54 protein-coding genes and 2 pseudogenes (1 of these 56 running past the window's edge) are annotated in these 57,671 nt (G+C 35.1%); 51 read left to right on the forward strand and 5 right to left on the reverse strand.

Annotated elements, in window-relative coordinates; genetic code table 11:
• Positions 1–211: 211 nt before the first annotated feature.
• The 24 genes from yfmF to glnA all read left to right on the forward strand — a co-directional run bounded on the left by yfmF (position 212) and on the right by glnA (position 26,873).
• Complete coding sequence (yfmF, locus tag ACFFIS_RS02015; protein ID WP_390185939.1) at positions 212–1,507, forward strand: EF-P 5-aminopentanol modification-associated protein YfmF; 1,296 nt, start codon at positions 212–214, stop codon at positions 1,505–1,507.
• Positions 1,500–2,783 (forward strand): EF-P 5-aminopentanol modification-associated protein YfmH, encoded by a 1,284-nt coding sequence (gene yfmH / locus ACFFIS_RS02020; protein ID WP_390185940.1) that lies wholly within the window; start codon positions 1,500–1,502, stop codon positions 2,781–2,783. The genes yfmF and yfmH overlap by 8 nt, the downstream gene beginning before the upstream one ends.
• A gap of 10 nt (positions 2,784–2,793) precedes the next feature.
• Entirely contained in the window at positions 2,794–3,516 is a 723-nt protein-coding gene (gene ymfI, locus ACFFIS_RS02025; protein WP_320378964.1) for an elongation factor P 5-aminopentanone reductase, read from the forward strand.
• A gap of 89 nt (positions 3,517–3,605) precedes the next feature.
• The gene (locus ACFFIS_RS02030) at positions 3,606–3,851 is read left to right on the forward strand and encodes a DUF3243 domain-containing protein (protein WP_320378965.1); all 246 of its coding nucleotides are present in this window, start codon (positions 3,606–3,608) and stop codon (positions 3,849–3,851) included.
• A 171-nt stretch (positions 3,852–4,022) separates the two neighbouring features.
• Entirely contained in the window at positions 4,023–4,808 is a 786-nt protein-coding gene (locus ACFFIS_RS02035) for a DUF3388 domain-containing protein (RefSeq protein ID WP_390185942.1), read from the forward strand.
• An 18-nt stretch (positions 4,809–4,826) separates the two neighbouring features.
• Positions 4,827–5,723, forward strand: a complete 897-nt coding sequence (locus ACFFIS_RS02040) for a helix-turn-helix domain-containing protein (RefSeq protein ID WP_320378966.1) — start codon at positions 4,827–4,829, stop codon at positions 5,721–5,723.
• Positions 5,724–5,819: 96 nt separating this feature from the next.
• The gene (pgsA, locus tag ACFFIS_RS02045) at positions 5,820–6,398 is read left to right on the forward strand and encodes a CDP-diacylglycerol--glycerol-3-phosphate 3-phosphatidyltransferase (RefSeq protein WP_320379789.1); all 579 of its coding nucleotides are present in this window, start codon (positions 5,820–5,822) and stop codon (positions 6,396–6,398) included.
• Positions 6,395–7,654 (forward strand): competence/damage-inducible protein A, encoded by a 1,260-nt coding sequence (locus tag ACFFIS_RS02050; protein ID WP_390185945.1) that lies wholly within the window; start codon positions 6,395–6,397, stop codon positions 7,652–7,654. Before pgsA ends, ACFFIS_RS02050 begins: the two co-directional genes overlap by 4 nt.
• Before the next feature lie 171 nt (positions 7,655–7,825).
• Positions 7,826–8,869: a recombinase RecA gene (gene recA, locus ACFFIS_RS02055; protein WP_390185946.1), complete on the forward strand. Its 1,044-nt coding sequence runs from the start codon at positions 7,826–7,828 to the stop codon at positions 8,867–8,869.
• A gap of 288 nt (positions 8,870–9,157) precedes the next feature.
• The gene (rny, locus tag ACFFIS_RS02060) at positions 9,158–10,723 is read left to right on the forward strand and encodes a ribonuclease Y (RefSeq protein ID WP_390185947.1); all 1,566 of its coding nucleotides are present in this window, start codon (positions 9,158–9,160) and stop codon (positions 10,721–10,723) included.
• A gap of 396 nt (positions 10,724–11,119) precedes the next feature.
• Complete coding sequence (locus ACFFIS_RS02065; RefSeq protein ID WP_390185948.1) at positions 11,120–11,917, forward strand: TIGR00282 family metallophosphoesterase; 798 nt, start codon at positions 11,120–11,122, stop codon at positions 11,915–11,917.
• Positions 11,918–12,023: 106 nt separating this feature from the next.
• Positions 12,024–12,284 carry a stage V sporulation protein S gene (locus ACFFIS_RS02070; protein ID WP_320378968.1) on the forward strand — a complete coding sequence of 87 codons (261 nt, stop codon included), beginning with the start codon at positions 12,024–12,026 and terminating at the stop codon, positions 12,282–12,284.
• 216 nt (positions 12,285–12,500) lie between these two features.
• Positions 12,501–14,069 (forward strand): tRNA (N6-isopentenyl adenosine(37)-C2)-methylthiotransferase MiaB, encoded by a 1,569-nt coding sequence (miaB, locus tag ACFFIS_RS02075; protein ID WP_390185949.1) that lies wholly within the window; start codon positions 12,501–12,503, stop codon positions 14,067–14,069.
• Between the two features lie 2 nt (positions 14,070–14,071).
• Entirely contained in the window at positions 14,072–14,497 is a 426-nt protein-coding gene (locus tag ACFFIS_RS02080) for a YlbF/YmcA family competence regulator (protein ID WP_320378970.1), read from the forward strand.
• 200 nt (positions 14,498–14,697) lie between these two features.
• Positions 14,698–15,270: an outer spore coat protein CotE gene (cotE, locus tag ACFFIS_RS02085; protein WP_320378971.1), complete on the forward strand. Its 573-nt coding sequence runs from the start codon at positions 14,698–14,700 to the stop codon at positions 15,268–15,270.
• Positions 15,271–15,471: 201 nt separating this feature from the next.
• Positions 15,472–18,051: a DNA mismatch repair protein MutS gene (gene mutS, locus ACFFIS_RS02090; RefSeq protein ID WP_320378972.1), complete on the forward strand. Its 2,580-nt coding sequence runs from the start codon at positions 15,472–15,474 to the stop codon at positions 18,049–18,051.
• Between the two features lie 30 nt (positions 18,052–18,081).
• Entirely contained in the window at positions 18,082–19,929 is a 1,848-nt protein-coding gene (mutL, locus tag ACFFIS_RS02095) for a DNA mismatch repair endonuclease MutL (protein WP_390185952.1), read from the forward strand.
• A gap of 61 nt (positions 19,930–19,990) precedes the next feature.
• Positions 19,991–20,446, forward strand: a complete 456-nt coding sequence (locus tag ACFFIS_RS02100) for a Dps family protein (RefSeq protein WP_320378973.1) — start codon at positions 19,991–19,993, stop codon at positions 20,444–20,446.
• A gap of 32 nt (positions 20,447–20,478) precedes the next feature.
• Positions 20,479–21,420: a tRNA (adenosine(37)-N6)-dimethylallyltransferase MiaA gene (gene miaA, locus ACFFIS_RS02105; RefSeq protein ID WP_390185955.1), complete on the forward strand. Its 942-nt coding sequence runs from the start codon at positions 20,479–20,481 to the stop codon at positions 21,418–21,420.
• Positions 21,421–21,458: 38 nt separating this feature from the next.
• The gene (hfq, locus tag ACFFIS_RS02110) at positions 21,459–21,677 is read left to right on the forward strand and encodes an RNA chaperone Hfq (protein WP_320378975.1); all 219 of its coding nucleotides are present in this window, start codon (positions 21,459–21,461) and stop codon (positions 21,675–21,677) included.
• Between the two features lie 247 nt (positions 21,678–21,924).
• Positions 21,925–22,848, forward strand: coding sequence for a stage V sporulation protein K (spoVK, locus tag ACFFIS_RS02115; protein ID WP_320378976.1), 924 nt, complete (start codon positions 21,925–21,927; stop codon positions 22,846–22,848).
• A gap of 151 nt (positions 22,849–22,999) precedes the next feature.
• Positions 23,000–24,244 (forward strand): GTPase HflX, encoded by a 1,245-nt coding sequence (hflX, locus tag ACFFIS_RS02120; RefSeq protein ID WP_390185957.1) that lies wholly within the window; start codon positions 23,000–23,002, stop codon positions 24,242–24,244.
• A gap of 3 nt (positions 24,245–24,247) precedes the next feature.
• The gene (locus ACFFIS_RS02125) at positions 24,248–25,498 is read left to right on the forward strand and encodes a methionine gamma-lyase family protein (protein WP_390185958.1); all 1,251 of its coding nucleotides are present in this window, start codon (positions 24,248–24,250) and stop codon (positions 25,496–25,498) included.
• 43 nt (positions 25,499–25,541) lie between these two features.
• A complete protein-coding gene (gene glnA, locus ACFFIS_RS02130; RefSeq protein ID WP_390185959.1) occupies positions 25,542–26,873 on the forward strand; it encodes a type I glutamate--ammonia ligase in 1,332 nt (443 codons plus the stop codon).
• Positions 26,874–26,986: 113 nt separating this feature from the next.
• Here the strand turns inward: glnA and lexA are convergent, their stop codons facing one another.
• Positions 26,987–27,610, reverse strand: a complete 624-nt coding sequence (lexA, locus tag ACFFIS_RS02135) for a transcriptional repressor LexA (protein WP_390185960.1) — start codon at positions 27,608–27,610, stop codon at positions 26,987–26,989.
• Between the two features lie 270 nt (positions 27,611–27,880).
• Between lexA and ACFFIS_RS02140 the strand changes: the two genes are divergently transcribed.
• From ACFFIS_RS02140 to ACFFIS_RS02180, 9 genes are all read left to right on the forward strand, one after another.
• A complete protein-coding gene (locus tag ACFFIS_RS02140; RefSeq protein ID WP_320378977.1) occupies positions 27,881–28,522 on the forward strand; it encodes a YneB family resolvase-like protein in 642 nt (213 codons plus the stop codon).
• Between the two features lie 85 nt (positions 28,523–28,607).
• A complete protein-coding gene (locus ACFFIS_RS02145; protein ID WP_320378978.1) occupies positions 28,608–28,844 on the forward strand; it encodes a DUF896 domain-containing protein in 237 nt (78 codons plus the stop codon).
• A 133-nt stretch (positions 28,845–28,977) separates the two neighbouring features.
• Positions 28,978–30,981: a transketolase gene (gene tkt / locus ACFFIS_RS02150; RefSeq protein ID WP_390185963.1), complete on the forward strand. Its 2,004-nt coding sequence runs from the start codon at positions 28,978–28,980 to the stop codon at positions 30,979–30,981.
• Between the two features lie 515 nt (positions 30,982–31,496).
• Positions 31,497–31,949: a sporulation inhibitor of replication protein SirA gene (gene sirA, locus ACFFIS_RS02155; protein ID WP_320378979.1), complete on the forward strand. Its 453-nt coding sequence runs from the start codon at positions 31,497–31,499 to the stop codon at positions 31,947–31,949.
• 51 nt (positions 31,950–32,000) lie between these two features.
• A complete protein-coding gene (locus ACFFIS_RS02160) occupies positions 32,001–32,219 on the forward strand; it encodes a YneF family protein (RefSeq protein WP_390186006.1) in 219 nt (72 codons plus the stop codon).
• A gap of 161 nt (positions 32,220–32,380) precedes the next feature.
• Positions 32,381–33,085 carry a cytochrome c biogenesis CcdA family protein gene (locus ACFFIS_RS02165; protein ID WP_390185965.1) on the forward strand — a complete coding sequence of 235 codons (705 nt, stop codon included), beginning with the start codon at positions 32,381–32,383 and terminating at the stop codon, positions 33,083–33,085.
• A 114-nt stretch (positions 33,086–33,199) separates the two neighbouring features.
• Positions 33,200–33,628, forward strand: coding sequence for a Na(+)/H(+) antiporter subunit B (locus tag ACFFIS_RS02170; RefSeq protein WP_320378981.1), 429 nt, complete (start codon positions 33,200–33,202; stop codon positions 33,626–33,628).
• Positions 33,629–33,675: 47 nt separating this feature from the next.
• Positions 33,676–34,041, forward strand: a complete 366-nt coding sequence (locus tag ACFFIS_RS02175; protein ID WP_320378982.1) for a response regulator — start codon at positions 33,676–33,678, stop codon at positions 34,039–34,041.
• A 33-nt stretch (positions 34,042–34,074) separates the two neighbouring features.
• Positions 34,075–34,557 (forward strand): CcdC family protein, encoded by a 483-nt coding sequence (locus ACFFIS_RS02180; RefSeq protein ID WP_320378983.1) that lies wholly within the window; start codon positions 34,075–34,077, stop codon positions 34,555–34,557.
• A 47-nt stretch (positions 34,558–34,604) separates the two neighbouring features.
• Here the strand turns inward: ACFFIS_RS02180 and ACFFIS_RS02185 are convergent, their stop codons facing one another.
• Positions 34,605–35,087: a DUF2621 family protein gene (locus ACFFIS_RS02185; protein WP_390185968.1), complete on the reverse strand. Its 483-nt coding sequence runs from the start codon at positions 35,085–35,087 to the stop codon at positions 34,605–34,607.
• A gap of 247 nt (positions 35,088–35,334) precedes the next feature.
• On the opposite strand from ACFFIS_RS02185, the gene ACFFIS_RS02190 reads away from it, so the two are divergent.
• The gene (locus ACFFIS_RS02190; protein WP_390185970.1) at positions 35,335–36,453 is read left to right on the forward strand and encodes an ATP-binding protein; all 1,119 of its coding nucleotides are present in this window, start codon (positions 35,335–35,337) and stop codon (positions 36,451–36,453) included.
• A 332-nt stretch (positions 36,454–36,785) separates the two neighbouring features.
• Positions 36,786–39,494 (forward strand): aconitate hydratase AcnA, encoded by a 2,709-nt coding sequence (acnA, locus tag ACFFIS_RS02195; protein WP_390185971.1) that lies wholly within the window; start codon positions 36,786–36,788, stop codon positions 39,492–39,494.
• A 118-nt stretch (positions 39,495–39,612) separates the two neighbouring features.
• Here the strand turns inward: acnA and ACFFIS_RS02200 are convergent.
• Positions 39,613–39,795, reverse strand: a pseudogene (locus ACFFIS_RS02200) (IS5/IS1182 family transposase); the annotation flags it as partial.
• 609 nt (positions 39,796–40,404) lie between these two features.
• Here ACFFIS_RS02200 and ACFFIS_RS02205 point away from each other — a divergent pair.
• The 5 genes and pseudogenes from ACFFIS_RS02205 to ACFFIS_RS02225 all read left to right on the forward strand — a co-directional run bounded on the left by ACFFIS_RS02205 (position 40,405) and on the right by ACFFIS_RS02225 (position 42,944).
• The gene (locus ACFFIS_RS02205) at positions 40,405–40,839 is read left to right on the forward strand and encodes a hypothetical protein (RefSeq protein ID WP_320378985.1); all 435 of its coding nucleotides are present in this window, start codon (positions 40,405–40,407) and stop codon (positions 40,837–40,839) included.
• 270 nt (positions 40,840–41,109) lie between these two features.
• Positions 41,110–41,349: pseudogene (locus ACFFIS_RS02210) on the forward strand (IS3-like element ISBce13 family transposase); the annotation flags it as partial.
• A gap of 557 nt (positions 41,350–41,906) precedes the next feature.
• Positions 41,907–42,056, forward strand: a complete 150-nt coding sequence (locus ACFFIS_RS02215) for an FbpB family small basic protein (protein ID WP_320379791.1) — start codon at positions 41,907–41,909, stop codon at positions 42,054–42,056.
• A 145-nt stretch (positions 42,057–42,201) separates the two neighbouring features.
• On the forward strand, positions 42,202–42,438 hold the full coding sequence (tlp, locus tag ACFFIS_RS02220; RefSeq protein WP_390185973.1) for a small acid-soluble spore protein Tlp: 237 nt from the start codon (positions 42,202–42,204) through the stop codon (positions 42,436–42,438).
• Between the two features lie 206 nt (positions 42,439–42,644).
• The gene (locus tag ACFFIS_RS02225; protein ID WP_320378986.1) at positions 42,645–42,944 is read left to right on the forward strand and encodes a hypothetical protein; all 300 of its coding nucleotides are present in this window, start codon (positions 42,645–42,647) and stop codon (positions 42,942–42,944) included.
• 58 nt (positions 42,945–43,002) lie between these two features.
• Here ACFFIS_RS02225 and yidD read toward each other — a convergent pair whose 3' ends face one another.
• Both yidD and plsY read right to left on the reverse strand, forming a co-directional pair.
• Positions 43,003–43,242, reverse strand: a complete 240-nt coding sequence (yidD, locus tag ACFFIS_RS02230) for a membrane protein insertion efficiency factor YidD (protein WP_320378987.1) — start codon at positions 43,240–43,242, stop codon at positions 43,003–43,005.
• Positions 43,243–43,324: 82 nt separating this feature from the next.
• A complete protein-coding gene (gene plsY, locus ACFFIS_RS02235) occupies positions 43,325–43,906 on the reverse strand; it encodes a glycerol-3-phosphate 1-O-acyltransferase PlsY (RefSeq protein WP_390185975.1) in 582 nt (193 codons plus the stop codon).
• Positions 43,907–44,130: 224 nt separating this feature from the next.
• Between plsY and ACFFIS_RS02240 the strand changes: the two genes are divergently transcribed.
• The 11 genes from ACFFIS_RS02240 to ACFFIS_RS02290 form a co-directional block, all read left to right on the forward strand.
• Complete coding sequence (locus ACFFIS_RS02240) at positions 44,131–44,547, forward strand: CoA-binding protein (RefSeq protein WP_320378988.1); 417 nt, start codon at positions 44,131–44,133, stop codon at positions 44,545–44,547.
• A gap of 211 nt (positions 44,548–44,758) precedes the next feature.
• Entirely contained in the window at positions 44,759–46,720 is a 1,962-nt protein-coding gene (gene parE / locus ACFFIS_RS02245) for a DNA topoisomerase IV subunit B (RefSeq protein WP_390185977.1), read from the forward strand.
• Between the two features lie 37 nt (positions 46,721–46,757).
• Positions 46,758–49,202: a DNA topoisomerase IV subunit A gene (parC, locus tag ACFFIS_RS02250; protein WP_390185979.1), complete on the forward strand. Its 2,445-nt coding sequence runs from the start codon at positions 46,758–46,760 to the stop codon at positions 49,200–49,202.
• A 172-nt stretch (positions 49,203–49,374) separates the two neighbouring features.
• Positions 49,375–49,947 carry a TetR/AcrR family transcriptional regulator gene (locus ACFFIS_RS02255; protein WP_390186008.1) on the forward strand — a complete coding sequence of 191 codons (573 nt, stop codon included), beginning with the start codon at positions 49,375–49,377 and terminating at the stop codon, positions 49,945–49,947.
• A 123-nt stretch (positions 49,948–50,070) separates the two neighbouring features.
• A complete protein-coding gene (locus tag ACFFIS_RS02260) occupies positions 50,071–51,213 on the forward strand; it encodes an acyl-CoA dehydrogenase family protein (RefSeq protein ID WP_390185980.1) in 1,143 nt (380 codons plus the stop codon).
• Positions 51,214–51,247: 34 nt separating this feature from the next.
• Positions 51,248–52,600, forward strand: coding sequence for an acetyl-CoA carboxylase biotin carboxylase subunit (locus ACFFIS_RS02265; RefSeq protein ID WP_390185981.1), 1,353 nt, complete (start codon positions 51,248–51,250; stop codon positions 52,598–52,600).
• An 11-nt stretch (positions 52,601–52,611) separates the two neighbouring features.
• On the forward strand, positions 52,612–52,824 hold the full coding sequence (locus ACFFIS_RS02270) for an acetyl-CoA carboxylase biotin carboxyl carrier protein subunit (RefSeq protein WP_320378989.1): 213 nt from the start codon (positions 52,612–52,614) through the stop codon (positions 52,822–52,824).
• 20 nt (positions 52,825–52,844) lie between these two features.
• The gene (locus ACFFIS_RS02275) at positions 52,845–53,663 is read left to right on the forward strand and encodes an enoyl-CoA hydratase (RefSeq protein WP_320378990.1); all 819 of its coding nucleotides are present in this window, start codon (positions 52,845–52,847) and stop codon (positions 53,661–53,663) included.
• Between the two features lie 17 nt (positions 53,664–53,680).
• The gene (locus tag ACFFIS_RS02280) at positions 53,681–55,210 is read left to right on the forward strand and encodes an acyl-CoA carboxylase subunit beta (RefSeq protein WP_390185984.1); all 1,530 of its coding nucleotides are present in this window, start codon (positions 53,681–53,683) and stop codon (positions 55,208–55,210) included.
• 222 nt (positions 55,211–55,432) lie between these two features.
• A complete protein-coding gene (locus tag ACFFIS_RS02285; protein WP_320378991.1) occupies positions 55,433–55,903 on the forward strand; it encodes a CBS domain-containing protein in 471 nt (156 codons plus the stop codon).
• 83 nt (positions 55,904–55,986) lie between these two features.
• A protein-coding gene (locus ACFFIS_RS02290) for a dynamin family protein (protein WP_390185986.1) crosses the window boundary here: on the forward strand, positions 55,987–57,671 show its beginning. 1,921 nt of this gene lie beyond the right edge of the window; 1,685 of the gene's 3,606 nt are visible here — the first part of the coding sequence; its start codon is at positions 55,987–55,989; its stop codon lies off the right edge, out of view.

A 57,671-nucleotide genomic window follows, 5' to 3' on the forward strand; every position in this document is an offset into this window, starting at 1 on the left:
TATCTAACATTACGTTGGACTTAAATGAAACCGCCGTATACGGAACCGTACGTACGGTGGTGTGAGAGGTCGGAGGTTAGTCACCTCCTCCTACTCGATTCAAAAATGATTGATTATAAACAGTGAAATTCGTACAAACTAATGGTGTCTTTTTAAAAGTGTGAATAAATCTTTAACAATTGAAGCTTTACATTAAAAATGGAGGAGAAAAATGAAACAAATGAAGGAAAGTATACTTAAACAAAAAGGATACCGTCTACATGTTGTGCAAACTAATAAATTTAAAACCATCCATGTCGTTGCAAAATTAAAAGCACCTTTGTCTAGAGATACGATTACATACCGATCCCTGTTACCTTATGTGTTGCAACAAGGTCCTAAAAGCTATCCGACTAGAAAAGCGTTGAGTGATCAACTGGATTATTTATATGGGGCGGTATTATCAATTGATGGTGCAAAAAAAGGCGAAAATCATATTATTAGTTTTCGACTTGAATTAGCAAATGAAAAATTCATACGTGATGAAAGTGGGATATTTAAAAATGCAATGGCGTTATTTCACGATATGATTTTCAACCCAAATATTGAAGATGGGGCTTTTATAGATGCTATTGTAAAACGAGAAAAGGATACATTGCGTCAACGAATGTCTGCGATGTTAGATGATAAAATGAGTTATGCGAATTTACGATTAGTTGACGAGATGTGTAAAGATGAGTTGTATCATCTTCATGTACATGGTTATGAAGATGATTTGGATACAATATCGGGGGAAAATTTGTACAATTATTATCAAACCGCTTTAAATGAAGATCTTTTCGATATATATGTTTTGGGAGATTTAGAAGAAGAGACCGTAAAAGCGTTATTTTCAACTACGTTTGAAAGAGAACGAGTATATAAAGAGGATGAACATATAAAGCAAACAAAGCAAAAGTATGAAATCTCCGAGCCTAAGGAAATTGTAGAAAAGCAAAACGTACAGCAAGCAAAACTGCATATTGGCTTTCGAACAAACTGTACCTTTAAAGATAAGGAATATGCAGCAATGCAATTATTCAATGGAATATTTGGTGGATTCCCAAGCTCTAAATTGTTTTTGAACGTACGAGAAAAGCATAGTTTAGCTTATTATGCCTCCTCCAGGTTGGAAAGTCATAAAGGTTTACTGCTCGTTTTTAGTGGGATAGCTCCGAAAGATTATGAGCAGGCGAGAGATGTTATTTTTGAACAATTAGAAGCAATGAAAAATGGTGAAATTACAGAAGAAGAAATGAAACAAACGAAAGAATTAATTGTAAGTCAATTGTTAGAAACATTGGATCACCCACAAGGAATTATTGAGATTCTTTACCAACAAGTAATTGCCCAGACAACGTATTCGCCAGAACAATTGATAAATGATATTCAACATGTAACGAAACAGGATTTGGTAAATTTTGCAAATCAAGTAATTACAGATACGATATATTTATTAACCGCAGAAGGAGGCGATAGTCATGCATAAAAAAGATTATGATTATATCAAGGAAACAGTTTACACGGAACAACTTGATAATGGTCTCACCGTTATACTATTGCCGAAACAGGGACTGTCAAAAACGTATGCTATCTTTTCAACAAATTACGGTTCAATTGATCGAACATTTACACCGATAGGACAGGATGAGATGATTACTGTTCCAGATGGTGTCGCTCATTTTCTAGAACATAAATTATTTGAGAAGAAAGACTATGATGTGTTTGCGGATTTTAGTAAACAAGGTGCTTCTGCTAATGCATTTACATCATTTACTAAAACAGCTTATTTATTTTCTGCAACTAATCACGTTGAAAAGAATGTGGAAACACTACTTGATTTTGTTCAAGACCCTTATTTTTCGGATCAGTCGGTGGAAAAGGAAAAAGGAATCATTGGTCAAGAAATTACGATGTATGATGACCAATCGGATTGGCAGTCTTTTATGGGAACATTAAAAGCCTTATTCCACGAATTTCCAGTAAATATTGATATAGCTGGTACAGTTACTTCTATTGATACAATCACAAAGGAAATATTGTATACTTGTTACAATACATTTTATCATCCTGAGAATATGACATTTTTTGTAACAGGTAACTTTGAACCGGAAAAAATGATGGTATTAATAAAGCAAAACCAAGCGAAAAAGTCATTTGAAAAAATGACGGAAATAAAACGTGAATATCCAAAAGAGGCATTAGAAGTGGCGCATCAACATTATACGATGCATATGCCGGTATCTACTCCAAAATGTACGATTGGCATAAAGGAATCCGTAACATCTTTAGAAAAGGATGCGTTTGTTCAGCGAGATATATTTCAAGATATGATTCTCACATATTTTTTTTCAAAAGGTGGTCCATTTTATGAAGAATTATATGACGAGCATTTGATTGATGCAAGTTTTTTCTTTGAAACGAATTTAGAGAAGACATTTGGTTATTCCATTATTGGTGGTAACTCACAAAAACCAGATGAATTTATCCGGCGTGTGAAAGAATTACTAATGTCAACACGTTCAAAAGTGTTAACAGACAATGAAGTAGAACAAATGAAAAGGAAAAAAATCGGACAGCTGATACGCTCGTTAAATTCTTTAGAGAGTACTGCGAATAAATTTATCCATTATCATACAGTAGGGGTGGACTATTTTTCATTAATCCCTACCATTCAGTCTGTTACAACGGAAGATGCAAATAGGTTCTTGCAAGATTGGATTAAACCAGAATGTATGGCTTCAAGCATAATTATGGCAGAATAAGGAGAGTTCTATGGGGAAGAATGTATTAATCTTTGGTGCAAGTGGTGATATTGGTAGTGAAATTGCGGTACATTTAGGGAATTTAGGTTACTCGTTAGTCCTTCATTATCATCAAAATAGAGATAAAATAAATGAAATTTATGAGCGCCTTGAAAATCCTACGTCTATATTAGGGTATTTTCAAGCCGATCTCACAAAGTTTACAGAAATTACCCGCTGTTTGGATGAAATTTGGTATCCCGTAGATGCCATTATCTTCGCAAGTGGACATTCGTATACGGGAATTTTTCAAGAAATGCCCGTAAAAGAGATGGATAACCTTTTGTCTGTCCATGTAAAAGCTCCTTGGATGATTTGTAAACATTTATTGCCACAAATGATACAACGAAAATCCGGTCACATAATTTTTATTACATCTATTTGGGGAGATTACGGTGCGAGTAATGAAGTTGTGTATTCTTCTGTAAAAGGTGCGCAAAGTAGTTTTGTAAAGGCATTAGCCAAAGAAGTAGGACCAAGTGGCATATCCGTTAATGGGATTAGTCCGGGCTTTATTGAAACAAAAATGAATAAACAATTTACGAAGGAAGAACGATTAAATATTTATTCGGAAATACCTTTAAATCGCGGCGGATTCCCAAGTGAAATCGCATTTACTGTCCAATTTCTTTTGGATAAAAGGTCACAATATATCCAGGGCGAAATCATTCGTATAAACGGTGCATGGATATAGTATAAATAGACATTATTCCTCCAAAATTATGTGTATAAACAACACGTATCTTCAAATACTAACAATGAATAATCGAAGGAGGAATGAACATGTCTGTACTTGAAAATTTTGATTCGTGGAAACAATTTTTATCAAATCGATTAGATCAAGCGAAATCACAAGGAATGTCTCAAGATACAATTTCAAATGTAGCATATGAAATCGGCGATTACTTGGCTAAAAGTGTAGATGCTAAGAATGATGAACAAGCGATGTTACGCGAGTTGTGGAATGCAGCATCAAAAGATGAACAGCAAGCAATTGCAAGTGCAATGGTAAAGCTTGTACAACAATAAAAAAGATGAATTTATATGCTGGAAGCTGTAATTTTTTACAGCTTCTTTTACTCACTTCTTATTAAATTTTATACTCCAATAAAAAAAAGACGAAATTAAGAAAAAGATAATTGCATTTATAGTATCTATTCGTTAACATTATAGGAGTACATATTTTATAAGGAGTATGCTATGAAAAAAACAGAATGGTATATTGAATATGAAATCCTGATTAACCGACCTGGTTTATTGGGAGATATCGCTTCATTACTAGGCATGCTTTCCATTAATATAATTATGATAAATGGTGTAAAAGACGCTAGACGTGGATTACTCATTCTTGCAAAACATGATGATCAAATAAAACGATTACGTACAATTATAAACACAATGGACACGATTCGTTTAATAAAGATACGCAAACCAAAACTTCGAGATAAATTAGCAGTGAGACATGGTAGATACATAAGTAGAGATAGTGATGATCATAAGACGATCCGTTTTGTACGAGATGATCTAGGATTATTAGTAGATTTTATGGCTGAGTTATTTAAAACAGAGGGGCATAAATTAATTGGAATAAGAGGAATGCCGCGGGTAGGTAAAACTGAATCTGTTGTTGCAGCTAGTGTGTGTGCGAACAAACGTTGGGTGTTTGTGTCGAGTACGTTATTAAAACAAACGATACGTAATCAGTTAATTGAAGGTGAATACAGTCCTGATAATATTTATATTATGGATGGTATCGTTTCAAAACATCGTGCTAGTGAAAAGCATTGGCAATTAGTGAGAGAAATTATGCAGTTGCCTGCTGTAAAAGTGATCGAACACCCTGATATATTTGTACAAGCTACAGAATATGACATACAAGACTTTGATTATATTATCGAACTTAGAAGTCATGAGGAAGAAGAAATTACATATCGGGATGTTGAAAGTACACAATTCGATAGGGGATTTAATATGTTTGATTTTTAAAATTGGATGGTGTTATGAATGGGAATAGGAATACGATTAAAGGAAGCTAGAGAGGAAAAAAATATATCCTTATCTAGTTTACAGGAAACGACGAAAATACAAAAACGATATTTAAAAGCGATTGAAGAGGAAAACTTTAGTTTGTTACCTGGAAAGTTTTACGCACGTGCCTTTATTCGAGAATATGCTATTGCTGTTGGTTTAAATCCCGAAGAACTATTAGAAGAATATAAAGAGACTGTTCCAGTTCCGGATGAAGAACAAACGACACAATATTCAAGAATAGGCCGTTCAAGAAAAGATAGTAATACAAAAGGTAGTTCTTTTGCTTCGTTTATTCCAACGATTATAGTTGTATTATTAATCATTGGTATTGCTTTTGCCGCATGGTATTTTATTATGCAGAAATCTGGTACTGCAACAGATGAAGAAGATAAGAAACTGAATGATAATGAAATCTATTTACCGAACCAGGATAAAGATGAAGAGGCGAATGATAATGGATCTGTAGATGAAGAAACTACAGATGAGAATGCTACAACGGAGGAAAAACAATCGGAGGCGGAACCTAAGCTGGTTGTTTTGAAAGAGGGGACTGGTTCGAGACCAGAATCAACGTTGGCATTACAAAATCCGGGAGATAAAATTACCGTAACATTAAATTCTAAAGATAAAGTATGGTTAGAAGTTAAAAATGGTAGTGATGAGAGAGTATTTTATGATAATTTAACGACGGATCAATCGCCTTTAGAATTGGATATGACGGGACAGGATAGCATGTACTTTAATATTGGTAATGCCAGTAATTTATCGATTAATATTAATGGTATTGATCTAGATTACCCTGTAGATCCTAATAAATTTGTCACACAAAAGATTTGGGTAGAAGTACAAAAAGAAACAGAAACAGAATGATGGTGAATAAACCCTTCCCTATGTACAATGGAAGGGTTTTATGCCTTATTAAAAGAAGATAAAAATACTTGCAAGAATCAGGAGGAAATTTTAACAATGAATATACCTAATCGCATTACGCTATCACGTATTATACTTATTCCCGTTTTTATTATACTAATGAGCGCTCCATTGAATTGGGGTGAATGGCCGATTGGAAATGGGGTATTGCCCATCAGTCATTTTGTAGCGGCAATGGTCTTTATTATAGCTTCAGCAACGGACTGGGTTGATGGCTATTATGCCAGAAAGTATAAACTTGTTACAAATATGGGCAAATTTTTAGACCCACTTGCTGATAAATTACTTGTGGCATCTGCGCTTATTATACTTGTTCATTTACAATTTGCTCCTGCTTGGGTTGTCATTGTCATTATAAGTAGAGAATTTGCTGTAACAGGGCTTCGTTTAGTTGCCGCTGGTGAAGGAATTGTATTAGCAGCAAGTAAATTAGGTAAGGTTAAAACATTTACACAATTACTTGCTATTGCCTTGTTATTGTTACATAATTATCCGTTTTCCTATATACCGTTCCCATTTGCAATAATTATGTTATATATATCACTGTTTTTCACTGTGCTATCTGGTTATGAATATTTCGCTAAAAACTGGAACGTAATGAGGAATTCCAAATGACAAAAAAACTTAAAGCTGAAGTAATTGCAGTTGGTACGGAACTATTACTCGGACAAATTGCAAATACAAATGCACAGTGGATATCACAACAATTAGCTTCACACGGGATAGACGTATATTATCATGAAGTTGTTGGAGATAATTTACGTCGAGTAGAGCATAGTTTTCGTTGTGCAATGGAACGATCCAATTTTATTATTGTGACTGGCGGACTTGGTCCAACCGAAGATGATTTAACAAGAGAAGCATTTCAAAAAATGACACAATATGAAATGATAGAGCATGAAGCATCGATGGAGAAAATTTCAGCATATTTTAAAAAACATCATACTGAAATGACAGAAAATAATCGTAAACAAGCACGTGTATTTAAACAAGCGCACGTTTTTTCAAATAGACATGGAATGGCTCCTGGTATGGCAGTTTCCTATCAACAAACTGAGTGGATTTTTCTTCCAGGTGTACCTCGAGAAATGAAACAGATTTTTTCTGATGAAGTCATTCCATATTTACTAAAAAAACTAGGGCATCAAACAATAATTAAATCGTTGAATTTGCGTTTTATAGGCATCGGTGAAGCTAAGTTAGAACATGAGATAGCAGACCTTATTCAGAAACAGTCTAATCCGACTATTGCCCCACTTGCCCAAGAAGATGGCATGGTTATTCGATTAACAGCAAAAGAAAATTCAACAACAGCAATCCAACAATTATTAGAAAAAACGAAAGATGAAATTTTAGCGCGTGTGGGCTCTTTCTTTTATGGTGTGGATGATGAAACATTGGAGAAAAAAGCAGTATATTTATTGCGACAGCATAAAAAAATGATTGCAGTTGCCGAAAGTTTAACAGGTGGCAAATTTACAGAAAAAATTATTTCGGTAACGGGAGCATCGGAAGTATGTCGTGGTGGTATTGTTTGTTATGATACGAAAGTTAAAAGAGATGTTGTTGGAGTGTCAGAAGAGACGATTCGAACAAAAGGGACAGTAAGTGAAGCGTGCGCGAGTGAAATGGCAGCTAATATTAGAAGGTTATTAACTGCTAATATCGGCATGAGTTTTACAGGCGTGGCTGGTCCACAATCGATTGAAAATAAGCCGGTTGGGACAGTTTTCATCGGATTACATGATGATAAAGGTAATCACATCATCCAAGAGCATTTATTTACAGGCGATCGGGAGTCTATTAGACGAAAATCGGTATTAAAAGGTTTGGAAATCTTAATTCAATTTTTAAAGGATGAAAATAGATAGAATATCCATTTTAGTACGATGACCTAAGGGATTTTACTATTTTCGCTAGTGCAATTTATAATTTTAAGAGTAATATTACCTTGAAAATATAAGAACGTTTATTCGATTAACACTTGGCATTTCAACAAAAATAAAGTATGATAGAGATAGATAAAAAGGAGGTTGTCTTCATTGAGCGAAAGAAAACAGGCGCTAGATATGGCATTGAGACAAATAGAGAAACAGTTTGGTAAAGGTTCGATTATGAAACTAGGAGAACAAGCCCATCAAAAATTAGCATCTACTCCAAGTGGTTCCCTTGCTCTTGACATTGCATTAGGAATAGGTGGTTATCCAAAAGGTAGAGTAATTGAAATCTATGGACCTGAATCATCAGGTAAAACAACGGTAGCATTACATGCGATTGCAGAAGCACAAAGAAATGGTGGTCAAGCTGCATTTATCGATGCTGAACATGCTTTAGATCCAACATATGCAAGAGCATTAGGTGTTAATATCGATGAATTACTTTTATCACAACCGGATACAGGTGAGCAAGCATTAGAAATAGCTGAAGCACTCGTTCGTAGTGGTGCAGTTGATATTGTTGTCATTGACTCTGTTGCGGCATTAGTTCCAAAAGCGGAAATTGAAGGTGACATGGGAGATGCGCATGTAGGATTACAAGCACGATTAATGTCACAGGCTCTTAGAAAACTATCAGGTGCAATTAATAAGTCGAAAACAACAGCAATCTTTATTAACCAAATACGTGAAAAAGTTGGTGTTATGTTCGGTAATCCAGAAACAACGCCAGGAGGACGTGCACTTAAATTCTATTCATCTATTAGACTAGAAGTACGTCGTGCGGAAACATTAAAACAGGGAAATGATATGGTAGGTAACCGTGCTCGTATAAAAGTTGTGAAAAATAAAGTTGCCCCACCATTTAAGCAAGCAGAAGTCGATATCATGTATGGTGAAGGAATTTCAAGAGAAGGTGAGCTACTTGATATTGGCTCCGATCTTGATATCGTACAAAAAAGTGGTGCGTGGTATTCCTATGAAGGAGAGCGTCTCGGTCAGGGTAGAGAAAATGCAAAACAGTTTTTAAAAGAAAACCCTAAAATGACAGATGAAATTCATCACGCAATTAGAAATCACTACAACCTAGACGATGAAGCAGAAAATGAAGCGGAAGATGCAAAATTAGAGCAAGAAACATTAGATGTATAATCTAATATACTTTTTATAAGCCCTTTACATAAAATTTGTAGAGGGCTTTTCTTTATCATGACAGAATCATTCCTTGGAATAAAAATGTTCTCATCGTGTAAACATTGAAAAAGATGTCTACAATATTAAATAGTTGTGACGTTTTCTTGACATTGGGTCATTTGAGATTTAAAATTAAAACTGTATAATTTTATATTTTATTATACAATGTGATTTTTATTCATGAATATGGTACATGCCGACAAATAATGAATGGTTACAAATTGATAGCAATAGGAGGTGAAATCGATGGAAAAAACCGTCATCTCCATTTTGCTTCCCTTAATTTTCTTGATCGGCGGTATAGTTGTTGGTTATCTAATTCGTAAATCGATAGCAGAGGCTAAAATTTCCAGTGCAGAAACGTTGGCAAAACAGATAATTGAAGAAGCAAATCGTAATGCTGAGGCTGCTAAAAGAGAAGCACTTCTTGAGGCAAAGGACGAAAACCATAAACTTCGTCAAGAAGCAGAACAAGAGCTTAGAGAACGAAGGTTTGAAGTACAAAAGCAAGAAAATCGCCTAATGCAAAAGGAGGAAACCCTGGACCGAAGAAGCGAAACGCTTGATAAGCGTGAACTTCTGTTGGAGAACAAAGAAACATCTCTAACTGAAAAACAACAACATATTGAAGAAATGGAAAGCAAAGTGGAAGCTCTACTAAATGAGCAGCAGATGAAGCTTGAGCGTATATCTGGCTATACGACAGACCAAGCGAGACAAGTTATTTTGCAACGCATTGAAAAGGAATTAAGACAAGAGTCAGCAGTAATGGTTAAAGAAGCGGAAAATCGTGCAAAAGAAGAAGCAGACAAAAAGGCGAAAAATATCCTTTCTTTAGCATTGCAACGCTGTGCAGCTGACCACGTTGCTGAGACTACTGTATCGGTAGTTAATCTTCCAAATGATGAGATGAAGGGCCGAATTATTGGACGTGAAGGCCGAAACATCCGTACGTTAGAAACATTAACAGGAATCGATTTAATTATCGACGATACACCTGAGGCAGTCATTTTATCAGGCTTTGATCCTATTCGCCGAGAAATTGCTCGAATAGCTTTAGAAAAGCTTGTACAAGATGGCCGTATCCATCCTGCGAGAATTGAGGAAATGGTGGATAAAGCCCGTCGGGAAGTAGACGAGCATATCCGGGAAGTAGGAGAGGAAACAACATTTGAAGTTGGGGTACATGGTCTCCATCCGGATTTAGTTAAAATACTTGGACGCCTAAAATATCGTACAAGCTATGGTCAAAATGTCTTAAAACATTCGACGGAAGTTGCATATCTAGCAGGTTTACTAGCTGCTGAATTAGGTGAAGATGAATCATTGGCAAGACGTGCTGGGTTACTCCATGATATTGGTAAAGCAATCGATCATGAAGTAGAAGGAAGTCATGTTGAAATCGGTAAAGAACTTGCAATGAAGTATAAAGAACACGAAGTCGTGATTAATGCAATTGCTTCCCATCACGGTGATGAAGAGCCTACGTCTACTATATCTGTTCTAGTGGCAGCAGCAGATGCACTTTCAGCTGCAAGACCAGGAGCGAGAAGTGAGACACTTGAGAATTACATCAAACGTCTAGAAAAACTAGAAGAGATATCTGAATCATTTGCTGGTGTAGAAAAATCGTATGCTATTCAAGCAGGTAGGGAGATTCGCATTATCGTAAAACCAGAAGAAATTGACGATATCGCATCGATTCATATTGCAAGAGATATAAGGAAACGAATTGAAAGTGAATTGAATTATCCAGGTCATATTAAAGTGACCGTTATTCGAGAAACAAGAGCAGTTGAATATGCAAAATAAAAGCGAAGCGATGTCTTCGCTTTTATTTATTTTTAGGCTTATTGTTTTCTTCAAGGGATAGATGGCTAGTATATGACCTATTACACTAAATACTCAAACTGTCTAGTAGTGCTAGGTTGTTTTTCGCTACGGACCGTCGCTTTCTGTGGGCAACGTCGGCATACCCCAGTGTTGGGGCAAGGCTGTGCCCGCGGAAAGCGAAGTATTCTGCCGAAGCGATGTTAGCAAGCTAATTAAGTTTAAAGACAAATTTTCACTACTGAACAGCTTAGGTCAACGGTGACAATTCAATGTAATAAAATAACAAGAATATATCGATTTAAGTAAAATGTCTTTGACATCACAGTTTGAATATGAAACACTAATAGTAAAATTAGAAAAGAATGAGGAATTACAATGAAAATATTATTTATCGGTGATGTAGTAGGATCACCTGGAAGAGAAATGGTACAACAGTACCTACCAAAAATTAAAGAAAAATACCGTCCACATGTTACGATAGTAAATGGAGAAAATGCAGCAGCTGGAAAGGGAATTACGGAAAAGATTTACAAGCAATTTCTCGAATGGGGTGCCCAAGTTGTGACAATGGGAAATCACACATGGGATAAAAAAGAAATCTTCGAATTTATAGATGATGCAAAGTATTTAATTCGCCCCGCTAACTTTCCAGCAAATAATCCGGGTAAAGGACTTGTATTTATAAATGTGAATGGTGTAGAAGTGGCAGTTATTAATCTGCAAGGTAGGACATTTTTGCCAGCGATTGAAGATCCTTTTACAATGATTGATACGCTCATTCAACAAGCTAAGAAAAGAACAAATATTATATTTGTTGATTTTCACGCTGAAGCGACAAGTGAAAAGCAGGCTTTAGGCTGGTATGTAGACGGAAGGGCAAGTGCAGTTGTAGGAACACACACGCACACACAAACAGCAGATAATCGAATTTTGCCAAAAGGAACAGCCTATATTACAGATGTTGGTATGACCGGGCCATACGATGGAATATTAGGGATGCAAAGAGAGGCAGTATTAAAAAGATTTTTAACTAATTTACCAGTTCGTTTTGAAGTAGATAAAGATGGTAGGGCACAATTAAATGCATTTTTAGTTACAATTGATGATAAAGCAGGCCGTGCTTTGGATACAAAAAGAGTAATGATTAATGATGATCATCCATTTTTAATTTGAGTATTTGAATTTTTAGATATTTTCCTTCATAATAAAGGTAATAAGGTATCATCTCCAGGAATATAGTAGCAATAGAACTACAATAGTAAATGAGGAGGTACTAGTAATGGACATATTAAAAGTGTCAGCTAAATCAAATCCAAATTCAGTAGCAGGAGCACTTGCAAATGTATTACGTGAACGCGGCTCAGCAGAAATACAGGCAATCGGTGCGGGTGCTTTAAACCAAGCCGTAAAAGCAGTAGCTATTGCAAGAGGATTCGTAGCACCAAGTGGTGTTGATTTAATTTGTATTCCGGCCTTTACTGATATTATGATTGAGAATGAAGAACGGACTGCAATTAAATTAATTGTAGAACCAAGATAAGATAATATAATTTTTACATAGCGTTGCGTACATACGCAACGCTATTTTTTTGAAACGAGTACAAAGTGACAAATTTACGAATTTCTTAGCAGTTGGTAAATAGTTTTTATTTGCGCTTGTATACTACTGTTGTTAAATTTATGTAAAGGCTTTATACTGTAATAATGTATACGTCTGTCTATTTAAGCAGAAAGAAATGAGAAAGGAGATAGAATAATGAATGAACAACAAAGAAAAGCGCAAGCACAAATTAAACAGGTGACTTCCTTGGACAGAAAATCCAATCAGGACAAACCGTTATCTGAAAAAACAACTGCTGACTTTGCGAAATACTTTGAAAGTACATATCAACCACCTGATATAAAGAAAGCGAGAAAACGTGGTCGTGAAAAAGTAGAAGTTCATTACGACTTTGAGATTCCGAAAGATATGCAAGCTATTGGGCAAGGTAAGAAATTTTTAATTCGTACATATGGTTGTCAAATGAATGAACATGATACCGAAGTAATGGCAGGAATTCTATCGGACATGGGTTATGAGTCGACAACAGAAACAGAAGAAGCTGACATCATTTTATTAAATACATGTGCCATTCGTGAAAACGCTGAAAATAAAGTCTTTGGAGAAATAGGACATTTAAAACCACTGAAATTAGAAAAGCCGGATCTAATAGTTGGAGTATGTGGATGTATGTCTCAGCAAGAATCTGTTGTTAACCGCATCATGCAAAAACACCAACATGTTGATCTTATCTTTGGTACACATAATATTCATCGTTTACCACATCTTGTAAAAGAAGCAATGTTTAGTAAAGCACAAGTTGTAGAAGTGTGGTCGAAAGAAGGAGATATCATTGAGAATCTTCCGAAGGTTCGCCAAGGTAAAATTAAAGCATGGGTGAACATTATGTATGGGTGTGATAAATTCTGTACATATTGTATTGTACCGATGACACGTGGAAAAGAGCGGAGCCGTCGTCCTGAAGATATTATTCAAGAAGTGCGACATTTAGCATCGCAAGGTTATCAAGAAGTGACATTACTTGGCCAAAACGTGAATGCATATGGGAAAGACTTCGAGGATATGGACTATACATTTGGTGATCTCATGAATGACATGCATAAAATTGATATACCACGAGTCCGTTTTACAACATCACATCCAAGGGATTTTGATGATCACTTAATTGAAGTGCTAGCACAAGGTGGCAATTTGTTGGATCATATTCATTTACCAGTCCAATCAGGAAGTAGTGAAGTTTTACGAAGAATGAATCGTAAATATACGCGTGAAGATTATTTGGAACTTGTACGTAAAATCCGTCAGGCAATACCTAATGCGACATTAACAACAGATATTATTGTCGGGTTTCCTAACGAGACCGCAGAACAATTCGAAGAAACAATGACGTTGATGGAAGAAGTTGGTTTTGAAGCAGCATACACGTTCATCTACTCACCAAGAGAAGGAACTCCTGCAGCTGCTAGAAAAGATGATGTATCTGAAGAAACGAAGAAACAACGATTATATCGTTTAAATGAATTGGTCAATAAACAATCAGCGGAAGCGATGAAAAGTTATGCAGGTAAAACCGTCAAAGTATTAGTGGAAGGCGAAAGTAAAAGGGATCCGGATGTTTTGGCTGGATATACTGAAAAAAGTAAACTTGTAAACTTTAAAGGTCCAAAATCTGCAATCGGGAAAATTGTAGAAGTGAAAATAACAGAAGCAAAAACTTGGTCTCTTGATGGTGTAATGGTAGAAAATACAGTTGAGGTGAACTAACAATGGCAGAATACACACGTAAAGAAGTGCTTGACGAAGCAAAGAAACTGGCAAAAATGCTTGCTAATATAGATGAAATTAATCGTTTTAAGCAAGTGGAAGCAAAAATCAATGGAAATAGAAAAGTTCAACTTTATATTTCACAAATTAAAGCATTACAAAAACAAGCGGTTAACTTACAAGCATATGGGAAGCAAGAAGCACTAAAAAAGGTAGAAACAGAATTAGATCGCTTACAAACAGAATTAGATGATATTCCGGTAGTACAGGAATTTAAAGATACACAGACGGCAGTAAATGATGTGTTACAACTTATAACTGGTACAATTGCGCGAGAAGTAACAAATGATGTAATTGAATCTACAGGTGGCAGTGTACTAAGAGGAGAAACAGGATCAAAATTACAAAATCCAACAACGTGTAGTTGAGTGTTGAAGAGAATAATAAGGTTGGGACGAAAGAAGGATAATCTTTTTACGTCCCTGCCTTTTTTCATTCTTTTTTCTTCATGCATATAATGAAAAAGATTCCTTGTTTCGAAAACTTCTCTACATTTCATCTTTAGTTATGCACTTTAGGTATTTGTCTTGCATAAACTGACTATGAAAAAGGAGGAGGTAGTGTAATTATGAGTTTCTTAGATAAGGATTATCGGGAAATTATAACGAAAGCAGTATGTGGTAAAGGTAAAAAGTTCACACAGACAACTCATTCTGTTACACCATCACATAGACCGTCAAGTATTTTAGGATGTTGGGTTATAAACCATTTATATAACGCCAAGAAAAAATCAAAAGATACGGTAGAAGTCAATGGAAGTTATGACATCAACATTTGGTATTCGTATAATGACAATACGAAAACAGAAGTTATAACTGAAAGGGTCACGTATTGTGATGTTATTCCACTAGCTATTCGGGATGAGCATTGTATTAATGATGATTATGATGTAATTTGTAAGGTTACACAACAGCCAAATTGCTTAGAATGTAGCATATCTAAAAAAGGGCATAAGATAAATGTTGATATTGAACGTGAGTTCCTAGTGCAAGTTATCGGTGAAACGAAAATTTATGTTAAAGTGGACCCGAAAGGACATAAATATGCTGATGACGAAGATGAGGTTTGGGATTTTGCAGTTACAGATGAAGAACTTTCAGAAGTAAATCCAGATTTTCTTAAAACAGACAATAAAGATTAACGGCTTTGCGGGAGAATTGCCCTCTCGCAAAGCTTTTTTTATTTTATTTGTTCAATCTCACATCAATGATGAGCCAAGTTTGAAATGCGTATTGTCCGATTCATGATAAGAAGGCATACTAATGCTATTGTTTTATAATAAACTTCTATTGTCGATTTATGTTATAATTACCTCATAATACTATTTTTTGGGGGATACAAAATGTCTCGTTATACACCGATGATAAGGCAATATTTAGAGATAAAAGCAGCACATAAAGATGCTTTTTTATTTTTTCGCCTTGGTGATTTTTATGAATTATTTTTTGAAGATGCGATAAAAGCAGCGCAAGAATTAGAAATTACGCTTACAAAACGTGATAGTAGTCAACAAGATCCGATTCCAATGTGTGGCGTACCTTATCATTCTGCGTCTAATTACATAAAAACATTAATTGATAGAGGTTATAAGGTAGCAATATGTGAACAAGTAGAAGATCCAAAAGATGCAAAAGGGATTGTTAAAAGAGAGGTCATCCAAGTTATTACACCAGGTACAGTGATGGATGCTTCGATGTTATCGGAGGAAAATAATAACTATATTGCAAGTGTTTCCCATTTTGAGGATGGAAAATTTGTCATCTGTTATAATGATTTATCAACCGGTGAAAATAGTCTAGCACTAATTACACAGGGTTGGGAAGCAGTTATTCATGAGTTATTTAATCAACCGATAAAGGAAATTGTAATAGCAACTAATCTACCAAAGGAATATCAGGAACAATTAAAAAGTCGTTTACAAATTACATTATCCTACCAAGATGAAGTTAATTTTAATGCTGAATATCGGGGGTTATGTGAAAACATAAACGATAAACGATTAATGGAAGGATTTAGTCGGTTACTAAATTATATACAATATACACAAAAGAGATCGCTTGATCATTTACAGCAAGCAAAAGTAATTAAACTTAAAGAATATATGTCACTTGATATGTATTCCAAAAGAAATCTTGAGTTAACTGAAACGATTATTCGTAAAGGTAAAAAAGGTAGTCTTTTATGGGTTTTAGATAAAACGGTTACTGCAATGGGGTCGCGTCTTTTAAAAAAATGGATGGAGCGACCATTACTCAATAAGTCACATATTGAAAAGCGCCATCAAATTGTCGAGGGATTTTTAATAGGATTTTTAGAACGAAATACAATTCGCGAATTATTGAAATCTGTTTATGATATGGAACGATTATCAGGCAGAATAGCTTTTGGAAATGTAAATGCACGCGATTTAATCCAATTAAAACGTTCATTACAGAAAATTCCAGGCTTAAAAGAAGTGTTACGACAATTTTCTGATCAAGAGGTACGTTTACTAGCTGATCAGTTATCGGTACCATTAGAACTAGTAGACTGGTTAGAAGCTAGTATTGTAGATGATCCACCCATCTCTATTAAAGAAGGCGCCATTATTAAAGATGGCTATCATGAACAATTAGATCAATATCGTGACGCTTCACGAAATGGTAAAAAGTGGATTACAGAATTGGAAAGTAAAGAAAAAGACGCCACAGGTATTCGCTCCTTAAAAATTGGTTATAACCGTGTGTTTGGGTACTATATTGAAGTGACGAAAGCGAATCTTCATTTAGTACCAGAAGGAAGATACGAACGCAAACAAACGTTAGCGAATGCAGAGCGATTTATCACACCTGAGTTAAAGGAAAAAGAACAACTAATATTGGAAGCTGAAGAAAAGAGCATGGATTTGGAATATGATTTGTTTACCGGAATACGCGAAGAAATAAAAGCGTATATCCCACAATTGCAGCATTTAGCAGAAGTTGTTAGTACGATTGATGTATTGCAATCTTTTGCGACAGTAAGTGAAGAAAATAATTATAAACGACCAACGTTTACAAATAACCATGTAAAAATAACAAATGGCCGACATCCGGTTGTAGAACAAGTAATGTCTGAAGGGACCTTTGTACCTAATGATATCTATTTAGATGAAAAACAATGCATATTATTAATTACTGGACCAAATATGTCTGGAAAAAGTACATTTATGCGTCAATTAGCGTTAACGATTGTTATGGCGCAAATTGGTTGTTTTGTTCCAGCAGATGAAGCAGAAATGACAATATTTGATAAAATATTTACGCGGATAGGAGCGGCGGATGACTTAGTTTCAGGTCAAAGTACGTTTATGGTAGAGATGCTTGAGGCCAAGCACGCGTTAACACACGCTACAAAAGATAGTTTAATTTTACTCGATGAAATTGGACGTGGTACAAGCACATATGATGGCATGGCACTTGCTCAAGCGATTGTAGAATACATTCATCATAAAGTACATGCCAAAACATTATTTTCCACCCACTATCATGAATTGACGACATTAGAAGATGAGTTAGATAGATTAAAGAATATTCATGTACGTGCAGAAGAGTATGAAGGTAAAGTAGTATTTTTACACCAAGTGCAAGCTGGTGCGGCAGATCGTAGTTATGGCATTCATGTTGCCAAACTGGCGGAATTACCAGAGCCTTTGATTGAAAGAGCTACTATCATATTACATGAATTAGAGAATAAGGATGAAACGCATCACGATGTTGTAGAGGAAACAACTAATCCGCAATCGCAATTAAGTTTCTTTAGTGAGGAACAATTATCATATACCGAAAAAAATGATAAAGAAAATAAAATTATACAGGCCTTAAAAAACATTAATTTATTAGAATTAACGCCATTGGAGGCAATGAATGAATTATACCGCCTGCAAAAACATGTGAAATCGTAATTTTTGTACTGTGAAAGAGAGGGATGTTTTATGAAAATTATCCAAATGCCAGATTCGCTTGCGAACAAAATTGCAGCTGGAGAAGTGGTGGAACGTCCCGCTTCTGTTGTAAAGGAACTTGTTGAAAACAGTATTGATGCAAACTGTACATGGGTAAAAGTAGACTTACTTGAAGCGGGTCTACAACAAATAAAAGTGACAGATAACGGCGACGGCATATCATCAGAGGATTGTGAACGAGCCTTTGTTAGACATGCAACGAGTAAGATTAAGACAGAAACAGATCTATTCCATGTCCATACATTGGGGTTTCGAGGAGAAGCTTTAGCAAGTATTGCTGCTGTTAGTCGATTAGTGCTTAAAACTTCACAGGGAAACGAAGCGGGCACTGAATTACATTTAGAAGGCGGTAAAGTAGTAGAACATAAAAAAAGTGATGCGCGTAAAGGAACTACTATTACGATTAATGACTTATTTTTCAACACACCAGCTAGGTTAAAATATATGAAGACAATTCATACAGAACTGGGACATATTACTGATGTTTTAAATCGTTTAGCACTCGCTCATCCTGAAATTCGTTTTGAAGCTAGCCATAATGGCAAATTATTGTTTAAAACATCTGGGTTGAACCAGTTACAGCAAGTGATTGGACAAGTTTACGGAATGTCTGTAGCTGAGAAGATGTTACCAATAGCATATGATACTCTAGATTTCTCCTTTTCTGGTTTTATTGCAAAACCAGAAGTTACCCGTGCATCCCGATCATTCATGTCAATTATTGTAAATGGTAGATACATTCGAAATATCGGCTTAAATCAAGCTGTAATACGTGCATATCATACATTTTTACCAATAGGTAGATTTCCAATTATCGTGTTGTCTATTAAAATGGATCCAATTTTAGTTGATTTTAACGTCCATCCTGCGAAGCTTGAAGCAAGATTTAGTAAGGAAAAGGAATTAGTGACACTCGTAGAAGAATCGATACGTCAAAAACTAAGAGAAGCAACGCTCATCCCACAAATTGAAAAAAAACAAACCGAACAGAATCAATCTGTTCAACGTTCCATGACATTTTACCCTTCAGAACCACAACAAAGAAACATTCCAGTGGATAAGGAAGCAGGCAGAATAGATAGAACGGCTATTAGGGAAAGACAACAACTCGTATATCCTGAGCGAGAAGAACAACAAATAAAAAATGAATATGTTCAAACTGATGTACCTACGGAAGCCATTGTGGAGGCTGAAGTACAAATGAATCGTGAAGATGAAGAACGTACAGAAGATAATCGTGTCCCTGTTATGTATCCAGTAGGTCAGTTACATGGAACATATATATTGGCGCAAAATGAAAATGGCTTTTATATGATTGATCAGCATGCGGCGCAAGAACGAATAAAATATGAATACTTCAGTAAAAAAGTTGGAGAACCCATTAAAGAGTCTCAGCAGCTATTAGTGCCGCTAACTTTTGAGTTTTCTAAACAAGAGGCAATATTTATTTCGCAAAATAAAAATGAGTTAGAAAGAGTTGGCCTTTTCTTAGAAGAGTTTGGAATGAATACATTTGTTGTTCGATCTTACCCAAACTGGTTCCCGACTGGTTATGAAGAAGAAATAATAAGAGAAATGGTTGAACAGGTTGTAACGAATGAAAAAATAAATATTTTAGAAATTCGTGATGATGCAGCAAAAATGATGTCATGTAAAGGTTCTATTAAAGCCAATCACCATTTAAATAAAAATGATATGTTTCATTTACTTGAAGAATTAAGACAATCGACAGATCCGTTTACATGCCCACACGGAAGGCCGATTATTGTTCATTTTTCTACTTATGAAATCGAAAAAATGTTTAAGCGTGTCATGTAACGATGTATAAAAGATAGAAAATATGGCAAACACTAGATAAAAAACAATGGGGTGAACCATGATGAGTCCTGCTAATCAAAAGCTAATTAATTTTATGAATCAATTACTGTCCAATCAATTTGTAATGTATGTAAAACTGCATCGGTATCACTGGTATATCCAAGGAAAACATTTTTTTCAATTACATGCAACTTTTGAAGAAATGTATAATCTTTTTGCCGAGCAATTAGATGAAACAGCGGAACGTATTTTAATGATTAAAGGCAAACCATTAGCTACAATGAGTAAATATTTAAAAGAATCAACATTGGAAGAGGCAACAGCGGATGATAAGGAAAACGAAATGATGCAACAGCTTAAGAAAGATTATGAGCAAATGATTACTGAAATTCGCGATACGGGATTACCTCTTGCCAATGAGCTTAAAGATGAGCCTACAGCTGATTTACTCATATCTACACAACGAGCTTATGAAAAATATGTGTGGATGTTGGATGCGGTGACAGCATATGAATAAATAGAGAAATGATGATGATTAGGGGAGTAGAGATGAAAAAGAAAGTGGTTGCGATTGTAGGTCCCACAGCAGTTGGTAAAACTGCACTTAGTATTCAAATCGCAAAAAAATGTAAGGGTGAAATAATTAGTGGAGATTCCATGCAAATCTATAAAGGAATGGATATTGGAACTGCAAAGATAACCGCTTCAGAACGTGAGGGAATTCCACACTATATGATAGATATTAAGAATCCAGATGAACCATTTTCTGTGGCTGAATTTCAGCAGCTCGTTCATCAAAAAATAGATGACATTCATGGTAGAGGAAAATTACCTATCATAGTAGGAGGAACAGGTTTATATATTCAAGCAGTTCTCTATAATTATAATTTTTCACAAGAAAAGCGAGATGAAGCTTTAACTACACAATTAGAAGAACGGGTTCAAAAAGAAGGGATTATGCCACTCTATCAAGAGTTGTTAGTAATTGATCCTGTGCAGGCTAAACAGATTCACCCGAATAACGAACGTAGGGTTATTCGGGCTCTTGAAGTCTATAAAACAACGGGCATGACGATGTCTGAATATATACATAAGCAACAACAATTACAGGAAAAGACTTATGATGCTTATTTAATCGGCCTAGAAATGGAACGCACAATTTTATATGAACGTATAAATAAACGTGTTGATCTGATGATTGCCAATGGATTAATAGATGAAGTTTATACATTTTATAAGCAAGGTTTCGAAAAATCTCAGGCAATGCAAGCAATCGGATATAAAGAATTTATACCGTATTTTAAAGGTGAATATGACCTAGCTGAATCAATTAGACTGTTAAAAAGAAACTCCAGAAGATATGCAAAGCGTCAATATACGTGGTTTCGAAATAAAATGAATGTCAACTGGTATCCCGTCATACCGGGACAGATTAATGAAACTTCTAGAATAATTTTGGCGGATTTAGCAGGATTTTTAGAAGATAAGTAGAATTAATATATAATAGATAGAAAAGAGGAGGAAATACGATGGCTCAACCTGTAAACATTCAAGATCATTATTTAAATCAACTTCGGAAGGAACACATTTCTGTAACCGTTTTTTTAACAAATGGTTTCCAATTAAGGGGGATTATAAAAGCGTTTGATAATTTTACTGTTTTATTAGAAACGGAAGGTAAACAACAATTAATTTTCAAACATGCGATATCTACATTTGTCCCAGTTAAAAATATAAACATTGATTAATATCAATGAGAGACGTTCTATAAGAAAAAATAAACAAACACAACCACTGTGTTTGTTTATTTTTTTTGGAGACTCTTTGTTGTATTTTTCTAGAAAATATAACAATCAGGATAAGGACGGGGCTGTCTTATTTGATGTCCTTTCCTTTGATAGTTCAAATTTACAATATTAAAGTGCTGGTAATGATAGGCCTTTGTCACACCTTTTGCTTCTTTTTCGTATACTATCTTGAAGAAGGGGTGATGAAGTGGCAACCCAAAATATCCAAAAAAAACATGGACAAATAAATATTGTATTAAGAAATGAACAGCGGTTAGTAAAGGAAACGAATCATACAGGTGTATATATAGAACCTAGTCCATTTTCACACATTGACCAGGCACTTTCATCTATTGTTGGGTTAGAGCCTTTGAAACAGAAATTAAAAGAAATTTATGCAGCAATGCTTATTAATGAAAAACGTACACAACAAGGACTCTCTAGTACAAAACAAGTATTACACATGTTATTTAAAGGGAATCCTGGGACAGGAAAAACGACTGTTGCTCGGAAATTGGCGAAATTGTACTATGACATGAATCTATTATCAAAAGGACACTTTATCGAAGCAGAAAGAGCTGATCTAGTCGGTGAATACATCGGTCAAACTGCACAGAAAACACGTGCCATCATTCAAAAATCTCTTGGGGGAGTACTATTTATTGATGAGGCATATTCATTAGCTAGGGGTGGTGAAAAGGATTTTGGAAAAGAAGCAATTGATACACTTGTAAAGCATATGGAAGACCATCAGAATGAATTTGTATTAATATTAGCTGGCTATCCAACTGAAATGGAAAGGTTTTTAGATTTAAATCCTGGATTAAAATCAAGATTTCCATTTATTTTAGACTTCCCAAATTATACAGTTGATCAATTAATGAATATTGCACGGAATATGGTACGTGAAAGAGAGTATGAATTTACGAAGGAAGCGGAATGGAAACTAAGAGCCCATTTAAGTAAGGAACTTCAAGATAGCGTACGAAACTTCGCTAATGGAAGATGTGTACGAAATCATATTGAGCATGCAATTCGAAATCATGCAGTAAGACTCGTATCAAATAATATGCACACAAATGATGATTTAATAAAATTAACTGCTAATGATATAAACATGGAAGAATACTAAAAATGCTTAATAACATATTAGCTTAAAGTACATCTGCACTAAAAGATTTGTAGCAAGCTATTAGTATTTTGAAGAAGTGTGCTATCTTTGCTATGATGAAGTCATCACTTTTATTTGTAGCAAATGCATGAGAATGAAAAGAGGTAAAAAAATGGCGAAAGAACGAGTATTAATCGTTGCAGTTAATCTATCCAATAAAAACAAAGATCATTTCGAATCGTCATTAGAAGAATTGGTTTCGTTAACAAATACTGCAGGTGGAACAGTTGCACATGTGATGACACAGAACAGAGACAGAATTCACCCTGCTTATTATATTGGTTTTGGAAAGTTAAATGAAATAAAACTGCAGGTGGAGGCAATGGACATAGACCTGGTCATATCGAATGACGAGTTATCATCGGGCCAACTACGAAACTTAATCACTCATATTGGAGTTAGAGTTATTGATCGTAGTCAATTAATATTAGATATTTTTGCGAGTCGTGCAAAAACGAAAGAAGGAAAACTTCAAGTTGAATTAGCCCAACTACAATACATTTTACCACGGTTACATGGCCAAGGGCGGGAATTATCTCGCCTTGGCGGTGGTATAGGCACGAGAGGACCTGGTGAAACAAAACTGGAAACAGATCAACGTCATATTAGACGTAGAATTGACGACATCAAACGAAGATTAAAATTAGTAGTCGAACAACGTCATCAATATCGAAAAAGGCGTAAAACAAATGAATCGTTTCAAATTGCTGTTGTAGGTTATACAAATGCAGGGAAATCAACCATATTTAATCGTCTAACAGATAGTGGTTCACTAGAAGAGGACAAGCTTTTCGCCACACTTGATCCACTCACTAGACAAGTTCGTTTACCCTCTGGTTTTGAAACGTTAATTACGGACACAGTCGGTTTTATTCAGGATTTACCGACTACGTTAATTGCTGCATTCCGGTCTACATTAGAAGAAGCATCAGAGGCTGACTTCATTATACATGTAGTAGATGGCTCTCATCCTGATATGGAGCAACATCAAAAAACAGTTATGGGTTTATTACATGAATTAGAAGCTGATGGCATTCCAATGCTCACAGTTTACAATAAGCAGGATAAGTTTCCACGTGATATTATTCCAATGTACTATCCATATTTTATGATGAGCGCCTTGCTCCCTGATGATATGAAAGGGTTTTTAAATAAAATCGAAGACACATTAAAAGACGAATGGGATACTTATCATGTAAAATTAGAACCGGAAAAAGGTTATTTACTTCACAAATTAAGCCGCGAAACAATTATTGATAAAAGAGAATTTAATGAGGAAGAAAACAATTATGATGTTTCAGGTTTTATTAGAAGTGAGCATCCATTACATCATCGCTTAGTTAAAGGAGAATATTAGATTATGATAACAAATATTGTAAAACAAGCAGAAGAAGAAGTTTTTGAACAACATCAACATATGAATCACATTGTTGAACTTAATCAAAAACGTGTGCTAGAGGCATTTAAACAGAACCGTGTGAGTGACTCACATTTTTACTCAACGACTGGCTATGGATATGACGATTTGGGCCGTGAAGTATTAGAAAAGGTATATGCAAGTGTATTTGGTGGTGAAGATGCACTTGTACGGCCACAACTCGTTTCTGGGACACACGCGATTTCAACGACTTTATTTGGATTACTTCGCCCAGGTGAAGAATTACTTTACATAACCGGAAAACCGTACGATACATTGGATGGCGTAGTTGGTAAACTCGATGGTGATATTTACACAGGATCATTAAAAGACTATGGTATTTTTTATAATGAAGTACCGCTTCTTGAGAATGGTTCTGTTGATTTCGCTGCAGTAGAAAAGGCAATTACAGAAAAGACAAAAGTTATTGGTATTCAACGATCAAGGGGCTATGACCAACGACCATCATTTACAATCGATGAAATTGAAAAGATGATTGCATTTATTAAAAATATAAATAAAGATTTAATCGTATTTGTAGATAATTGTTATGGTGAATTTGTTGAAGAGAAGGAACCATTACATGTTGGTGCTGATATAATGGCGGGCTCATTAATAAAAAACCCCGGTGGTGGTATAGTCCGTGCGGGAGGATACATCGCTGGAAAAGAATCGCTTATTTTAGCATGTGCGAATCGACTAACAGCCCCTGGGCTCGGAAAAGAAATGGGAGCTAGTTTTAATATGTTACAGGAAATGTTTCAAGGATTCTTCCTTGCACCTTTAATTGTAGGTGAGGCTGTGAAAGGAGCTATTTTTACATCTCGCTTCCTAGAACTACTAGGATTTCAAACCTCGCCACGATTTGAAGAGAAGCGCACTGACTTAATCCAATCCGTAACATTTGACACAGCAGAACAAATGATTGCATTTTGTCAATCTATCCAAGAAAACTCACCTGTTAATGCTTTTGTTCTCCCATATCCGAGTGAAATGCCAGGATATGAAGATGAAGTAATCATGGCTGCAGGTACATTTATCCAGGGTGCAAGCCTCGAGCTATCTGCTGATGGACCTATTCGTAAACCATACACAGCGTATGTTCAAGGGGGTTTAACATATGCTCATGTAAAGATTGCTTTAGTGGAATCGATTAAGAAGTTAGTGGAAAAAGGTTATTTAACGATAAATTAGGGTATATATATGGGAGAGAGGAATAATTTGGGAGGAACAAAAATTGAAATACACGAAGGAAGATATTATTGCTAAAATTAAGCAAGAAAATGTGAGGTTTATTCGTCTGCAATTTACCGATATGCTCGGGACAATTAAAAATGTAGAAATACCACTGAGTCAATTAGACAAAGCTTTAGATAATAAGATGATGTTCGATGGATCTTCAATTGAAGGATTTGTTCGAATTGAGGAATCAGATATGTATCTATATCCTGATATTGATTCATTCGTCGTATTTCCATGGACATCTGAAAAAGGTAAAGTTGCTCGGTTCATTTGTGACATTTATAATCCTGATGGTACACCTTTTGCTGGGTGTCCACGGTATAATTTAAAGAGAAACATAAAGGAAATGGAGAAATTAGGCTTTACGGCATTCAATATTGGTACGGAACCTGAGTTTTTCTTATTTAAGTTAGATGAACGCGGTGAACCATCATTAGAATTAAATGATCATGGTGGTTATTTCGATTTAGCTCCTACTGATTTAGGGGAAAATTGCAGAAGAGATATTGTATTAGAGTTAGAGGAAATGGGATTTGAAATTGAAGCATCACATCATGAGGGTGCACCCGGGCAGCATGAAATTGATTTTAAATATTCGGATGCTATTCGTCATTGTGATGATATTCAAACCTTTAAATTAGTCGTGAAAACAGTAGCCCGAAAACATCGTTTACATGCTACTTTTATGCCGAAACCGTTATTCGGTGTTTATGGTTCCGGTATGCACGTAAATATGTCTCTATTTAAAGAGGGAGTCAATGCTTTTTTCGATGAAGCGAAAGAGATGCAACTAAGTGATACGGCATACCACTTTATTGCAGGACTAATTAAACATGCACAAAACTATACAGCAATTACTAATCCTACTGTAAACTCTTATAAACGGTTAGTTCCTGGCTATGAAGCACCATGTCATGTTGCGTGGTCGGCACAAAATAGAAGCCCATTAGTCCGTGTTCCTTTTTCCCGTGGTTTAAGTACCCGTGTAGAACTTCGTAGTGTGGATCCAACGGCAAACCCATATCTGGCAATTGCAGTTTTATTACGTGCAGGCTTAGACGGTTTGCAACATAAGTTAACTCCGCCTGATGCTGTAAATCGTAATATATATGAGATGACTGCGGAGGAAAGACAAGCGAATGGCATTCATACATTACCCGAAACACTAGCCGATGCACTACAACAATTAGCTGGTGATAAAGTAATGATGGAAGCGATGGGATCACATTTATACGAACATTTTTTAGAAGCGAAGAAAATTGAATGGGATATGTTTAGAAAAACCGTACATCCGTGGGAACGAGAACAGTATTTAACGCAGTACTAGAAAGTAATAAGTAAAGTTTTAAACCCCTATTGAACGCTATAATGTTCAATAGGGGTTTTTTTATTGCATGATTATGAGAGATTCATAGTTTAACAGTTGTTATGTATATAATCTTAATGAATATGACGATAAAGACCAATTACCTTCCCTAGTATCGTAACATTTTGATAAATAAGTGGTTCCATCATTGCATTTTCTGGTTGGAGGCGGATATGATCAGTTTCTTTAAAGAAACGTTTTACTGTAGCTTCATTATCTTCTGTCATGGCAACTACAATCTCCCCATTTTGAGCTGTATTTTGCTGCTTTACAATGACTCTATCGCCATTTAAAATACCGGCTTCAATCATACTATCTCCATCAATAATCAAGCCAAAAAGTTGATCATCAGGACTTGTAGAAGATTTAGGTACTGGAATAAATTCTTCAATATTTTCAATCGCAGTGATTGGGAGACCAGCGGTAACTTTACCAATCAGTGGTGCATATGTAGCTTCATCACGGGGTATATTATTTTCCTCGGATTGAATAAGAATTTCTATGGCTCTAGGTTTTGTCGGGTCCCTACGAATATAACCTTTTTTTTCTAATCTTGATAAATGTCCGTGAACAGTAGAACTAGAAGCAAGACCCACAGCCTCAGCAATTTCTCTTACAGATGGAGGATATCCTTTTTTATCTACTTCGTCTTTTATAAAGTCAAGAATCGCTTTTTGTCTAGTAGATATCTTTGTCATGAAAGACACACCCTTTACATATTAATAGCTAATGTAAGTATAACATAAGGTTTTTGGACAAGCAAACATTCGTTCTAAAGTACCATTGACAAGACCGTATGTTCTGGTATACTAAAAATAAGAACAAAGGTTCCGTTTTTTGAAAAGGAGTGAAGATTGATGTTTGGTAAACTGACAAAAGTTGATTTATTTTATATCATTACCTTTATACTTGCATTATTATTTTTATATGTTTCCTTAATTAATTCATAATCAAATAGGAGTTTAAAAATGAAAGCTATTTTATATTGTAGGGTTAGTACAAATAAAGAAACACAAGAAACATCTCTAAAGAGACAAAAAGAGGAATTGTGCAAGCTTGCTGAAGCTTATAATATGACCGTTGTGGAAATAATTGAAGAAAAGGCAAGTGGTTACGAGATTGAGAGAGAAGGTATTTTTAAATTACTTGAACTTTTTGCAGCAGAGAAAGCAACTGTTCTACTCATCCAAGATGAAACGAGATTAGGAAGAGGGAATACTAAAATTGCTTTATTCCATCAACTTCATAAGTTAAAGGTTAAAATCTTTACAGTACGAAACTATGGAGAACTTGAAATATCAGAGTCGGATTCTATGGTTTTGCAAATTGTAAGTATTGTCGAAGAGTTTCAAAGAAAAATACATAACGCAAAAATAAAGCGTGGCATGAAACGAGCGGTAGAACAGGGATATAATCCTAGAAAAAACTTGAAAAATATTGATCAAGCACCAGGGAGAAAAAGAGTTGCCTTCCCTATTGAAGAGGTCGAACGCTTAAGAAATCAACATCTAACATTCGATGAAATAACAAAAACATTAAATGGATTGGGATATGATGTTTCGAAAGCAACGGTTCATCGTCGATATCAAGAGCATGTAAAACAGACATGATATATATATAAGATTGTGATAAAATATCAAAGACTAGAGATAGTCTTTTTTTTATGGATAGACTATTTACTTAGGAGGCAGACAGATGCTATCAAAGAAGAAACTGCAGAGAATTAATGAACTCGCAAATAAACAAAAAAGGCAAGTTTTAACACAAGAAGAAAAAGAGGAACAACAAAAATTACGACAAGAATATTTAGCGAACGTACGAAGGTCTTTTACAAACGAATTAAAATCTATGACGGTCATTGACCCAAAAGGCCAAGATGTGACACCAAAGAAAGTAAAAGAATTGCAAAAGCGTATGAAAGATCAATCATAAACTATTTGTTTGGCAAGGTATTGTCAAAAAAACGACAAATATCGCAAGCTTTATCTATATAGCTTGTTAAGTCACATATTTCATTATAAGATGTAGAAGGAAGTTATTTAGTTGAAGAAGAAAGGGGATTACTATGTCGAAACCAATTGAACAACTATCTGTAAATACAATCCGGACATTGTCTATTGATGCAATTGAAAAGGCAAATTCTGGTCATCCAGGTTTACCAATGGGAGCAGCTCCAATGGCCTACGTATTATGGACAGATTTTATGAATCATAATCCAAAAAATTCAAAATGGTTTAACCGCGATCGTTTTGTATTATCGGCGGGTCATGGCTCCATGTTACTGTATAGCTTATTGCATTTATCAGGCTATGAAGTATCTATTGATGATATTAAAAATTTTCGCCAATGGGGTTCTAACACACCAGGACATCCAGAAGTACTTGATACAGATGGTGTTGAAGCAACAACTGGACCTTTAGGACAAGGTATTGCAATGTCCGTTGGTATGGCAATGGCTGAAGCGCATTTAGCTAGTCAATTTAATACAGAAGATTTTTCCGTTATCGACCATTATACATATGCACTTGTAAGTGATGGGGATTTAATGGAAGGTATTTCCCATGAAGCAGCCTCTTTAGCAGGTCACTTAAAACTTGGAAAACTAATTGCTTTATATGATTCAAATGATATTTCTTTAGATGGGGATTTAGATCGATCTTTCTCTGATAAAACAGAAAAACGTTTTGAATCATATGGTTGGCAAGTTTTACGCGTAGAAGATGGCAATAACATCGAAGAAATCCGTGAAGCAATTAAACAGGCAAAACGAAATACAGATCAACCAACACTAATTGAAGTTAAAACAGTAATTGGGTATGGCTCACCGAATAAATCTGCTTCTTCAGATGCACATGGATCACCACTAGGAACAGATGAAGTGAAGTTAACGAAAGAATACTATAAATGGACACATGAAGATTTTTATGTACCAGAAGAAGTTTATGAAGATTTTCAAACTAAAATTATAGATAACGGTATAAAAACAGAATCTGCATGGAATGAACTATTCGCAGCTTATAAAGAAAAGTATCCACAAAAAGCGGATAAGTTAGCATTGGCAATGCAAGGAAAACTACCTGAAGGATGGTATGATAACTTACCGGAATTCACGCCTGGAGAAGATACGATTGCTACTCGTTCTGCTTCTGGAAAAGTGTTAAATGGAATTGCGGAAAATGTACCTTTCTTTATAGGGGGTAGTGCTGATTTAGCAGGTTCTAATAAAACGTTAATTAATGGTGCAGAAGATTTCACAGCAGATCATTATAATGGACGAAATATTTGGTTTGGTGTTCGTGAACACGCAATGGGTGCTGCATTAAACGGAATGGCATTACATGGCGGTCTAAAAGTCTATGGTGGAACATTCTTTGTATTTAGTGACTATGTACGTCCGGCAGTGCGGTTATCTGCCTTAATGAAAACCCCTGTAACATATGTATTTACACACGATTCTATAGCAGTAGGAGAAGACGGTCCAACTCATGAACCAGTTGAACATTTAGCTGCGTTTCGCGCAATGCCTAACTTATCTGTTATTCGTCCTGCTGATGGTAATGAGACCAAAGCAGCTTGGCGCCTAGCAGTAGAGTCAACCAATCAACCAACTGCCCTTGTGTTAACAAGACAAGATCTACCTACTTTACCTGGTACGAAAGAACATGCGTATGAAGGTGTCAAACGTGGGGCATATATTGTGAGTCCTTCTGTTAAAGAAGTACCAGATGCAATTTTATTAGCAACAGGATCGGAAGTGCAATTAGCAGTACGTGCACAGGAACAATTAAAGGAAAAAGATATTGATGTGCGTGTTGTAAGTATGCCTTCATGGGATCGATTTGACGCACAAGATGTTACTTACAAACAATCCGTTTTACCAAAAGAAGTGAAAAAACGGGTAGGAATTGAAATGGCTACTTCTTTCGGTTGGGAACGATATATCGGTGATGAAGGTGTCATGATTGGAATCGACAGATTTGGTGCTTCAGCAAACGGAGAAAAAGTAATGCAAGAATATGGATTTACAGTGGAAAACGTTGTAAAACACGTTGAAGGATTATTTCAATAAAAACAGTGGACGTAACGTTTTGCATATTCACGCTAATTTGCAAACACACGTTATAAATGTAAAGGACAGAGCGTAATATTTCTGTTAAAAGGGACATGAAATCAAAAATATACTTTCTTATTTTTAAAAATACTACCATGTAGACCACTGAAAGTCTTTTGAGCTTTCAGTGGCATGACAATATTACTAGGAGAGCCCCCAAACTTCCGAATAGGAAATTTGGGGGCTCTCTTTATCAATACAAGGAATTTTTTTTACTTCAATATGATGTTTACCGTGTAAACACCTTCCTTGAAAGCAATGGATAGATCCTTTAGCACCAGCCACTTTTTAATATATATTTTCGGTAGCCTTCATTTCCCAATCTATTTTTTGAGTGGCTATCATTCTGCGCCCTTTTTTTATAAGTTGCAACTTCATCGGGCATTCGACAAAACTAGTGCAATTCTACACGATAATATGACAGAATAATTAAATTTTATTAGTTATAATAGAGTTACTAGGAGGGGATGAATGTGGATGTTTATTCAATCTACTGGATTAAAGAAGAGATAGCAGATCATTATTTTTATAAGAGTGACTATTTATATCGATTTTTTAAAGCTTATGAAGCAGAGCCAAATAGACCTGATCTAGCAGCGCAATTCGCGTTTATTACGAAGGACTTATTAAAAGAAAAGATAATGCAAGATATGCTAAATTTTCCATACGATGATGTAACCATCCATCGAAAACATCATCATATCGAATTAGTTGCGTCTAAAAATTATATTACTTTACATATGTACGAAAAACATATAAAATTTCTTTGTCCATCATTACACGATGCGGAAAAGTTACTTTTTCCAGTTTTAAAGCAGTTCCATCCATATCTGTTTATTGTAGGAAGGAACCAATATAACTATGGTTGGATTTCTTTAGCAAAGCCTACGACAAATTATGAACAAGTATTGTATTCTCTGCTTTGATTGACTATACTGGATAAGAGACAACACGAAGGAGGAAAATTGTACATGTTAATGTGGTATTGGATTGTATTAATCGCGCTTGGAACATTGGTAGCAGGTGTTGCTCTTGGATTTTTTATTGCAAGAAAATATATGATGAGTTACTTGAAAAAGAATCCGCCAATTAATGAGCAAATGCTTCGTACATTAATGATGCAAATGGGTCAAAAACCATCGCAGAAGAAAATCAATCAAATGATGCGTGCGATGAATCAGCAAATGGATAAGTAATTGCAATGATTCATATTTTATGTTACCTCATACAAAAAGTATGAGGTATTTTACTTAGGGTATGTATTCTAAATAGTTGGCAATTTGTCATAATCAAAAGTCTTCTGTTCTCGTATTTTTGCTAAAATGAAAAGAAGGGAAGAATAGAAGGGGGTATAGATTTGTCGGAAATTAATATCTTTATTGCTTTTGGAGCGGGGTTTTTATCTTTTATTTCACCATGTGTTTTACCACTCTATCCAGCTTTCTTATCTTATATTACAGGTATGAGTGTTTCTGAAATTAGAGAAGAAAATAAAATGATTAATAAAAAGAGCCTTTTACATACAACATGTTTCTTAATCGGTTTTTCTAGTATCTTTGTCATATTGGGCTTTGCCACTTCAGCAATTGGCTCTTTTTTAGTTACCTATCAAGATATTATTCGCCAAATAGGAGCTATTCTTATTATTTTCTTTGGATTAGTTATTGTAGGAATTTTTAACTTTGAGTTTTTAATGAAGGATAAAAAGGTCACGTTTAAAAACAAGCCGGCGGGTTACTTAGGTTCTACACTAATTGGGATGGCATTTTCACTTGGTTGGACACCTTGCACTGGGCCAATCCTTGCGATTGTTATATCTTTAGCTGCTACCCAACCTAATTTGAGTATGATTATGATGCTTAGCTATGCATTAGGATTTTCATTACCATTTTTTATCCTATCATTCTTTATTGGAAAACTAACTTGGATCCGAAAACATAGTATGCTCATTATAAAAATTGGTGGGTATGTTATGATTTTTATGGGGGTTGCATTATTCTTTGACTGGATGACGAAATTAACATCCTATCTTGCAAGTTTATTTAACTTTTATGGTTTTTAATCTGTTTTCATCATCACTATAGTATGATACTATTACTATAGAAAGTGTTTTTCAAGAATAAGTGATCTTATTTGAACACAGAATAGAACTAAGAGAGAAAGGTTGTTCTAATGTATGTACAAGCCGAATAATCTTATATTACGAACTACAACATCTTTGATTGCGTTTATTTTGTTGGGTTTTGCTATTTATTTACTATTAGCAGGTCATAACTCCCCAGGTGGTGGATTTGTCGGAGGTTTGGTAACGTCTGCTGCAGTCATACTGCTTTACATGGCCTATGGGCAGAAAGAGGTAAGTAAGATATTACCAATTAATTTTCAAATTCTCATTCCAATTGGATTATTAATCGCTGTATTTACTGGTGCAGGATCATTTATATTTCAGGCTCCCTTTTTAACACATACATTCGGAGCGATAACTGTGCCTTTTTTTGGTGAAATTGAATTAGCAACAGCTATGCTATTCGATTTAGGTGTCTATTTCACTGTATTAGGTGCAACAATCACCATTATTTTAAATATAGCGCAAGATGCCTCATAACAGGTTGTTGTTATGTAAGGTCAAGTAATGGAATGGAGGAAATCTTCATGGCAAGAATTATGATTGTAGATGATACAAAGTTTATTCGAATGACACTATCCACAATTTTGCAAAACTTGCATCATGATATTATAGCAGAAGCAGAAAATGGCCAAGAAGCAGTAACATTATATCTAGAACATCAACCAGATTTAGTGTTTATGGATATAACGATGCCGGTTATGAGTGGAATTGAGGCTATAAACAAGATTATGCAACATGATCAATCTGCCAAAATTATCGTCTGTTCTGCAATGGGGCAACAAAAAACAGTCGTACAAGCTATAGAATCAGGTGCAAAAGATTTTGTAGTAAAACCGTTTGATGAAAATAGAATTAAGGAAACGGTGCAGCGGGTATTACATCATATCTGATGTCTCTAAGATTAGAAAGAGTGATTGAATAATATGTTTTGGATTATCGCTAGTACAGTTGTAGCTACATGTATGGCAGTCTTGATGATATTTGTACGCTTAAAAATGGCAAAAAAACCGACTACGGTTAAAAAAATTATTTTACCTCCTATTTTTATGAGTACCGGTGCGTTTATGTTTTTGTTTCCAGAATTTCATTTAACAATAGAAGAGGTATTAGAAGCACTCATACTAGGTGGGGTCTTTTCCATCTTCCTAATTAAAACTTCCAAATTTGAAATTAAGGGTAGCGATATTTATTTAATTCCTTCCAAAAGTTTCATTTTTATATTAATAGGATTGTTAGTTGTTAGAATGGGTATAAAAGTAATAATTGGTAGTCAAATATCTTTAGGCGCTACAAGTGGCATGTTTTTTCTATTGGCATTTGCAATGATTGTCTCATGGCGACTAGCGATGTTACGTAAATTCAAGAAAGTGGAAAGAGAACTGAAACATAGAATGCTATTAAGATAAAAAAACATGTTCTTCTCATATGAAGAACATGTTTTTAGTATCTTATATTACTTCTTATATTTTTCTTCCCACCCCTTGGCATAATTAGCTTTTGCTGCTTCGAAATAAGGCTCAAAGGGGGTTGCGTCAATCTCCTTTTCGGCCAGTCGCTTACGCAAAAAACGGTGATCACGTTTAGGTGTTGCAATAATGTATCCTTCAATTAGAATATCTTGGGTTATTTTGTTAGCTTTTTTTTCCAAGGCAACTTCCCCGATTTTACTCGCAATTTTATGCCGTGCCACATCGCGAAATAGTTCGGGAACAGGAGATACTAATTCCTCCAATAAATCTTTTTCTTCTTGTTCCCACATATGATTCGTTTTTTCAACGTAATGTCTTTCCCAATCCATGATTGACTTTCCATCTTCCTTTGGGAGCTGTTTCAAAAATTTACGAAACATAAAATATCCCCCAATCGCCATGCTACCAATCATTAAAAATCCCCAGAACACAATAAGATAATCAACGAAAACTGACAAAATAATCATCCTTTATGTATGATAGTAGAAGATAATGCTGTTTTAAAATAAGCGGAAATTCGTCATATAAATCTTCATTTATCGATAAAATCTCAATTTAATTCACAAAACATTACGATATTACCTATTTTATATGATAATATTATTATAATTGGATTTATACAGATAAACAAGTTTCATATTTTGACATATACATGCATAGCATAGAATAAACAAAGGTTATTTTGTTGTAATTTGAAGGGAAGGGGCGGATCTGATGGCAAATCGCAGCAATAAAAATAAAAGCTCAGGGGAACAATCACAATCAGGCATGATACATATGAAAAATAATCGACCACTTCATAACGTGAAATCACTCCCACTGGAAATATTAAATTGGATTGAAAATAATAGTAATGATGTCATCACTATTTGGAATCAAAGTGGGAAATTACTTTTTGTATCAGATTCAGTAGAACAGTTATTAGGATTTAAGGCAAATGCTATAACAAATAAATCGTGGAATACTTTTTTGACAGTAGAGGATGCACATTATATATCAAAAAAATTTACAAATGAAATAAATGTGAAGCAGATGTTTAATATACCGTTATTTAATCATAATGATCTCCCAGTTTGGTGTGGGATTACTGCTGTTAAATTAGTTGCACATCATGAACCATATTATGTTGCTATTTTAAAGGATATAACAGATAAAAAAGAAGCGGAAGAGTTAATGATTCGCTCAGAGAAAATGTCGATTGCAGGTCAATTGGCTGCTGGAATTGCACATGAAATTAGGAATCCACTGACTTCATTAAAAGGCTTTTTACAACTTCTTCAAGCAGGTGTAGAACAAAAAGATGTCTATTATAAAATAATGATTGATGAAATAATAAAAATGGAACAAATTACTTCTGAATTGTTATATATATCAAAACCCTTGACTGATTTTAAACAAGATGAATCATTGCGCACTATGATTCAAGATGTGATTGAACTGTTAAATACACAAGCGAAACTAAAAGATATTACTCTTACACATCAACAAGAAAACAATATTTTCCTTCACTGTGATCGCTCTCAAATTAAGCAAGTATTAATCAATATTGTGAAAAATGCAATTGAAGCAATGGATAGTACGGGGGAAATCTTTATCATAGTACAACAAGAAGCATACAAAACTACCGTCGAAATTGTTGATGAAGGTCCGGGAATTGAAGAAGGTATATTACATAAATTAGGTGAACCATTCTTTACAACAAAACAAAATGGTACAGGTCTTGGGCTCATGATCTCTAAGCAAATACTGGATAGACATCATGCAACTTTGGATATTTTTAAAAATGATGATAAGGGTAGTACATTTCGAATCACATTTTATCATGAATCGTAATAATTAATTTTCTATTAAAAACTATATTTGTATAAGTAAAAGTTATCGTCATACATAAGAATTTCGTATATCAATTTGTGAGCAATCATTTGTTTTATTATCCGTTTTCATTTACTATTATAGAGGGAAATTGAATTTACTAGATTTCCATATGTATTCATCTAAAAGAGAAGGTTTTCTATGAAAATCATTTTCTTTCTTTTTTTGGCGGAAGGGACTAATCCTTTCTACATAGTGTACTTTGAGATTCTCCATGTAGTTGAGTTGGTGAATGTCAAGTTTACAATGTAATTGATAAGCAATTAGAATTTTTGCAGAAAGAGGGGAAATTAATGGGAACAAATGCGTTTCAAGCAAAGAAAAAGTTTGAATTAAATGGAAAAACGTACAATTATTATCACTTGAAAACATTAGAAGAAGCAGGGGCAGGATCTATATCTCGCTTGCCATTTTCCATTCGTGTTTTATTAGAATCTTTACTGCGTCAACATGATGGACGTGTTATTAAAGACGAACATGTAAATGGATTATTACAGTGGGGGACAAAGGAAGGTGAAGGTGTAGACGTACCATTTAAACCTTCGCGTGTTATTCTACAAGATTTTACTGGTGTACCAGCAGTTGTAGATTTAGCTTCATTACGTAAAGCAATGGTTGACATGGGTGGAGAACCTAACCAAATAAACCCAGAAGTTCCAGTAGATTTGGTAATTGACCACTCAGTACAAGTAGATGAGTATGGAACAGGGAATGCATTACGTGCAAACATGGAGTTAGAATTTGAACGTAATGCTGAGCGCTATGAATTTTTACATTGGGCACAGAAGGCATTTGATAATTATCGTGCTGTACCACCTGCAACAGGTATCGTGCATCAAGTTAACCTTGAATATTTAGCAAATGTTGTACATGGTTTAGAAAATGAAAATGGAGAGTATGATGCATTTCCGGATACACTAGTTGGAACAGACTCCCATACTACAATGATCAACGGTTTAGGAATTCTTGGATGGGGTGTCGGTGGAATTGAGGCAGAAGCTGGTATGCTTGGTCAACCTTCATATTTCCCATCACCTGAAGTAATTGGAGTTAAATTTACAGGTAGCTTCCCACAAGGCACAACTGCTACAGACTTAGCACTAAAAGTTACCCAAGTGTTGCGTGAGAAAAATGTAGTTGGAAAATTTGTTGAGTATTTCGGACCAGGTCTAAAAGATATGCCATTAGCGGACAGAGCAACTATCTCCAACATGGCTCCTGAATACGGTGCAACATGTGGATTTTTCCCTGTTGATGCGGAAGCATTAAATTATTTACGTTTAACAGGTCGTAATGAAGAACAAATTGCTCTGGTAGAAAAATATTGTAAAGAAAATGATTTATGGTATGATGCCGAACAGAGTGATCCAGAATATACCGAAGTTGTAGAAATTGACTTGTCTGAATTAGAGCCAAACTTATCTGGACCTAAACGTCCACAAGATTTAATACCATTATCAAAAATGCAGAAGGAGTTTAATAAAGCAATTACGGCTCCTGCTGGAAACCAAGGATTTGGCCTAGATAAATCAGAATTCGAAAAAGAAGTAAAAATTGAGCATCCTAATGGAAATACTTCCGTAATGAAAACAGGTTCCTTAGCAATTGCAGCTATTACATCTTGTACAAACACATCTAACCCATATGTAATGTTAGGTGCGGGATTATTAGCTAAAAAAGCAGTTGAAAAGGGCTTAGAAGTACCAGCATTCGTTAAAACTTCTTTAGCGCCTGGTTCAAAAGTGGTTACACGTTATTTGAACGATGCTAATCTTATGCAATATTTAAATAAACTAGGATTTAATTTAGTGGGTTACGGTTGTACAACGTGTATCGGTAACTCTGGTCCTCTACGTCCAGAAATAGAAGAATCTATTGTTCAAAATGACTTAACAGTTTCTTCTGTGCTTTCAGGTAACAGAAACTTTGAAGGACGTATCCATCCTTTAGTAAAAGCTAACTATTTGGCTTCACCACCGTTAGTAGTTGCTTATGCATTAGCTGGAACAGTCGATATTAACTTAACAGAAGATGCACTCGGTAAAGGAGAAGATGGTCAAGACGTATACTTGAAAGATATTTGGCCAACAATGGACGAAATTAAAGCTGAAGTTAATAAAGTAGTAGTACCAGAAATATTCCGTAAAGAATATGAGACTGTATTTGATTCGAACGAAAAATGGAATGAAATTCAAACGACGGATGAACCATTATTTGAGTGGGATGATGAATCAACTTATATTCAAAATCCACCATTCTTTGAGGGTTTATCTAAAAATGCTGGTATAGTCGAACCATTAAAGGATTTGCGTGTTATTGGGAAATTTGGGGATTCTGTTACAACTGACCACATTTCTCCAGCAGGTGCCATTGCCAAAGATATGCCTGCAGGTAAATATTTACAAGAGAAAGATGTTTCACCGCGTAATTTTAACTCTTACGGTTCACGTCGAGGTAACCATGAAGTGATGATGCGTGGTACGTTTGCAAACATTCGTATTCGAAATCAAATAGCACCAGGTACTGAAGGTGGATATACAACTTACTGGCCAACAGGTGAAGTAATGGCTATCTATGATGCAGCAATGAAGTATCAAGAAGAAGGTACTGGTCTTATCGTACTTGCTGGTAAAGATTACGGAATGGGCTCATCTCGTGACTGGGCAGCAAAAGGTACGAATTTATTAGGTATTAAAACTGTTATTGCCGAAAGTTTCGAGCGTATTCACCGTTCTAACTTAGTAATGATGGGTGTACTTCCATTACAATTTGAAAAAGGTGACAGTGCCGAAAAGTTAGGTTTAACAGGAAAAGAAACTATTACAGTCGAAGTTGATGAAACAGTTAAACCGCATGATCTTGTGAACGTTACTGCTGTAGCAGAAGATGGCAAGAAAACAGAATTTAAAGCAATCGCTCGTTTCGATAGTGAAGTTGAAATTGATTACTATCGTCATGGTGGTATTTTACAGATGGTATTACGTAATAAATTAGCAAATTAATAAATCAGAAAAAGCTCTTGTGGCATATGTTGCAAGAGCTTTTCTGATTTTTCCTTTTGTATATATGCTTTAATATGTATACAAACCATCTTAAGATAATGCTTAAGAAAACATTAAAAGAGTGATAACGAACATTGATGAGCTGGAAGAATTCTCTCAGATATGCGTTAACTCGCTCTATAGCGCTACGACGTTTGAAAACATTTTCCATGCTTGAGAACCGCGGCTGGTGCAGTATTTTTCGAAGGGCTGTCGTGATTTTTACTTGATAAAGCTTTTGGAAGATACCTTTGTTATCCAAAAAGACAGTCAACTTGATTGTTTACTATCTATTCTGCAATCGTTGAAGCGTTAAGAAATAGTTAGGCACTTATAGTTTGCAGTGAAACTACAATAAGTTGTAAGTAAGCAAGCAAACTTTTCTTACTTACAACTTATTAGTAGACCTTCAGGTTGCCTCCAATAGGTAAATACTTAAAGTAATTAAGATGGAATTAAGCAAAAGAATGATGGACCATTACCGAGACCAAATACAAAAAAGTGTTGACAGTTTACTTTTTTGTATTCTACACTTTCTTTTATAGATGTACATTAAAATAATTAGATGTGAGTTGATTATGACTTTAAAAACAAGGATATTTAATAAACAGCAAGTTTGTCAGGAATATAAACGGGTAGTGGATACAAACTGTTAAGAACAAGAACTAAAAATGGACGGATTTCGATGTAAGATCTAAAGTTTAATAAAAGAATAAAGGCAAATTCACAATACACTATTCCTAGAGGGGATAAATTGCCATGCGCAGTTTACCCCCCTTTTTTGTTTTGAATATTAAATTATCTGTTGTAAGTTCCATAAGAAAATTGGTATAATTCATTAAAGCGTTTTACAATAGGGGAGGTTTGTAAAATGAAGAAAATTGTACTTTTTGTATTGCCGGCTCTCATAATTGTGTTTATTAGTTTTTTTATTTACTCAAATCATACAACAACTCTACAAGAAGTAATCTCAAAACAAGAGAAGACAAATCAGAGTAATATTGAAAGTTTATCAATAACTGGTAAAAACCAAGAAGAATTTGCAGTCATTTCCAATAAAAAAATAATAGATGAAATACTGTCAAATGACGTAGAACTAAAAAAGGTTAGAAAGATTAATGAAAATCATGGTGATTTTTATATGATTAATATTCGTTATAAAAATGAGGCTAAACGTTTAACGTTTATGGTATTTTCAAATTATATTACCTTAGAACCAGAACCATCTTTAAAGTATAAGGTTATAGGGAATAATCACCTTTTTAATATAATAGATTCAGAAGACTTTCAATGGGATAACGAATAAAAAAATCCTATAATTTTTCACTGATGTGAAAAAGTTCCGTCCAACCCCGAGTAAAGAAAAGGTTATCGAGCGTGACTTTCTATTAAACAAAGCCTTCTCAACGAGCTCTAAAAATGAAAAATGGGTTGGAGAGATATAACCTACATTAATACGCTAAGACACGGCTGGTGCTATTTAGCATCTGTTATGAATTTACACACAAAGAAAATAGTTGTTTATTCAATTTTACGTGAAATGACAAATGAGCTAATTATATAAGCGTTAAAAAATGCCTATTATAAACAGAAACCAGGTAAGGACCTGATTCTCCACTCCGATCCTGGGAGCCAATATACGAGCAATGACTTTGCACAAGTCATAAAAGAATATAAAATGATACATTCCTTTAGTTATAAGGGAAGTCCTTCTGATAATTATTCCTATATAGCGCCATTTCATGCCCTTTTAAAGAGAGAAGAAGAAATCATGTATAGTATTATGATTTTCATTCAGCAAAATTTTGCTATTTAAATATATCGAAAGCTGATACAACCGTAAGAGAATCCATGATAGTATCAATTATAAAAAACCACAGGAAATGGAATAACTACTGCGGGATGTAGCGTAACGCACACCTTACAATTAGTGCACGGCTTTACGTGGAGAGGCTGGTATGATAGCCTTCCTGCCATGCCAGTAATGTTTTTAAATAAGCTGGCTTCCTGGCTTAAAAGTTATGCCCACAGGGACTCCATGTCAAGCCTTAAACATATATGTTTTACAAAACGTAAGAGTGCAAATACAAACTTATCTTATTTATGTCCAAAATATTTACTTAGATCCAACATAGAATTTAAATGATAGATACATAATGGTATTAGAAGTTACATTCAATCATCTGTAAGGGCTTATGAAGAGTATTTAGAACACTACGTAATGAAGCTGGTTTAACAATAAGAGTAGCTAAGAATTATAATGGAAGAAATGATGCATGTTTTAGATTAAATGTTATGAAAATTAGTTATAAGTCATTAACGAAATGGCAATACTGCTACTATAAGTGGATCTAGCAAAAGGGGTGAATTGCCATTTCGTTAAAAAGACGTTACTCATTCGATGAACTTGTTCGTGTAAATAGAGAAAGAATTTTAGAAGACCGTAAGTTGATGGATAAAATTGAACAAAACATAGAAAATAGAATAAGCCAATCCTTAAAAGAATCAAAAAAGGAAGCGTAAGTATATCATGATCCCTGAATGACGTATGCATTTAGGGATTTTTTATCTGTTCGTAATTACATTATTATCCTGTATAGGAAAATACAATTTTAAGCAAGCTATAAATGGCCTAGTGCTAAAATAATGGACAAGGAGAATGAGGTACATGACAAATCGCAAATTTGAACATGAGCCAAAACCTGATGACAGAAGTGATAATGTTGAAAAGCTTCAAGAAATGGTACAAAATACAATTGAAAATATAGAAGCATCACATGAAACATTAGAATACTCTTCGGGGGAAGCAAGAGAACAAATCAAAGATAAGAACAAACGAAGAAAAGAAGCAATTCAAGGTATGCGAGAAGAAATAAAAGACGAATATCATGACCAACAAAAATAGCTATCAACCCCAAATCTAATATGATTTGGGGTTTTTTAGATGTAACCGGACTAATTGTGTTAAACTAATGGAGATGTAAGTATGATTGTTTATTATTTGAAAAAGTCCCTTCTGATATAAATATTATCTTATAAGAACTGGTTATTGTTTTGAGACATTTCGAAATGGTATGTTGTTTACATAAAAACGTTTGTGGGTGAGATATAGTGGCCTTTGGTATTGAACGGAATGAATTAAAATCTTGGAAAGTTAAAGTATCACAAGGTGAAGTTGCATTTCTAACGCACTATTGGATGGATAAGCGGTTTCCTAATTGTTATACGGTTACAAAAGTCGGCTGTAATAATGTACAAAAATTAAAAGCTTGGGGTAGAAAATATGGATTAGACCCTGCATGGATTGACTATAAAAATGGATATCCTCACTTTGATCTATTTGGAGAAAAACAGAGAGAGATATTAATGAAGGAACAAAAATGGAGCATGATAAAAAAGTTTAATTTATAAAAGCGAAAGGCAAGTGTGTAAAATATTATTACACTTGTCTTTCGCTTTATGATATTGATTATGCCTCTGGTGCCTTCGATTTTTTCTTTTCGGGAACAAGATCTACGCCCCCAGGATGAAACGGATGGCACTTTCCAATACGTTTGATAGCCAAAAATCCACCTTTCAACGCTCCAAATCGTTTAATTGCCTGTAGGCTGTATTCTGAGCAAGAAGGATAAAATCGACATGTTGGTGGTTTTAGTGGGCTAATAAATTTTTGATAAAATCGAATGATACTTAAAAATATATATTTCATCAAGTGAACCCCGTTCATTCATTCAGTCTAGATTACTATCACAAGTATACTGAAATACGAACAAAGAGACAACCATCAATGCTTACATCCATTTTATTTTTGGCTCTGTTTTATTTTTAATGCGTTTTATATTATCCCTATGGCGATAAAACACAAAAATCGTAAGTAACGATGTAATCAGAATTAGTCCGATATCTTTAAAAAATGCAGACACGCCAATGGCAACCACACCTGTTATCATAGAAGATAATGAGACATATTTTGAAATATATAAAGAGATTAAAAATGCGGCAATCATAATAACGAACAAAATTGGGTTTACACCTAAAATAATTCCTCCGGAAGTTGCAACAGCCTTTCCGCCCTTGAATCTTGCGAATATTGGGTATGTATGCCCTAGTACGGCAAAAATACCGATAATGAGTCGATGCATTTCCATATCAAATAGAAGTGGAAGAAGAACAGCAATTGTTCCTTTTAAAATATCAGCCAGCGTCACGATAATTCCAGCTTTTACACCTAATACACGAAAGGTATTGGTAGCACCAAGATTCCCGCTGCCATGCTCTCGTATATCCATATCAAAGCCTATTTTACCTACAAGAAGTGCGGAAGGAATTGAGCCTAATATGTATGCTATTAGTCCAAATACAATATATTCCATATACATCCTACTCTCTTATTTAAAAAAGTTAATAAAACTTTATACTATATTCTATCATGAAGTACTAAATGATAGAACTATTTGTTGTAAAAAAGCTATTTAGAAAGTCTCTATATGTTGTTGTACTAACATATACAGCACTTGTATGATAAACTAACAATAGACCTCATATATTATATTTACATTATACAATGTAGGCAATTTTTTAGAAAGGAGCGGATATCATGTCATGGCAGAACCCTCAAAATGAAAAATTGCAGTACATATTAGAACATGCAAAGACAGTTGCTGTCGTTGGCTTGTCGAATAATCCGGAGCGAACATCCTATCAAATTGCTAAAGCAATGCAACATGCTGGTTATCGTATTATACCAGTAAATCCAATGATTGACGAAGTGCTTGGTGAAAAGTCTTATGCTTCACTTACAAATATCGATGAAAAAATAGATATTATTAATGTGTTTCGCCGCTCAGAATTTGTACTAGATGTAGCCAAAGAAGCGATAACAACTGATTGCAATGTATTTTGGATGCAACAAGGTGTAATAAACGTAGAGGCGTATCATTTACTTCAGAGGCACAACTTTACAGTAGTGATGGATAGCTGTATTAAAGTTGTACATGCTGTTCTTGTGAAATAAAGGTAAGAGAAATTTCACTTCTTGTATCATGAACAATTCCTTAGTTACAGATGAAAGAACCATTATGGATGGCAGAAGATGTCATCCTTTTTATATGAATGTATCACCTAATTGTTTTGTAGAGTATACAATATAGAATTACTTATAGTATACTTATTTGAGTATAATGTCATAGTTGTTTGATTTACGTATAGAAGGAGTCGATTTTTAAATGGAGAAAATATCAACAAACTACTCAGATGATACCATTCAAGTCTTAGAAGGACTTGATGCTGTGCGTAAAAGACCTGGTATGTATGTTGGAAGTACGGACCATCGAGGACTCCACCATCTTATTTTTGAAATTGTTGATAACGCAGTTGATGAAGCATTGGCTGGGTATGGTGATGAAATAAAAGTTACGATACATAGCGATAATAGTATCTCAGTGGAAGACCATGGACGTGGTATACCAGCAGGTATGCATCGATCTGGACGACCAACACTTGAGGTTATCTTTACTGTATTACATGCAGGAGGAAAGTTTGGTCAAGGCGGTTATAAAACGAGTGGTGGACTGCACGGTGTTGGTGCATCGGTTGTAAATGCTTTATCTGAATCGATGGAGGTCACTTCGTTTCGTGATGGAAAAATTCACTATCAACGGTTTGAGAATGGTGGAAAACCTGCACATTCCCCAATAGACAAAGGTAATACTAGAAAGACTGGAACAATCATACATTTTAAGCCGGATCCGAAAATATTTTCTACGACAGTTATTCAAACGGAAACCGTCAGTGAACGCCTTCGTGAAGCAGCATTTTTATTAAAAGGATTAACTATATTATTTGTTGATGAACGTTCAGATGAGAAGGAAACTTTTTATTTTCCGGATGGATTAGAAGCTTTTGTTCATTATTTAAATGAGGAAAAAGATACGTTACATGAAGTCGTATCATTTGAAGGGGAACAACAAGATATTGAAGTTGAGTTTGCTTTTCAATTTAATGATGGATATGCAGAAAGTATGTTGTCATTTGTTAACCACGTACGTACGAAAGATGGAGGGACACATGAATCAGGTGCGAGAGCTGGTATTACAAGAATTTTTAATGATTATGCTAGACGAACTGGTTTATTAAAAGAACGGGAAAAGAATTTAGAAGGTACTGATATTCGCGAAGGTCTTACAGCGATTGTTTCGGTGCGCATTCCTGAAGAGAAATTACAATTTGAAGGTCAAACAAAAGGTAAATTAGGGACATCTGAAGCTAGATCTGCAGTTGAGGGTGTTGTTTCCGAACGTTTATCTTATTTCTTGGAGGAGAATGCTGACATTGCTGGCTTGTTAATTAAAAAAGCAATAAAAGCTAAAGAGGCACGGGAAGCGGCAAGAAAAGCAAGAGAAGATGCTCGTTCAGGAAAGAAGCGTAAGTCACGAGAAACCATATTAAGTGGAAAATTAACACCTGCACAATCAAGAAATCCCCAAAAAAATGAGCTGTTTCTTGTGGAAGGTGACTCTGCTGGTGGATCAGCAAAACAAGGTCGAGATCGAAAGTTTCAGGCAGTACTCCCATTACGAGGAAAAGTTATTAATACTGAAAAAGCAAAACTAGAAGATATTTTTAAGAATGAAGAAATTGCAACGATCGTACATACGATTGGCGCTAGTGTTGGTGGAGATTTTGACGTTAATGATGCGCAATATGATAAAGTTATTATTATGACAGATGCAGATACAGATGGTGCACATATTCAAGTGTTGTTATTAACATTTTTCTATCGTTATATGCGGCCACTTGTCGAAGCTGGTAAAGTATATATTGCGCTTCCGCCACTTTATAAAATTTCTAAAGGTAAAGGTAAAAAAGAAAAAATAATTTATGCTTGGGATGAAGCAGATTTAGCAAAAGCAATTGACACCTTTAAAAATGGTTATATGGTTCAAAGATATAAAGGTTTAGGTGAAATGAATGCAGATCAATTATGGGAAACAACAATGAATCCTGAAACAAGAACGTTGATTCGTGTTACTATTGATAATTTAGCGCGGGCTGAGCGTAGGGTAACAACGTTAATGGGGGATAAAGTTGCCCCAAGAAGAGAATGGATTGAAAGTAATGTTGCATTTGGTTTAGAAGAAGACGCAAATATATTAGATAATGAAAAAATTCATACAGACCGTATATAAAATGAGTTTTGTTTAATGTTGTAAGGAGAGGATTGTATTGACAAATGCTGAAAAATATTTAGATCTCCCACTAGAAGAAGTGATGAGCGATCGTTTCGGCAGATATAGTAAATATATCATACAAGAACGAGCTTTACCTGATGCGCGGGATGGATTAAAACCTGTGCAACGTAGAATACTTTATGCGATGTACGAGGAAAAAAACACACACGATAAAAATTATCGAAAAGCAGCCAAAACTGTCGGTACAGTTATTGGTAATTATCATCCACACGGAGATTCATCTGTCTATGAAGCGATGGTACGCCTTAGCCAAGATTGGAAAATGCGCAATTTATTAATTGATATGCACGGTAATAACGGAAGTATTGATGGTGATCCACCTGCTGCAATGCGTTATACTGAAACAAGATTAACGAGTATTGCTTCTGAATTACTTCGAGATATCCATAAAGAAACCGTTGAATTTATACCGAACTTTGATGATACGATAAGTGAACCAACTGTATTACCAGCTAAGTTCCCCAACTTGTTGGTAAACGGCTCTACTGGTATTTCCGCAGGTTATGCTACAGATATCCCACCTCATAACTTAGGTGAAGTCATTGATGCTGTTGTCATGAAAATGGATCAACCACAGGCAACAGTAGATGAATTAATGACCGTTATGAAGGGGCCAGACTTTCCAACAGGAGCAATCATCCAAGGCATTGACGAAATAAAAAAGGCTTATGAAACAGGAAAAGGCAAGGTTGTTGTGCGTGGTAAAGCTAGAGTTGAAGATATACGTGGGGGACGTCAACAAATTGTGATTGATGAGATTCCCTTTGAAGTAAATAAAGCAAATATGGTAAAGAAAATTGATGAATTACGAATAGATCGTAAGGTAGAAGGCATTGCTGAAGTGCGAGATGAAACAGATCGAACTGGGTTACGAATCGTAATTGAACTTCGCAAGGATGTAAATAGTGAAGGTGTTTTAAACTACTTATATAAAAATACAGATTTACAAGTTACGTATCATTTTAATATGGTGGCAATTTTGGATCGCACACCTAAGTTATTATCCTTACCACAATTGTTACAAGCTTATATAGATCACCAGAAAGAAGTTGTTTCTAAACAAACGACTTTCGATTTAAACCAAGCTAGATCACGTGCCCATATCGTGGAAGGCTTAATCAAGGCAGTATCTGTTTTAGATGAATTAATTGCTACCATTCGTGCTTCAAAAGATAAGCAGGATGCAAAGCAAAATATTATGGCAGAATTTTCATTTTCAGAAAAGCAAGCAGAAGCAATTGTGATGCTACAACTTTATCGCTTAACGAATACAGATATTGTTGCTTTAGAGAAAGAAATGAATGAATTACAAAAAGCCATTGCACAATATGAAGCGATCTTAAACAGTGAAAAGAAATTGATGCAAACGATAAAAAAAGATTTACAAGTGATGAAAAAAACGTATGCAGATGAGCGAAAAACGGTTATTGAAAATAAAATTGAGGAAATTACGATAGATATTGATGTATTAATTGCAAGTGAAGATGTACTTGTATCCATTACAAAAGATGGCTATATGAAGCGGACAAGTTTACGATCGTATGCAGCTTCAAATGGAGAAGATTTTGCAATGAAAGAAGAAGATCGGCTTATTCGCCTATTGGAAGTGAATACAACAGATAAATTGTTACTGTTTACGAATAAAGGAAATTACCTCGTATTCCCAATTCATGAATTACCTGATATCCGTTGGAAAGATTTAGGTCAGCATTTATCTAATTTTGTCACACTTGAAAGAGACGAACATATTATTGAAGCGATGCCAGTAAAAAGTTTTTCAGAGGACCAATATTTAATGTTTTTCACGAAAAATGGAATGGTCAAAAAGAGTGAATTTAAACTATACGATGCACAACGTTTTGCAAGAAGCTTAATTGCATTAAATCTTAAAGATGATGATGAATTAATCAATGTACACATAACAAATGGACATGACGATGTTTTTGTTGTATCAGATAAAGGTTATGGTGTTTGGTATCATGAATCGGAGGTATCACCTGTTGGAGTACGTGCAGGTGGTGTGAAGTCCATTGATTTAAAAAATGGAGAAAAAGTGATTAGTGGACAAGTGTTTGATGATCTAACGGAACCATCTCTTGTAGCAGTAACCCAAAGAGGTGCATGTAAACGAATGAATTTAAGCCAGTTTGAGAAATCTAGTCGCGCTCGTCGTGGACTAATTATGTTACGTGAATTAAAAAATAAACCACATGAATTAAGAGGATTTTTTATAGTCAGCCAGGAAGAAACCATAGCATTTCGAACAAATAATGATGTCGTTCACCAAGTATTTCCACTCGAATTACCACTAAGTGATCGGTATAGTAATGGTTCTTTTGTAATAGATACGGATCATGATGGAGAAGTTGCTGAAGTATGGCGTCAAGCTACCTATGAAAAACCATTTGAAGATAATTAATGATTAATGTAGGGGCTGGGGATAAGGTCTGACCTTTTCGTTTTATCCAGCCACTATTTTTAATGAATTTATTATGCTTTATAAATTGGAATATGGAAGATATTATTTTTTTACTTTATAAGTTCAGAAAAGTATGATAAGATGTAAAATGAAATATTAGTCGGAGGTGATAATTTCGGATTTACGTGAAAAGATTATTGATACAGCATTACATTTATTTGCATCTCAAGGATATCATGGTGTGACGGTTAATCAAATTGTCCAAAATGCAGGTACATCAAAGGGTGGGTTTTATCATCATTTTTCATCAAAGGATGAACTGCTTTACGTCATTCACGACACTTTTATTACATATGCTTTAAAACATGCTAATCAAGCTAATCAAAAATGTATAGCTCCTCGAAAAAAACTAGAAATTATTATTAAAGATTTTATAAAAGTGTTTGACGTTTATCAACCTCACATTTCGGTATTTTATCAAGAGAGCGTATACTTAAAGTCGGAATACGAACAGAATATTCGAATAAAACGAGAACAATTTAAGGAAATCATTATGAATGTGGTGCAGGAAGGACAACAAACTGGTGATTTTAGAAAAGAAATTGATGTTGATTTAACGAGCATGGCGATATTAGGCATGGTAAACTGGACATATAAGTGGTATAAACGATCGGGTCATAAAACAATAGAGGAAATTGGTAAACATTTTAATGACCTCATTTTACATGCAATTGTCAAAACATAGACCTGCATCCACGTTAAATGGATCACAATATTTTTTTAAATGATTAAAATGTATGCGCATACATTGTCGTTTTTTGCTTTTGACCGACCAATCAGTCTGCTTAATAAAAAAGGGGGCCGCGAAATGGATTTTAATTTAACGAAGGAACAAGTGATGATTCGTAAAATGGTACGCGATTTTGCTGAAGATGTGATTCAACCACGTGCCATTGATATAGACACAAGTGCGGAGTTTCCACTAGATATTTTTCAGAAAATGGGTGACCTAGGTTTGTTAGGAATTCCTTTTCCTGAAAAATATGGCGGATCTGGTGGAGACACGATATCTTATGCGATTGCGGTTGAAGAAATTGGTAGAATTTGCGGTAGTACAGGGTTAAGTTTTGCAGCCACTGTTTCGCTAGGTGCAAGTCCAATTTATTATTTTGGAACGGAAGAACAAAAACAATCCTATCTCGTCCCGATGGCCGAAGGGAAAGCACTTGGTGCATTTGGTTTAACAGAGCCAAATGCAGGTTCAGATGCTGGTGGTACAAAAACGACAGCGGTTCTAGATGGGGATGAATATGTCATAAATGGAGAAAAATGCTTTATTACAAATGCAAGTTTTGCTGAGACAATCATCGTTACAGCTGTAACGGGGAAAGATAAGCGGGGCAGAAATATTATCTCTGCAATTATTGTTCCAACTAATTCTGATGGAATCACTGTAACGAGTAATTACGACAAAATGGGTGTACGTGGTTCAGACACTGCAGAAGTCGTACTTGAGCAGGTGCGTGTACCAAAAGAAAATTTACTTGGAGACCCACAAAAAGGCTTTAAGCAATTTCTCTATACATTAGATGGTGGAAGAATTTCGATTGCAGCGCTAGGTCTTGGTATTGCACAAGCTGCATTAGATAAAGCTTTAGCTTATGCAAAAGAACGAACACAATTTGGCCAATCAATTTCTAAGTTCCAAGGAATTCAATTTAAACTTGCGGATATGGCAATGGAAGTAGAGCTAGCAAGAAATATGGTGTATAAAGCTGCTTGGTTAAAAGATCAAAATAAACCTTTTACAAAAGAAGCAGCATATGCGAAATTATTTGCTACGGAGACAGCCTTTCGTTCAGCAAATCAAGCCATCCAAATTCATGGTGGCTATGGTTATATGCGTGAATATGAAGTAGAACGATATTTACGTGATGCAAAACTATTAGAAATTGGTGAAGGAACCTCTGAAGTGCAACGACTTGTAATAGCTAGACAATTAGGTTGCTAGATTGGAAGAAACGACTAATATATGAGGTGAATACATGATTAAGAAAGTTTTAATTGCTAATCGTGGAGAGATTGCTGCTAGAGTTATTCGTGCTTGCAAAAAATTAGGAATACAAACAGTTGCCGTATATTCAGAGGCGGACCAACATGCACCGTATATCGAAATGGCTGAAGAGAGTGCATTACTTGGCCCACCGCGCGTCAATGACAGTTACCTGAATGTAGAAAAATTAATATCACTAGCAAAAAAGCATGGCGTTGATGCGATTCATCCGGGTTACGGATTTTTAAGTGAAAATGCCACGTTTGCGAAAAGATGTGAAGCAGAAGGGTTTATATTTATCGGGCCTTCCAGTGAGGTTATAGAAAAGATGGGAAGTAAAATTGCCGCAAGAAAGATAATGAGCCAAGCGAATATTCCGATTATACCTGGCGTGAATGAAGCAATCACATCTCCAGAAGAAGCTGTACAATACGCCAAAGACCTTGGTTATCCGGTTATGCTCAAAGCGTCGGCAGGTGGTGGCGGAATAGGAATGGAAGTTGTTCATTCTGATGAAGAATTGCGAAAAAGCTTTGAAAATAATCAGAAGCGAGCACAAACATTCTTTGGTGATGGTGCGATGTTTATGGAGAAAAAGATAGAGCACGCACATCATGTAGAAATACAAATACTTGCGGATAAACATGGGCAAGTGATTCATTTATATGATCGGGAGTGTTCCATTCAAAGAAGAAATCAAAAAGTAATCGAAGAAGGACCATCTCCATTTATTTCTGAAAAAACCCGTCAAGCAATGGGGGATGCAGCTGTAACAGCAGCAAAAGCACTCTCTTATACAAATGCAGGTACGATAGAATTTTTAGTTGATCAAGAGGAAAATTTTTATTTTCTAGAAATGAATACGAGAATCCAAGTTGAACATCCCGTGACAGAAGAAATTACCGGAATCGATATTGTCGCAGAACAATTACGAATTGCAAGTGGCCAAGAGTTGTCTGTTAAACAGGAAAATATAGGGGTTACAGGTCATGCAATTGAAGCACGAATATATGCAGAAGATCCGGTAACATTTTTTCCATCACCGGGACAAATTCTTCGTCTTGAATTACCTGAAGCAGCATATATTCGCCATGAGATAGCAATTACAAAGGGGATGAATGTTACTCCATTTTATGATCCGATGGTTGCAAAGTTAATTGTAAAAGGAAAAGATAGGCAAGAGGCATTGAATCGTTTACGTTTCGCATTAGAAAACTATCATATTGAAGGGATTAAAACAAATATTCCGATGCTGTTAAAGGTAGTAAATCACAAACAATTTCAAGTAGGGCAAACGACAACAGCATTTGTAGATGAACATTATATTCCATTAATTAAAAACTAGGAGGAATTCTCATGCAAGAAATAAAAGCAACGATGGCAGGAAGTGTTTGGAAAATTTTATTTAAAGAAGGGGAACAAGTCGGTGCAAATGAAGATGTCGTAATCTTAGAATCAATGAAAATGGAAATTCCAATTGCTACAGAAAAGGCGGGTACTGTGAAAGAAATCAAAGTTGCTGAAGGAGACTTTGTGAACGAAGGTGATGTTATCGTTGTTGTAGCATAAGTGGAGTGCTTCTGTTCTAAATGACAGAAGCACTCCTAAAAAATCACCTAGATAAGGGGGCTAAAATTTTGCATGTTACATGGGAATTAATTCATGAACATATTGGATGTATTACTATCAATCGGCCGGAAGTAGCTAATGCTTTATCTCAAGCAGTGTTAAACGAATTACAAACAATTATAAAAGAAATAGATAATCATCCCCAAGTATACTGTACGATTATAACGGGAGCAGGTGAGAAGGCATTTTGTGCTGGTGCAGATTTAAAAGAGAGACGAGGAATGTCAGATAAAGAAGTTGTAAAAGCTGTTACGCGAATTGGGGAAACGGTAACGATGCTAGAACAAATGAGCATGCCAACGATTGCAGCTCTTAACGGTGTAGCATTTGGTGGTGGTCTCGAACTAGCCTTAGCTTGTGACATCCGTATTGCAAACGAACATATAAAAATGGGCTTAACAGAAACATCACTCGCAATCATCCCTGGTGCTGGCGGTACACAACGTTTGCCACGCTTAATTGGCTTAGGCAAAGCAAAAGAACTTATCTTTACAGCAAAAGCTATTCGAGCCGAAGAAGCATTATCAATTGGCTTAGTACAATATACGACGGACGATGTAATGAAAAAATCCCTAATATTAGCGGATAAAATTATTCGAAATGGGCCAGTTGCATTACGACAAGCAAAGCTAGCTATCAATAGCGGGGCGGAAACAGATTTAAATACAGGATTACAATTAGAACACCTTGCGTATAAAGAGACAATACCTACAAAAGACCGAATAGAGGCATTAGAAGCTTTTAAAGAAAAGAGAAAGCCAAACTATAAAGGTCAATAATAAGAGGAGGATTATTTGTGTCATACATAGAAAAATTAGAACAAAGAGTTGCGCACATTAAAAAAGGTGGAAATGAAAAATATCACAATAGAAACAAAGCAAAAGGGAAACTATTCGTTCGGGAACGCTTAGAACTCCTTTTTGATGCAGGCCTAAATTTAGAAGACGCATTTTTTGCAAATTGTATGGATGACGGATTACCATCGGACGGTGTTGTCACAGGTATTGGAGAAATTGATGGCCAACAAGTATGTGTCATGGCAAATGATTCAACTGTAAAGGCTGGGTCTTGGGGTAAAAGAACAGTTGAAAAAATCATTCGTATCCAAGAAACAGCTTTGAAACTAGAAGTACCTATTATTTACTTAGTGGATTCTGCAGGTGCAAGAATTACCGATCAAATAGAGATGTTTCCAGGACGACGCGGTGCAGGAAGGATTTTTCATAATCAAATTAAATTATCTGGAAGAGTACCACAAATTTGTTTATTATTTGGTCCATCTGCTGCTGGTGGTGCATATATTCCAGCATTTAGCGATATCGTCATCATGGTTGAAGGAAATGCTTCAATGTATTTAGGTTCACCAAGAATGGCTGAAAAGGTAATCGGCGAAAAGGTTTCTTTGGAAGAAATGGGTGGAGCAAGAATGCATTGCTCTGTATCAGGATGTGGTGACGTCTTAGTAGAAACAGAACAAGAAGCAATCACGTATGCGCGACGCTATTTATCTTATTTCCCAGCTAATTTTCGAAATAAGCCAGCTACGCGAACAGCTTTTGACATAGCAGAAACAGAAAAGACAATTGTTGATTTAATACCTGAAAACCAAAATGCGCCATTCAACATGTATGATCTTATCGACCGTATCATTGACAAGGATAGTTTTTGTGAAGTGAAAAAGTTGTTTGCGTCAGAGTTAATAACAGGCCTGGCTAGAATAAATGGGCGTTCTGTAGGTATCATTGCGAATCAGCCAAGGATTAAAGGTGGTGTACTATTCCCAGATTCTGCAGATAAATCCGCAAAATTTGTCCAACTTTGTGATGCTTTTAATATTCCATTACTATTTTTAGTCGATGTTCCCGGGTTTATGATTGGAACTAAAGTCGAACGTGCGGGAATTATTCGTCATGGTGCAAAAATGCTCGCGACGATGAGTGAAGCAACTGTACCAAAGATTTCAGTTATTGTTCGGAAAGCTTATGGTGCTGGTTTATATGCAATGGCCGGTCCTGCATTTGAACCAGATTGCTGTATCGCTTTACCGACCGCACAAATTGCAGTGATGGGACCAGAAGCAGCTGTAAATGCAGTATACGCAAATAAAATTGCCGAATTAGATGAAGCGGATCGTCCAGCATTTATAAAAGAAAAACAAGATGAATATAAAGATGATATTGATATTTATCGCCTTGCTTCGGAACTTGTAATTGATGATGTAATTGAACCAAATAAACTGCGCGAAGAATTAGTACACCGATTTAAAATATATGATACGAAAAATGTTACATTTACTGAAAGAAAACATGGTGTTTATCCTGTATAATACATTAAAACTCTAAGAGGTTGAAACATAAGGGTCTGCCCCTTTTGTTCAATCTCTTTTTAATTTTATGTATTTTAGAGAATGATGTAAAAACATTCTAGTTTAACATAATAATATTATGTTAACTAAATTATTATATATGAATGAGGTTCATAATAAACAATAGAGCATTAGTAAATAGTATAATAAGGTAAGCTTAACATTTAGAAGGGACGGATTCACATGCAAGTGAAAGATTTCATGATTACGGATGTCATTTATGTTACAAAAGAGATGAATCTAAAACAATTATTACAAACGCTTGTCCGTCATAAAATTGGTGGTGTACCAGTTATTGGTGAGCAAGGAAAACTACTAGGTGTTATTAGTGATGGGGATGTATTACGCTATCTGAAACCACAAGGAACAACAGTGTATGATATGTTTTCTTTAGTACTCATTAGTGAAAAAGAAGATATTGTAGAAAAACTAACTCGATCATTAAAAGTTCCTGTTGAGAAGTTAATGAAAAGAAGAGATATCCAAACATTATATGCGGATGATGATATTGAAACTGCTTTACAACTATTTGCTAAATATCACTTTAAAAAAATACCAATTATTGATACAAATCACCACGTAATCGGTATAATAAGTCGTGGAGATATTATTCGTTACATGACACAAAAACTAATTGAAGAATCACAGTCTTGACAATCAAATATTATCGTAACATGGCGTGAAATTGTGAAATCCCCTATAATAGGGATAGAATGCTTTTAGAAAGGATTTGTAATATGTCTTCAACGCATCAACATCAAACGATTTCAATCGAGCATATAATTGCCTTATACAACTTGATGACTGAACATGGTAATCAGACACAAGCAAATAAGTTATTAGACATGTATCGTAAGCTGAAAAACAGAGAAACGATAATTAGTTTCTCTGGGCATTTCTCTGCTGGTAAATCATCTATGATTAATGCATTAATTGGGAAAGATATCTTGCCAAAAAGTCCTATTCCAACGAGCGCCAATATTGTAAAACTATCTTCTGGAGAAGGATATGCACGTGTTTTCTTTCGGGATCAACAACCGGTCGAATATAAGGAACCATATCATATAAATGAAATACAACAATTCTGTAAGACAAAAGGTACAATAACAGGTCTAGAAATTAGCACATCTGAACCACTTATCCCATCTGGAACTTTTATGATGGATACACCTGGTATAGATGCTGTAGATGATGTTGATCGTTTTATTACCGAATCATCTTTACATGTTGTAGATGCTTTGTTTTATGTGATGGATTATAACCACGTACAATCAGAAGTAAATTTATTATTTTTACAACAAATACAAGAAAAGAATATTCCGTTTTACATTATTATTAATCAAGTAGATAAACATGATGAAAATGAAATAAGTTTTACCCATTATAAGAAGCAAATCATGCATACGCTTCAACAATGGGAATTGCATCCGAAGCAGATTTTTTATACAACGCTTACACAACCGAATCATATGTACAATCAATTTTCGCATGTACAAACAGCATTAAAGAACTTAAGTTTTTCAGAGACCGAAACGGTGACGATGACTGCTATTACATCGATTATCGAAGATCACAAACAATATTTAGCCGAACAATTCGAACAACAGTTTTCAGCTCAATCTCCACTGCATGATCGGTCAATGGAAGAATTGCAAAAAAACTTGAAACAGATAGAAGATGAGCAGAAGCATATAGAAGAAAAACATGAACAAATCGAGCATAAACTGCAATCGGAACTTAACACGACATTAAGAAATGCTTATATTATGCCAGCATCTTTACGCGATAAAGCTGCACTTTTTTTAGAAGGGGAACAAACTGACTTTAAAATTGGATTGTTTCGTTCAAAAAAGAAAACAGAAGAAGAAAAGGACCATCGTTTACAAAACTTCTTAAAAGAATTAAATGAACTTGTAGAAGCAAATATACAATGGAAATTACGCGAAAAATATATTGGAATTTTAAGTGAATATATAACAGGTACTCAGTTACAGCAAGACTTGCAACAGTTAGAGGTAGTAGTAACAAAAGAAATGCTTTTACAACAAATTAATCGTGGTGCAACATTTAACGGTTCATATGTACTGCATTATACAACAACGGTAGCGGAAAAAATTAAGTCAATGTTTAAAGAAAAATCAATCACATTGTTTGCTAACGTACAAAATGAGTTAGAAAAACGTAGCGAAACTAATATGCAAATGCTTGCTCACGATTATCAATTGGCAAAACAAGCATTATCAGATAAAAGCCTTTATGAAAAGATGAAGTCCATATATCAAATACAATTAGACAGTATAGCTAAACAATTGGCGACTCCTCTCGTTACAGAGGTAATGAAACACGAGATGGACAAAAGAATAAGTGAAACAGAGCATATTCAATACCATAGTCAAACAGATATTCCATTTGAGGATACGTC

Source organism: Paracerasibacillus soli (assembly GCF_042432965.1).
In the GTDB taxonomy this organism is placed as follows: domain Bacteria; phylum Bacillota; class Bacilli; order Bacillales; family Amphibacillaceae; genus Paracerasibacillus; species Paracerasibacillus soli.

What these genes read in the sequence shown, in the direction of transcription:
- ACFFIS_RS02140 (WP_320378977.1), top strand. Translation starts at nt 27,881, where the DNA reads ATGAAAGCTATTTTATATTGTAGGGTTAGTACAAATAAAGAAACACAA.
- ACFFIS_RS02175 (WP_320378982.1), top strand. Translation starts at nt 33,676, where the DNA reads ATGGCAAGAATTATGATTGTAGATGATACAAAGTTTATTCGAATGACA.
- cotE (WP_320378971.1), top strand. Translation starts at nt 14,698, where the DNA reads ATGAGTTTCTTAGATAAGGATTATCGGGAAATTATAACGAAAGCAGTA.
- yfmH (WP_390185940.1), top strand. Translation starts at nt 1,500, where the DNA reads ATGCATAAAAAAGATTATGATTATATCAAGGAAACAGTTTACACGGAA.
- ACFFIS_RS02145 (WP_320378978.1), top strand. Translation starts at nt 28,608, where the DNA reads ATGCTATCAAAGAAGAAACTGCAGAGAATTAATGAACTCGCAAATAAA.
- ACFFIS_RS02275 (WP_320378990.1), top strand. Translation starts at nt 52,845, where the DNA reads ATGACAGAAGCACTCCTAAAAAATCACCTAGATAAGGGGGCTAAAATT.
- mutL (WP_390185952.1), top strand. Translation starts at nt 18,082, where the DNA reads ATGAAAATTATCCAAATGCCAGATTCGCTTGCGAACAAAATTGCAGCT.
- ACFFIS_RS02240 (WP_320378988.1), top strand. Translation starts at nt 44,131, where the DNA reads ATGTCATGGCAGAACCCTCAAAATGAAAAATTGCAGTACATATTAGAA.
- ymfI (WP_320378964.1), top strand. Translation starts at nt 2,794, where the DNA reads ATGGGGAAGAATGTATTAATCTTTGGTGCAAGTGGTGATATTGGTAGT.
- pgsA (WP_320379789.1), top strand. Translation starts at nt 5,820, where the DNA reads ATGAATATACCTAATCGCATTACGCTATCACGTATTATACTTATTCCC.
- acnA (WP_390185971.1), top strand. Translation starts at nt 36,786, where the DNA reads ATGGGAACAAATGCGTTTCAAGCAAAGAAAAAGTTTGAATTAAATGGA.
- rny (WP_390185947.1), top strand. Translation starts at nt 9,158, where the DNA reads ATGGAAAAAACCGTCATCTCCATTTTGCTTCCCTTAATTTTCTTGATC.
- ACFFIS_RS02265 (WP_390185981.1), top strand. Translation starts at nt 51,248, where the DNA reads ATGATTAAGAAAGTTTTAATTGCTAATCGTGGAGAGATTGCTGCTAGA.
- hflX (WP_390185957.1), top strand. Translation starts at nt 23,000, where the DNA reads ATGGCGAAAGAACGAGTATTAATCGTTGCAGTTAATCTATCCAATAAA.
- ACFFIS_RS02100 (WP_320378973.1), top strand. Translation starts at nt 19,991, where the DNA reads ATGAGTCCTGCTAATCAAAAGCTAATTAATTTTATGAATCAATTACTG.
- ACFFIS_RS02170 (WP_320378981.1), top strand. Translation starts at nt 33,200, where the DNA reads ATGTACAAGCCGAATAATCTTATATTACGAACTACAACATCTTTGATT.
- ACFFIS_RS02125 (WP_390185958.1), top strand. Translation starts at nt 24,248, where the DNA reads ATGATAACAAATATTGTAAAACAAGCAGAAGAAGAAGTTTTTGAACAA.
- lexA (WP_390185960.1), bottom strand. Translation starts at nt 27,610, where the DNA reads ATGACAAAGATATCTACTAGACAAAAAGCGATTCTTGACTTTATAAAA.
- ACFFIS_RS02030 (WP_320378965.1), top strand. Translation starts at nt 3,606, where the DNA reads ATGTCTGTACTTGAAAATTTTGATTCGTGGAAACAATTTTTATCAAAT.
- ACFFIS_RS02080 (WP_320378970.1), top strand. Translation starts at nt 14,072, where the DNA reads ATGGCAGAATACACACGTAAAGAAGTGCTTGACGAAGCAAAGAAACTG.
- ACFFIS_RS02070 (WP_320378968.1), top strand. Translation starts at nt 12,024, where the DNA reads ATGGACATATTAAAAGTGTCAGCTAAATCAAATCCAAATTCAGTAGCA.
- ACFFIS_RS02190 (WP_390185970.1), top strand. Translation starts at nt 35,335, where the DNA reads ATGGCAAATCGCAGCAATAAAAATAAAAGCTCAGGGGAACAATCACAA.
- hfq (WP_320378975.1), top strand. Translation starts at nt 21,459, where the DNA reads ATGGCTCAACCTGTAAACATTCAAGATCATTATTTAAATCAACTTCGG.
- yfmF (WP_390185939.1), top strand. Translation starts at nt 212, where the DNA reads ATGAAACAAATGAAGGAAAGTATACTTAAACAAAAAGGATACCGTCTA.
- ACFFIS_RS02050 (WP_390185945.1), top strand. Translation starts at nt 6,395, where the DNA reads ATGACAAAAAAACTTAAAGCTGAAGTAATTGCAGTTGGTACGGAACTA.
- ACFFIS_RS02035 (WP_390185942.1), top strand. Translation starts at nt 4,023, where the DNA reads ATGAAAAAAACAGAATGGTATATTGAATATGAAATCCTGATTAACCGA.
- ACFFIS_RS02180 (WP_320378983.1), top strand. Translation starts at nt 34,075, where the DNA reads ATGTTTTGGATTATCGCTAGTACAGTTGTAGCTACATGTATGGCAGTC.
- ACFFIS_RS02160 (WP_390186006.1), top strand. Translation starts at nt 32,001, where the DNA reads ATGTGGTATTGGATTGTATTAATCGCGCTTGGAACATTGGTAGCAGGT.
- parE (WP_390185977.1), top strand. Translation starts at nt 44,759, where the DNA reads ATGGAGAAAATATCAACAAACTACTCAGATGATACCATTCAAGTCTTA.
- miaA (WP_390185955.1), top strand. Translation starts at nt 20,479, where the DNA reads ATGAAAAAGAAAGTGGTTGCGATTGTAGGTCCCACAGCAGTTGGTAAA.
- tlp (WP_390185973.1), top strand. Translation starts at nt 42,202, where the DNA reads ATGACAAATCGCAAATTTGAACATGAGCCAAAACCTGATGACAGAAGT.
- plsY (WP_390185975.1), bottom strand. Translation starts at nt 43,906, where the DNA reads ATGGAATATATTGTATTTGGACTAATAGCATACATATTAGGCTCAATT.
- miaB (WP_390185949.1), top strand. Translation starts at nt 12,501, where the DNA reads ATGAATGAACAACAAAGAAAAGCGCAAGCACAAATTAAACAGGTGACT.
- yidD (WP_320378987.1), bottom strand. Translation starts at nt 43,242, where the DNA reads ATGAAATATATATTTTTAAGTATCATTCGATTTTATCAAAAATTTATT.
- ACFFIS_RS02205 (WP_320378985.1), top strand. Translation starts at nt 40,405, where the DNA reads ATGAAGAAAATTGTACTTTTTGTATTGCCGGCTCTCATAATTGTGTTT.
- ACFFIS_RS02065 (WP_390185948.1), top strand. Translation starts at nt 11,120, where the DNA reads ATGAAAATATTATTTATCGGTGATGTAGTAGGATCACCTGGAAGAGAA.
- ACFFIS_RS02260 (WP_390185980.1), top strand. Translation starts at nt 50,071, where the DNA reads ATGGATTTTAATTTAACGAAGGAACAAGTGATGATTCGTAAAATGGTA.
- mutS (WP_320378972.1), top strand. Translation starts at nt 15,472, where the DNA reads ATGTCTCGTTATACACCGATGATAAGGCAATATTTAGAGATAAAAGCA.
- ACFFIS_RS02285 (WP_320378991.1), top strand. Translation starts at nt 55,433, where the DNA reads ATGCAAGTGAAAGATTTCATGATTACGGATGTCATTTATGTTACAAAA.
- tkt (WP_390185963.1), top strand. Translation starts at nt 28,978, where the DNA reads ATGTCGAAACCAATTGAACAACTATCTGTAAATACAATCCGGACATTG.
- ACFFIS_RS02270 (WP_320378989.1), top strand. Translation starts at nt 52,612, where the DNA reads ATGCAAGAAATAAAAGCAACGATGGCAGGAAGTGTTTGGAAAATTTTA.
- ACFFIS_RS02185 (WP_390185968.1), bottom strand. Translation starts at nt 35,087, where the DNA reads ATGATTATTTTGTCAGTTTTCGTTGATTATCTTATTGTGTTCTGGGGA.
- ACFFIS_RS02040 (WP_320378966.1), top strand. Translation starts at nt 4,827, where the DNA reads ATGGGAATAGGAATACGATTAAAGGAAGCTAGAGAGGAAAAAAATATA.